Below are 57,671 nucleotides of genomic sequence, written 5' to 3' on the forward strand. Positions count from 1 at the left end.
TACGTCAACGACGCCTACTCCGCGGCCCACCGCGCACACGCCTCCATCGTCGGTTTCCCGCAGGTGATGGACGCCTACGCCGGCCGCGTGATGGTCGACGAGTACGAGTACAACACCAGTATCGAACGCCGCGACTTCGACGGCAAAGTGACGATGGCGCTCGGCGGCACCAAAGCCGAGGACGTCATCGCCGCCATGGACCATCTGGACGAGACGGTCGACCAGTTCCTGCTCGGCGGCGTCGTCGGCGAACTGTTTCTCCGCTCGGCGGGCTATCCGGTCGGCTACGATCTCCCTGACGGGACGGGCCTCTACGACGACAACTACGAGAAAAACGAGGCGATCATAGAGCGCGTGCTCGACGAGTACGGCGACCGTATCGCGCTCCCCGAGGACATGGCGTACGAGGACGAGAGCGGTGACCGCGCCGAACACGACGTCGACGACATCGACGAAAAATCAGTTTCCTACATGGATGTCGGCCACGGCACCGTCGAGACGTACGCTCCCCACATCGAGGAGTCCGAGGCCGTCCTCGTGAAGGGCGCGCTCGGCGTCTTCGAGGACGAGCGGTTCAGTTACGGGACCGTCGAAGTGCTCCGCGCAGTCGCCGACTCCGACTGCTTCTCGGTCGTCGGCGGCGGCGACACCTCCCGAACCGTCACGATGTATGACTTGGGCGAGGAGAACTTCGACCACCTCTCGATCGCTGGCGGCGCGTATCTCCGCGCACTCACCGGGGAACCGCTCGCGGCCGTCGAGGCACTGCGTCAGGAGTGAGCGCGCCGATCGAGCGGATCCCAGCCGCTGGGAGTTCGATCACCCACGGGTACCCTCCGCGGAACCGAATGGATTCAGGCGAGGCTCTCTTCCGGTCACCCGATCTTATCCGTCGTGTTGACCGTGATATCCGGTATTTCGACGTGGTCCGGACGGGAGACAGCGAACGTTATCGCCTCCGCCACGTCGGACGGGTTCAGCGCCCGGCCGTCCCACTCCTCCCAGTCGTTCATCTCGCTGGCGACCGGTCCCGGCATGACGATCGTCACCCGGACATCCTCCTCGGACATCTCCTTCCGGAGGGACCGGCAGAACCCGTTGACGCCGAACTTCGACGCAGTGTAGGCGCTCCCGCCCTCAGCGGGATAGCGAGCGTTCATCGAAGACACGGCGACGATGTCACCCCCGTCCGACGCGAGCATGGCGGGCAACGCGGCGTGAGTCGTGTTCATCACCCCGAGCAGGTTGACCCGGACCTGCCGCCGAAAGTCAGCCCTGTCAGCGTCCGCGACCGGGTCGGATCGGAGCACGCCGGCGTTGTTGACGAGGATATCGACGCTACCGAACGCGTCCCGCGTCTCCTCGACCATCGCCGTGACCTCGTCCTCGTCGGCGACGTCGGTCGGAACGACGAGCGCTCTCCCGTTTTCGATCTCGTCGGCGATCTCCGCCAGTCGGTCCTCGCGACGGGCCACCAGCGCAACGGCACAGCCCTCGCGTGCAAGCGCCCTTGCCGTCGCCTCGCCGATTCCCGACGACGCCCCGGTCACTATTGCTGTCCTGTCTGCCAAATCCATATCTGCCATGTAGAGTGCCTCCTGATAAACGTCTCCGCTCCACGAACGGAGTCGTTTTATGTGATATAGTAATCCACGTCGACTATGACTGAGACGGGGACGGATATCGACACGGCCGAACTCGAAACGTTCCTTTCGAGCGAATTAGACGTGGGCGGGGTCGAAACCGAGGTAGTTCACGATGGGCTCAATCTGTCCATCGTGATCTCGACACCTGAGGACGAGCAAGCATACGTTCTGCGACGGCCGAACAAGCTGAGACACACGGAGTCGTTTAACGAGTTGCGTCAGGAGTACAATGTGTTGCAACTGCTCGGAGAGACCGCCGTACCCGCTCCGGAACCGGTCCTGATTTGCGAGGACAACCCGGATATCGATGACCCGTTTCTGGTGATGACGTATCTCGACGGAGAGACGATCCCGCTGGGTTCCGCACCGCCCGAACGGTTTCGAAACACGGCAGCGCGCGACCGGATCGCCACCGTCCTGACCGATACGCTCGCCGAGATCCACACGGTAGATGCGGAGCAGTTCGCGGACGTGTGTGAACGGCAGACGACGAAGGCACAGGTCGAACGCGTCATCGACCAACTCGGCAATGCGACCCGGGTGACCGGACACGATCCCTCCGCACTCTGGGATGTCGCGGACTGGCTTCGGGACAACGTCCCGTCGGACACCGAGACGGCCCTCGTTCACGGGGATTACCGGCCGAGCAACGTTCTCTTCGGGGGGACGGACAGGCCCGAGATCACCGGTGTTCTCGACTGGGAAACGGCGTTTCTCGGCGACCCGCTGACCGAACTCGGATACCTTCTGCTCCGGTGGCGAGACGACGGCGACCCGACGCCGTCACTTGCCGGAATTCGGGACCGATGTTCGAACGAGGACGTGATACAGGACCTGAACGAAACCAACGACCGTGGGCTCGCTCCGTTCACCAACGAACCGGGCAGTCCCAGCCGACGGGACCTCGTCGCTCGGTACGAGGACGAGACGGGGATGTCGTTCGAAAACGAGCGGTTCTACCGAGCGTTCGCGGCGTTTACGCTCGCGACTGTTTGGGAGGACCTCCACCGCAACCAGATAGAAGCCGGGGCGGAGTCCGACTGGGAGCCGTACGTCGATTACATGGCGCTGATAGCTGATAGTATCGCCAGCGGGGAGTTCCGGCTTTAGGCGAGTTCGGTATCAGTGGCTCTCTCCGTCTCACGGGCGAGTTCACGTCGAACTCTACCACTTTCTACGCCGCCACCGCTCGCAGTTAGCGACCGCACACGCTTTTCCCGGCCGTCGCCGTACCGGCGCACATGCGAATCGGCATCGTCTCCGACACGCACGACAACGTCGACGTGGTCGAGCGGGCGGTCGAACACTTCGAGCGCGAGGACGTCGACGCCGTCGTCCACTGCGGCGATTTCGTTGCGCCGTTCTCCGCGACGCCGTTCGAGCGCGAGGCGTGGGAGTTCCACGCCGTCCGGGGGAACAACGACGGCGAGTGGAACCTGCAGGCGGCGGTCGAGGCGTTCGGCACGTACCACGGCGAGATGGCCGAACTGACGCTCGACGGCACCGACTTCGCGGTGTATCACGGCACCAGCATGCCCATCGTGCGGGCGCTGGTCGAGCGCGGCGAGTACGACTACGTCCTCCACGGGCACACCCACCAGTGCGCTCACGAGGAGGGCGGAACCGTCCGGATCAATCCGGGTGGCATCTCGATCCCGCCCGCGCCCGAACCGCTCCACGCCGCCGTCCTCGATACGGACGCCGGCGAGGTCGCGTTCGAGCGGATAGAAGACAAGGACTAACCTCCCGCCCCGCGCACGTCTCCCCATGAGCGACCTCCGGAACTCCGCCAAGACGGCGGTCGAACAGTGTCTGAACCTCGGGACCGAGGAGTCCTGCGCCGTCGTCACCGATGACAAGCGCGAGGCGATCGGCGAGGCGCTGTACGAGGTGGCGAGCGAGATCACCGACGACGCGACGCTCCTGCGGTACCCGCCGGGCGACCAGCACGGCGAGGAACCGCCGGCCCCCGTCGCGGCGGCGATGCGGGAGGCCGACGTGTTTCTCGCACCGACGACGAAGAGCCTGAGCCACACCCGCGCACGCGGCGAGGCCTGCGAGGCGGGCGCTCGCGGCGCGACCCTACCCGGCATCACTGAAGAGGTGTTCACCACGGGACTGGACGCCGATTACGAGTCCATCGCCGCCGAGTGCGAGGCGATGCTGGAACGGGTGGGCGACGCGGAGGAGGTCCGCGTGACGACGGAGCGCGGCACCGACATCACGTTCTATCCGGGCGACCGCGAGTGGCTCTCGGACACCGGCATGGTCCGCGACCCGGGCGACTTCTCTAACCTGCCCGCGGGCGAGGTGTTCGTCAGCCCCGAGAGCGCCGACGGGACGTACGTCGTCGACGGGACGATGATGCCCCACGGCCTGCTCGACGACGGCGAGACCCTGGAGTTCGAAGTCGAAGACGGCTACGTCACCTCGATCAGCGACGACGACATCCGCGGACAGGTCGAGGCGGCAGCCGACGAGGTGGGCGACGCCGCCGAGGGGACCTCGGCGAGCTCCGACGCGCCGCGTCGGAACGCGGCGTACAACCTCGCCGAACTCGGCATCGGGACGAACGTCGCCGTCACGGAACTCGTCGGGTCTGTTCTGTTAGACGAGAAAGCCGGCGGCACTGTCCACATCGCCCTCGGCGACGACGCGGGCATCGGCGGCGACACGGACGCCCCTATCCACCTCGACGGGATCATCCGCGACCCGACGGTGTACGCGGACGGCGAAGCCGTCGAACTACCGGAGGGGGTCTGAGACGCGGCCTCGGCGGTCGTTCCACGCCGTCCTTTTGGCAGTGCCCTGCGTACACGTCCGTATGATACTCCGACGCACGGCCGCCTGGTTCGTCGCGGTGACGGGCGCGCTGGTCGCGGTCAGCGGACGAGCGCGAGCGCACGTCAGGTACGTCACTGAGGGGTCAGGGGATCCCGTCGACGCGATTCGGTTTGTCGTCGACGTGTTGGGCGATCCGGTGAACGCTGCGTTGTTCGCGGGCGGTGGCCTCGCTCTCGCCGCGACGGTCGCCGGATACCTTCGATTCCGACCGGCCGCGTACGATCTGGCCGTGTTGCGGACCACGCTCCAGGAGTATGTCGACCTCGTCCCGTGGATGCTCCGCCTGAGCGTCGGGCTCCCCCTCGTCGGCGCGGGCTTCGCGGGCTACTTCTTCAGCCCTGCCGTCCCTGCGGTGACGCGGCTGTTTCAGGTCGGCATCGGCTTCTTCCTGCTTTTCGGGTTCGCAACGCGGTTCGTCGCCGCCATCGGCCTGATCGGCTACCTCGTGCGCCTCCCGTTCGATCCCCTGCTCCTCCTCGCGAGCGAGTACGTCGGTGCCTTGCTAGCTATCGTCCTCGTCGGAAGCGGCCGGCCCAGTGCCGACCAGATGTTCAAGGAACTCGCGGACAACGACCGGACGATGTACTCCGAGATCGATCCCGTCCGGGGCGTCTCCCGTCGGTTCGACGCTCTCGTCTCCCCCTACGAGGACTACGCGGCGACGGCCGTCAGGATCGCTCTTGGCGTCAATTTCATCATCCTCGGGTTCGTCGAGAAGCTACTGAACCCAGGCCGCGCGCTTCAGGTCGTCGAGAAGTACGATCTGACTGCGGTCGTCCCGGTCGAACCCGGTATGTGGGTCGTCGGTGCCGGTCTGACGGAGATGGCGCTGGGATTCATACTGATACTGGGACTGTTCACTCGCGCCAGTGCCGCCGTCGCGTTCGTCCTCTTCACCACCACGCTGTTCGGCCTGCCCGACGACCCCGTCATCGCGCACATCTCGCTGTTCGGCCTCGCGTCGTTGCTGTTCATCACGGGTAGCGGCCCCCTCGCGCTCGACAACTGGCTTCACGGTCGAACGGCGACGGTCGACACGTCGACGACCGGAACCGAGGAAGCGACGGATGTCGAGGAAGCGCCAGCCGGAGATGTCGGAGCCGGCGGCCCATCCGAGTCCGAGTAACGGTTCCGCGAGTGACGGCTGTGGGCCGGAACCGCCCGCTTGCTACGACTCCGCCCCGAGATCGTAGCCGTCGCTCTGTAATCGAGTGAGTTCGCTGTCCCCGACGGATACATCGCTTCTACCGATACGTACGACGCCCGGACGACCGCTAACGTGAGACTCCGATCCCTTTTACGCTCACGGCCAGTACAACCGGGTATGACTGAGGTTTCCGAGCGGGTCGGGGTCACGTGCCCGTCCTGTTCACCGGACGTCGAAACTGTCCACGAGGTGCTCAAGCCCGGTGGACAGGCAACGGTCCGCTGTACGGAGTGTAGCCACGTTCACAAGACGAGTATCGAGACTGACGAGGACGTCACGCGGGACGTCGTCGTTTCGCAGGAAGGTGAGTCGTTCACCGCGACCGTCGAGGCTCCGCCCGAGGAGAGCGTCGCCGTCGGCGAGGAGTTCGTTCTCGAAACCGAAGAGGCGATCATGACCGTTCGCATCACCGGTCTGGAAGTCGGCGAACAGCGACGGGTGGAGAAAGCGAGCGTCGAAGACGTCGAAACGTTCTGGACCCGTGCAGTCGGCAACGTCAGCGTCAACACGACGATCCACCCGAAAGAAGGGACAGGCGGTCGCGAGGATACTCGAAGCATCGACGTCCACGTACCGGGCGACTACCAGTTCGAAGTCGGTGAAACCGAATCGTTCGGCGACGAGGAGTTCACCGTCGAAGGGATCGCGATCCGCGACGACGCCGAGGGGTACCGGTTCGACAAACTCGACTACGAGGGCGACAGCGCGATGGCGAAAGACATCAACCGCCTGTACGCACGCGACGAGACGACGTCCGCCTGGTCCGCCTGGTAAGCCATGTTCGGGGGTGGGAACAACTACGTGGACCGACGGGACAAACTCGTCGACCGACTCGCGAAGCGGGTCGACGACGAGGCGACGCTGGAGGCGATGCGTGCGGTCCCGCGTCACGAGTTCGTCCCCGAACCCCGGCGCAACAGGGCCTACGAGGACCACCCGTTGCCGATCGGCGACGACCAGACTATCAGCGCGCCGCACATGGTCGCCATCATGACGGACGTGCTCGATCTCTCGCCCGGCGAGACGGTGCTGGAAATCGGCACTGGGTGCGGGTACCACGCCGCTGTCACCGCCGAAGTCGTCGGGGCTGAGAGCGTCTATAGCGTCGAATACAGCGCCGCTCTCGCCGAACGGGCGCACGAAACGCTCGCGGGTCTCGGCTACGGCGAGATATCGATCCGTCAGGGAGACGGCCACGAGGGGTGGCCCGAACACGCCCCCTACGACGCCGCGTATCTCACCTGCGCGACTGCATCAGTGCCGGACGCCGTCCTCGAACAGGTTCGGACCGGCGGTCGGGTCCTCGCTCCCGTCGGGAACCGCCGTCAGCGGCTCGAACTGCTCCGCAAGACCGAGGTCGGCCTCGAACGCAAGGACCACGGTGGCGTCCGGTTCGTGGAGATGCGCGGGAAGTAACGCCACGACGTCACAACGCGTCCGAGAGCCGCGATTGTTTCTCCGCGTTGATAGGACAGGGACAGACAGTCCCGGACCCAAGCGCGCGATTCTTAACCGTCGAGGTCGGTAGATCGAGTATGGAACCCGCCGTACTGCGCGACGACATGGTCGACAGCCTCGAACACGAGGCCAAGGGGGTCGTCCGGAGCGACCGCCTCAGCGTCGCCATGCGCGCGGTGCCGCGCCACGAGTTCGTCACGGACGAGCGGGCCGCCTACGCCGACACCGCACACGAACGCCTCGGCACGCGTGTCCTCGCGCCCAGCACCGCCGCACGCCTGCTTGAAGCGCTCCGGCCCGAGCCGGACGACTCGGTTCTCGTCGTCGGCGCCGGCGTCGGCTACACCGCGGCCGTCCTCGCCGAGATCGCGGGCGAGGCGAACGTACACGCTATCGACATCACCCGCCGCGTCGTACTCGACGCGCGGGAGAACCTCGCGGACGCCGGCTACGAGGGCGTTCTGGTCGACTGCCGCGATGGCGCAGATGGTCTTCCCGAGTACGCTCCCTTCGACCGCATCCTGCTGGAGGCCGCCGCCGTTCAGCCGCCGGACGCCCTCCTCGACCAGCTCGCAGACGACGGGCGCCTCGTGATGCCGATGGGCACGAAACAACAAACGCTGACTGCGGTCGAGAACGACGGGTCGACGTCGCTCGGTTCCGTCGCGTTCTCGCCGCTGCTCGTCGAGGGTGAGCAGTCCGGATCCATCGAACGCAACCGGACGGCCCGCGAGGACCGCGAGATCGCCAGACGCGAGGCGCAGTCCCGTCGCGGGTGGGAACAGGACTGGATAAACTGGGACGGCTGACAGTGCGGGACCGCCGGTCGGTGTTTCATCTCTCCGGCTTCGGCTCCGTCTCCCAGCCGACCCGTCCGCGTCTCATACTGTCGGCTGTCACTTCGGAACGGTACTCGGATCCCCGAGGGTTCGATACCATTCAAGGGATGACACCCGACAGTATCAGTCTTGCACCACGAGTATCGCCGTGTTCGCTCTCCGGTCGACGTACTCGTCGCCGCTCGGCGGTTTGATATCCACCTCCAGTTCACCCTCGTCCTGATTCGGCCCGAGTTCCGGCGAGACGGCGATAGTCGCCGTCCCGTCGTCGCCGGTCGTCGCCGTCTTCGTTTCGTCGAGGTCTGCCGAATCGCCGCGCACGACGACCGTCGCGTCGGCCACGGAGTTCCCGTCCTCGTCGACGACCAGCACTTCGAGATCCTGGTTCCCCGGTGTCACTACATCCGGGGACGGCTCCGCGTCGAGTTCGGTCACCGCGAGGCTACCGACGCCGCTCAACATGTTCATCATTACGCCGAGACTGGCGACGCCGACGACGAGTGCGATGACGAGTCGGATCGGTAACCCTTCGATAGCGCGTTCGTCGTCGGGGAATCGGTCGAACGTTCGCATGGCCCGGTGTGGCCCCGGTTTCCTACATAAACCCTCGTCCGGGGGTTGAAATACGATGGTGGGCCCACACCCGCTGTGACTCCGGACGACCGACCTCACGACCCGTCCGCCGACGGTCCTCGGACCGACGTGATCGGCCGCGCGGACGCCGACGGGCCGACGGCTGCCCTCGGCCGTTTCCGCGCTCGCGACGGGAGTTCCGGTGCGCCGTGTCGCCTCGACGTCGACGGTCCCCACGCCGCGCTCGTCGTCGGCAAGCGAGGATACGGCAAGTCCTACACTCTCGGCGTCCTCGCGGAAGAGCTCTCCCGCGCATCGGGCGTCGCTCCCATCGTCGTCGATCCGATGGGCGTGTTCGACGGGTTAGCGGCGGACGGCGGCGACGTGACGGGGTGCGTTCGGTCGTCGCCGTCGGTGACGGCAGACGCCGTCCCGCCGCGAGCGTGGTGCGAGATGCTCGGTCTCGAACCCTCGTCTGGCGCGGGCGCGCTGGTGTGGCAGTCGGCGGCTGCCGCGGGGTCGCTCGCGGAGATGCGAGCGAGAGCAAGCGACGCCGACGCTCCCGCCGAGCAGCGCCGGGCGGCGTCGAACCACCTCGCGCTCGCTGATTCGTGGGGCGTGTTCGCGCCGGACGGCCTGACCGCCGCTGACATCGCGTCCGGGGCGGTGACCGTTCTCGACGTTTCCGGACTCTCCGAAGCCGCGATGAACGCGGTCGTCCGTGCCGTCGCCGCGGGGGTGTACGAGGCGCGGGTCAGTCGGTCGATTGACCGCCTGCCGTGGGTTCTCGTCGACGAGGCGCACGCCTTCTTCGACGGCGTAGCGGGCCCGGCGCTTCGACGGCTCCTGACTCGCGGTAGACATCCCGGCGTCAGCCTCGTCGCGGCGACGCAACGGCCCAGCGCACTCCCCGCGGTCGCCGTCTCGCAGGCCGATCTGGTGCTGGCCCATCGGTTGACATCTCGGGCAGACCGCGAGGCGTTGGAAGCCGCGCGTCCGACGTACATGGGAGCGTCGTTCGCCGAACGGTCGCCGACTAACCCGGGTGAGATCACGCTCGTCGACGACGCCAGCGAGGCGGTTCACGCGGTGCGTGTTCGAGAGCGGGACACGGTTCACGGCGGAGCGAGTCCGCGGGCGAGCGATGAGAATTGAGTCTGCCAGTAGTCGCACCGCTCGGCGATGAAACGTCCCGCTAAGAAGTCGAGTTTCGGAAGAAGCGCCCGAGGCGGGATTTGAACCCGCGTCACGACCGTGACAGGGTCATATGATGGGCCACTACACCACCCGGGCTTTCCTCTGCAATCGTACGTTCTGCCTGCCATTATTAAGGGGTGTCGATTTCGGCCTGGTCCCGTGTGGATAGTCACCGCCCTGCAGTCCGACGTGCGACTCGTTGTGTTCAAATCCCTTTGTCAGTTTCCACACGTTTTCAGCCGCACCGCTCGGCGATGAAACGACCCGCTAAGAAGTCGAGTTTCGGAAGAAGCGCCCGAGGCGGGAGTACGCGATTCCGTCGCGCACGCCGACTGACGAAGTCAGTCGGAATTTGAACCATCTGGACTTCGGTCGCGGCGCTCCCTCGTCCCGTAGTTCAAATCACGGACGCGCCGCTCTTCGATTTTGCAGGTGTTCGCGACACGCAAGGCGGTCGCTCGAAGGGGAGAAATCGAAGAAGCGCCCGAGGCGGGATTTGAACCCGCGTCACGACCGTGACAGGGTCATATGATGGGCCACTACACCACCCGGGCTGAACGCATCCTATCGTATCCGGGTTACACCCTTAAGACTTTCCAAAGATCCCCGCCGTGTGAGTGACCTGCGCACGTCCGCAGTCGGGCAGATCCGTGCCATCTCCCCACAAACGATTTATACTCTTCTCACGTCGTTCCGGATACCTGATCGACAACACAGCTGATCTCGGCCGCCGTCGGATCCGCCCTTTTCTTGCGTAGCCGCGCGTGCCAATAGACTTGGTAAGCCTTAAATCCTCCCCGTGTGTAACTCACTGTAGTATCTCGTGATAGCCGCTTCTTCCCTAGTCAGACACACATGGTAGACGTAAGCCAACACAACCTGGTACCAGAGCACTCCGTCCTCGACGAGGCCGAGGTCGACGAGGTGCTGGCCGAGTACGACATAGACCGGACCGACTTGCCGAAGATCAAACGCGCCGACCCCGCGCTGCCGGACGAGGCCGAGGTGGGCAACGTGATCGAGATCATCCGGGACTCCCGAACAACAGACCAAGCAGTCGTGTACCGACTGGTCGTAGAATAATATGGAACAAGAAGACAGACGTTCGATCTCGAAGGAGTATTTCGGAAAAGAACGGCTCGCTGAACACCACTACCGCTCGTTTAACGCCTTCCTTAACCGTGGAATGCAGGAGGTCGTCAACGAAAAAGAGACTATCGACACAGACATCGGCGACAAGGAGGGCGAGGAACCGGTTCACGTCGAACTCGGCGACGTCCGCATCGTGACGCCGCGCGTTCGCGAGGCCGACGGTAGCGAAGAACTGCTGTATCCGCAGGAAGCCCGTCTCCGGAACATCACCTACGCCGCGCCCGTGTTCATGGAGATGGAGATCGTCAAGGGCGACCCCGAGGAGGGCGAAGACCGAGTCGTCGACAGCACCGAGACGAAGGTCGGTCGCATGCCGATCATGGTCGGCTCGGACAAGTGTAACATCGCAGGATTCTCCGACGAGGAGCTAATCGAGATCGGCGAAGACCCCGCCGACCCCGGCGGCTACTTCATCGTCAACGGCTCCGAACGTGTGCTGATGACGAGCGAGGACCTCGCGCCGAACAAGATCCTCGCCGAGTACGACACGAAGTACGGCGACGAGATCCAGGTCGCGAAGACGTTCTCACAGCGCCGGGGGTACCGCGCGCTGGTTCTCGTCGAGCGAACCCGTGACGGCCTGCTCGAAGTGTCGTTCCCGTCGGTTTCGGGGAGCATCAACTTCGTCACGCTCGTCCGGGCGCTCGGCCTGGAATCCGACGAGGAGATCGTTCACCGCGTCTCCGACGACCCGGAGATAGTGAAGTTCATGCTGGAGAACCTGGAGGCGGCCGACGTCCAGACTGAGGAAGGTGCCATCGAGGAACTCGGCGAACGCGTCGCCAGCGGCCAGGGCAAGAACTACCAGCTAAAGCGTGCGAACTACGTCATCGACCGCTATCTCCTCCCGCACCTCCACGAGGAAGGCGTCGACGAGGAAGACGTCCGAATCAACAAGGCGTACTACCTCTGCCGGATGGCCGAGGCCTGCTTCGAACTCGCGCTCGGCCGCCGCGAGTCCGACGACAAGGACCACTACGCGAACAAGCGGCTGAAGGTCAGCGGCGACCTGATGCGGGACCTTTTCCGGACGGCGCTGAACAAGCTCGCCCGGGACGTGAAGTACCAGCTCGAACGCGCGAACATGCGCAACCGTCAGCTGTCGGTCAACACCGTTGTCCGCTCGGACGTACTGACCGAACGGCTGGAACACCCCATCGCGACCGGGAACTGGGTGGGCGGCCGCTCCGGCGTCTCCCAGCTCGTCGACCGGACGAACTTCATGGGCGTCCTGTCGCACCTGCGACGGCTGCGCTCGCCGCTTAGCCGTTCGCAGCCTCACTTCGAGGCGCGTGACCTGCACGCGACTCAGTGGGGACGCATCGGCCCGTCGGAGACGCCCGAGGGACCGAACTGTGGCCTGGTGAAGAACTTCGCGCAGGCGATGGAGCTCTCACAGAACGTCGAGGACGAACAGGGACTGAAACGAGAACTGGCGTCGATGGGTGTCGAGGGCATTCCCGGCATCGAAGGCGTCGACCGACGCGCGGAGGGGGACTAACACATGAGTCAGCAACAAGAACGCGAGGCGAAAGTCTACGTCAACGGGAGCCTGGTCGGGACCCACCCGGACCCGAACCAGCTCGCGGAACAGATCCGAGAAGCACGGCGACGCGGTGACGTCAGCGAGATGGTGAACGTCTCGGTGAAAGACCGCACTCGCGAAGTTATCGTCAACGCGGACGCGGGACGCGCCCGCCGCCCGCTGCTCGTCGTCGAAGAGGGCGAGACGCTCGTCTCCGACGACGAGATCGCAGCCGTCAAAGACGGGTCGCTCGACTTCGACGACCTTGTCGATAGCGGCTACATCGAATTCATCGACGCCGAGGAGGAAGAAGACATCTACGTCGCCGTCGACAACGACGACGTCTCCGTCGACCACACGCACATGGAGATCGACCCGCAGCTGATATTCAGTATCGGGTCAGGCATGATCCCGTACCCGGAACACAACGCCTCGCCGCGCATTACGATGGGCGCGGGGATGGTCAAGCAGTCGCTCGGCCTGCCGGCGGCGAACTACCGCATCCGCCCGGACACGCGCCAGCATCTCCTGCATTACCCGCAGCTCTCGATGGTCAAGACCCAGACTACCGAGCAGATCGGCTACGACGACCGCCCCGCGGCGCAGAACTTCGTCGTCGCGGTCATGTCCTACGAGGGGTTCAACATCGAGGACGCGCTCGTGCTCAACGGCGGGTCGGTCGACCGCGCGCTCGCCCGTTCGCACTTCCTGCGCACCTACGAGGGCGAGGAACGGCGCTACCCCGGCGGACAGGAGGACCGCTTCGAGATCCCGAGCCAGGACGTCCGCGGCGCTCGCGGCGAGGACGCCTACACGCATCTGGACGAGGACGGCCTCGTGAACCCGGAGACGCAGGTCGACGAGAACAGCGTCCTGCTCGGCAAGACGAGCCCGCCCCGGTTCCTCGAAGAACCGGACGACATGGGCGGTCTGTCGCCCCAGAAACGCCGCGAGACGAGCGTCACCATGCGCTCGGGTGAGAGCGGCGTGGTCGACACGGTGACGCTGATGGAGGGCGAGGACGGCTCCAAGCTCTCGAAAGTGTCCGTCCGCGACGAGCGTATCCCCGAACTCGGGGACAAGTTCGCGTCGCGACACGGCCAGAAGGGTGTCGTCGGTCACATCGCTCCCCAGGAGGACATGCCGTTCACGCAGGAGGGGGTCGTGCCGGACCTCATCCTGAACCCGCACGCGCTACCGTCGCGGATGACAGTCGGCCACGTGCTGGAGATGATCGGCGGTAAGGTCGGGTCGCTCGAAGGCCGCCGCGTCGACGGGACCGCCTTCACCGGCGAGGACGAGGACGAACTCCGCGGGTCGCTGGAGGAGAAAGGCTTCGACTCCAGCGGGAAGGAGATCATGTACTCCGGCGTCACCGGCGAGAAGATCGAGGCGGAGATCTTCGTCGGGACCATTTTCTACCAGAAGCTCTACCACATGGTCTCGAACAAGCTGCACGCTCGCTCGCGCGGGCCGGTGCAGGTGTTGACCCGCCAGCCGACCGAGGGCCGCGCCCGCGAGGGTGGCCTACGCGTCGGGGAGATGGAACGCGACGTTCTCATCGGCCACGGCGCGGCGATGGCACTCAAGGAACGACTCCTCGACGAGTCCGACCGAGAGTTCATCCACGTCTGTGGCAACTGCGGAATGAGTGCCGTCGAGAACGTCGAGCAACAGCGCGTCTACTGTCCGAACTGCGACGAGGAGACGGACGTCCACGAGATCGAGATGAGCTACGCGTTCAAGCTCCTGCTAGACGAGATGAAGGCGCTCGGTATCGCGCCGCGACTGGAACTGGAGGACGCAGTCTAACATGCCCACGAACCAGACACCCAAAGAGATCGGCGAAATCAGCTTCGGGCTGATGGACCCCGAGGAGTATCGGGACATGAGCGCCACGAAGATCATCACGGCCGACACCTACGACGACGACGGGTTCCCCATCGACATGGGGTTGATGGACCCGCGTCTGGGCGTCATCGACCCCGGACTGGAGTGCAAGACCTGCGGACAGCACTCCGGTTCCTGTAACGGGCACTTCGGCCACATCGAACTCGCAGCCCCGGTCATCCACGTCGGCTTCACGAAGCTCATTCGTCGTCTGCTTCGAGGGACCTGCCGCGAGTGCTCGCGGCTCACGCTGACGGAGGACGAAAAACAGGAGTTCCTCGACCAGCTCCAGACGACGAAAGACCTCGATAACGACGTCAACGACGTGACGAAGGCCGCCATCCGGCAGGCCCGCAAGGCGGACCGTTGTCCGCACTGCGGCGAGGTCCAGTTCGACATCAACCACGAGAAACCGACGACGTACTACGAGGTTCAGCAGGTCCTCTCCAGCGAGTACCCGGAACAGATCGCCGCCGCGATGCAGGGCGACGACGAGGAGGACGAGGAGCCGACCAGCCCCAACGAACTCGCCGAGAAGACGGATATCGTCCTCTCGCGCGTCAACGAGATCCTCTCGGGCGAGTTCCGACCGCGCAAGGAGGACCGCAAGGCGATAGAGAAGGCCCTCGGGATCGACCTCACCGAGGAGGACATGAACAAGCTGATGCCGAGTGACATCCGGGACTGGTTCGAGGACATCCCGGACGAGGACATCGAGGTACTCGGCATCAACCCCGAGCGGTCCCGACCCGAGTGGATGATCCTGACGGTGCTACCGGTGCCGCCGGTGACGGCCCGTCCCTCCATCACGCTCGACAACGGCCAGCGGAGCGAGGACGACCTCACGCACAAGCTGGTCGACATCATCCGCATCAACCAGCGGTTCATGGAGAACCGCGAGGCCGGTGCGCCCCAACTGATCATCGAGGACCTCTGGGAACTGCTGCAGTACCACGTCACGACGTTCATGGACAACGAGATCAGCGGGACGCCGCCGGCGCGTCACCGCTCCGGCCGCCCGCTGAAAACGCTCAGTCAGCGCCTCAAGGGCAAGGAAGGCCGCTTCCGCGGCTCCCTGTCCGGGAAGCGCGTTAACTTCTCCGCCCGTACCGTCATCTCCCCGGACCCGACGCTCAGCCTGAACGAGGTCGGCGTCCCCGACCGCGTCGCCAAGGAGATGACCCAGACGATGAACGTCAACGACCGGAACCTCCGGGACGCTCGTCGCTACGTCTCCAACGGTCCCGAGGGTCACCCCGGCGCGAACTACGTCCGACGACCGGACGGTCGCCGGCTGAAGGTGACCGAGAAGAACTGCGAGGAGCTCGCGGAGAAGGTCGAACCGGGCTGGGAGGTGAACCGTCACCTCATCGACGGCGACATCGTCGTCTTCAACCGCCAGCCGTCGCTTCACCGGATGTCTATCATGGCGCACGAAGTCGTCGTGATGCCGTACAAGACGTTCCGGCTGAACACCGTCGTCTGCCCGCCGTACAACGCGGACTTCGACGGCGACGAGATGAACATGCACGCCCTGCAAAACGAGGAGGCCCGCGCGGAGGCGCGCGTCCTCATGCGCGTGCAGGAACAGATCCTCAGCCCGCGCTTCGGGGAGAACATCATCGGGGCCATCCAGGACCACATCAGCGGGACGTACCTGCTGACACACACGAACCCCGAGTTCAACGAGACGCAGGCACTGGACCTGCTGCGCGCTACGCGCATCGACGAACTGCCCGAACCGAGCGGGAAGTACGAGGACGGCGAACCGTACTGGACCGGACGGGACGCCTTCTCGGAGCTCCTGCCCGACGACCTCAATCTGGAGTTCACGAGCGAGGCCGGCGACACGGTCGTCGTCGAGGACGGCCAGCTCGTCGAGGGCACCATCGACGAGGGCGGCGTCGGCGCGTTCGGCGGCGAAGTCGTCGACACCATCGCCAAGGTGTACGGCAAGACGCGAGCCCGACAGTTCATCAACGAGGTCGCCTCGCTGGCGATGCGCTCTATCATGCACTTCGGGTTCTCCATCGGCATCGACGACGAGACGGTGCCGCAGGTCGCCGAGGAGCGCATCAACGAGACGATCACCGACGCGAACGACCGCGTCGAGGAGCTGATCGAGTCGTACGAGAACGGCGACCTCGAGTCGCTCCCGGGCCGCACCGTCGACGAGACGCTGGAGATGAAGATCATGCAGACGCTCGGCCGCGCGCGTGACAACGCGGGCGACATCGCGGAGGAGCACTTCGACGACGATAACCCGGCAGTCGTGATGGCCGAGTCCGGGGCGCGTGGGTCACTGCTCAACCTGACTCAGATGGCCGGCTGTGTCGGCCAGCAGGCGGTCCGCGGCGAGCGGATCAACCGCGGCTACGAGGACCGCACCCTGAGTCACTACAAGCCCGACGACCTATCGGCCGACGCCCACGGCTTCGTACAGAACTCATACACGAACGGCCTGACCCCGCGGGAGTTCTTCTTCCACGCGATGGGTGGCCGAGAGGGCCTGGTCGACACGGCAGTCCGGACGTCGAAGTCCGGATACCTGCAGCGCCGTCTCATCAACGCCCTGTCCGAACTGGAGACGCAGTACGACGGTACCGTCCGCGACACCGGCGACACCATCGTTCAGTTCGAGTTCGGAGAGGACAGCACCAGTCCCGTGAAGGTGTCCTCCGGCGAGGAGAACGACATCGACGTCGACAGGATCGCCGACCGGGTTCTGGAAGCCGAGTTCGACGGCGACGAACTCCAGGAGTTCCTCGGCGAGAAGCAACCGGCAACCAATCTCTCGGAACACGCCGAATCCCGGCGGATGGACGCCGCCGGTGACCGCGGCGCAACGAGCGTCGCTTCCGAAGCCCCCCAGGTGAACGATGACTGAGATCACCGACGACATCGAGGCCGTCGTGGAGGACACGAACCTCCCGAAGCGGCTGAAAGACCAGGTGTACAGCACGGTCGACGAGCGAGACGGCGTCACGGTCGAACAGGCCGACCAGATCGCAAAGGCGGTCGAGAACCGCTATCTCGACACGCGGGTCGACCCGCTCGACCCGGTCGGCACCGTCTCCGCCCAGTCGATCGGCGAACCTGGCACCCAGATGACGATGAACACGTTCCACTACGCGGGCGTCGCGGAGATCGACGTCACGCAGGGGCTGCCGCGGCTCATCGAACTCGTCGACGCTCGGAAAACTCCCGACACGCCGATGATGACGGTGTTTCTGGAGGACGAGTACGCCGACGACCGCGAGCGCGCCCACGAGGTCGTCTGGGGGATCGAGGCGACGAAGATCCTCGCGCTCGGTGACATCTCCACGAACGTCGCCGACATGCGCGTCCAGATCAGCCTGAACGAGGACACGCTGCAGGAACGCTGGCCGCGCGTCGACAGCACGGACGAGATCGCCGGCGAGATCGCCGGGATCATCGAGGACTCGCTGGGCGTCACGACGGTCCAAGACGGGACCAGCGTCGAGTTCGGCCCCGAGGAGCCCAGTTACCGCGACCTCCTGCAACTCGTCGAGGAACTGCGCGACATCACCTTCAAGGGCATCGAGGAGGTCAGTCGCGTCGTCATCCGCAAGGAGGAGTTAGACTCCGGCGAGGAGTTCGTCCTCTACACCGAGGGGTCCGCATTCGGCGACGTGCTCTCTATCGAGGGCGTCGACGCCTCCCGAACGACCTGCAACAACATCCACGAGATCTACCGCAATCTCGGCGTCGAGGCCGCCCGCGAGGCGATCATCAACGAGACGATGGACACGCTCGAAGAGCAGGGGCTTGACGACGTGAACGTCCGGCACCTGATGCTGGTCTCGGACATCATGACCAACGAGGGGACGATCGAGTCTATCGGCCGGCACGGGATCTCCGGGTCGAAAGACTCCGTACTGGCCCGCGCCGCGTTCGAGGTGACCGTCAATCACCTGCTCGACGCCGCCATCCACGGCGAGGTCGACGACCTGAACGGCGTCACCGAGAACGTCATCGTCGGCAAGCCGATCAAGCTGGGTACCGGCGACGTCGACCTCAAGATGGGGTCGTTCAGCCGGCAGTCCGGACAGGCTGACTGATGCCGACACGCACCCTCACCGACGCTGCACGGCAGTTCATCGCCGCCTTCGAGCAGGCGACCGACGCAACGGCGCGGGACTGCGTCGTCTTCGAGGGTGAGTCCGACGACGCGGCGGACTCGGCCGACGACGGACCGGGCGACGACCGCGTAGTCATCCTCGTGACCGCGGGCGAGATGGCGGAGGCCATCGGTCCCGGCGGTCAGCACGTCCGCCGCGTCGAGGACCGTATCGGCAGGGACGTCAAACTCGTCGAGGACGCCGACACAGCCGAGGCGTTCGTCGCCAACGCCCTGTCGCCCGCAGCGGTGTACAACGTGACGATAAGCGAGGACGACGAAACGATCGCCTACGCCGAGGTCGCGGAGGAAGACACCGGCGCGGCTATCGGTAAAGGCGGCGAAAACATCGACACTGCGCGGACGCTGGCGAAGCGCCACTACGACATCGACGACGTACAGTTGACGTAGCGGTCGGGTCTCCCCGTCTCCTCTCAGCCGTTCTCCTGACCGGATTCGGCTCGTGCGTCGCGCAGAACTAGTCCACCGAAACGCGTTCAGATACCGTTATCACCCCCTGTCGAGGCTCCTGCTTCCGTAACTCCCCGTCGCAAAAGGGGATGCTTAAGTGCCTCCGTTAGCTACTGGGTTGTACTATGGCAAACGGCAAGTACGCCGCGCGCAAACTCAAGCAGGACCGCCAGAAGCGACGGTGGTCCGACTCCGAGTACGCCCGCAGAGAGCGGGGTCTCGGGGAGAAGTCCGACCCGCTTGAGGGTGCGCCCCAGGGTCGCGGTATCGTCCTCGAAAAGGTGGGCATCGAAGCGAAACAGCCCAACTCGGCCATCCGGAAATGCGTCCGAGTTCAGCTGATCAAAAACGGGAAGCAGGTCACCGCCTTCTGTCCCGGCGACGGAGCTATCTCCTTCATCGACGAACACGACGAGGTCACTATCGCCGGCATCGGCGGTGCGAAGGGACGAGCGATGGGCGACCTCTCCGGCGTCAACTACAAAGTCGAGAAGGTAAACGGCGTGAGCCTGATCGAACTCGTCCGCGGGAACGCGGAGAAACCGGTGCGATAACCATGGCGGCAGAGGACCAGCCCGAACCGGACGAACCGGTGGGCACGGACGACGACGCCGTCGGTGCGAAGCTGTTCGACCGGTGGGAGGTCACGGGCATCGAGTACGGCGACCCCTCCACCGAGCGGTACATCACCGTCACTCCCATCGCACACACGATGGGTCGTCACGCTTCCAAGCAGTTCCAGAAGTCCGAGATCAGCATCGTCGAGCGGCTCATCAACCGTCTGATGCAGACCGAGGAGAACACGGGGAAGAAACAGCAGTCGCTGAACATCGTTCGCGACGCGTTCGATATCATCCACAACCGCACGGAGGAAAACCCCGTGCAGGTGCTCGTCACGGCCGTCGAGAACGCCGCGCCGCGCGAGGAGACCGTCCGCCTGAAGTACGGTGGCATCTCCGTCCCGAAAGCCGTCGACGTCGCCCCGCAGCGCCGCGTCGACCAGTCGCTGAAGTTCATCGCCGAGGGCGTGTACAACGCCTCGTTCAAGAGCACGACCGACGTCGAGGAGGCGCTCGCCGACCAGTTGCTCGGTGCCGCTAACTACGACGTCCAGACGTACTCGATCAATCAGAAAGAAGAGAAAGAGCGCGTCGCCGCCGCCGCACGGTAATCTTTTCTCTCTCTCGTTTCTCACTCATCGTCCAGTGCCGACAGCGTTCGCCGCCGGTCAGTTCGTCCCCGGCGTTCGGTCAGGCCCGTCCGAGGATAGCCATCACGGCGTCGCGGTCGGGTCCGCCGGCGAACGTCACCCGCTCGCCGTCGCGGGTCCGCTCCGACGCGACGGTAACGAAGTCGCCGTCCAGTAGCCAGCCGCCGTCTCGGGCCTCGCCGCGGTCGTCGTATGCCTCGGCGACCGCGTCCGCCACCGTGCGCGCATCGGTCTCCCACGCCGTTCGCCAGCGGTAGCCGACGCGGCCGTCCCCGTCGCTGTACGCGGCCAGGGAGTCACCGTGCCACTTCCGGAGCAGATCGGAGCGATAGGCTCGCGGCAGGTCGACCGTTTCGGCGGCCTCGCCCTCGACCGCGGCGTCGGGGTCGTCGAGCGACGCGATGTCGAGGGCGATGAACTTGCTGAACAGCGCGTTGACGCCCATTCGAGTCGATTGGACGCGGTTCCACTCCTCGCTCGCCTCGTTCGGGACGTCGACCGACCGGTACGTGATGCCAGTTTCGAAGTACTCCTTCGGAAACATGATGGCGGCCGCCGTCTCGGGCGGCGAACCGTGTTTCTCCCACAACTGGTCGTAGCCGCCGCGTTCGACGGCCTCGTAGGCGAACAGCGCCCCATTGACGTACGGGATCCGCCGCGGCAGCATCCAGAGGGGAACGTCGACGGCGCGGCGAAACGAGTCGAGCAGGATGCAGGGGTCGTACTCGCCGTCGATGCAGTTCGCGCGATAGCGCCCCTCGACGTAGGTCGCCGTCCCTTCTCTGACGCCGGTGACGGCGTTCTGGCCGTCGTTTGTCGGATCCGATCCATCGGAAACGTCAGTGACGTCGTACTGGATGGCGTGTGTCAGTTCGTGAGCGATATGCGGTTCGTTCGGGTAGTTCTCCAGGCTGATATCCGGGACGGCCTCCTGTTCGGTTATCGAATCGACGTCTATCTGCTCCGTGTCGGTGAGTGTGATCACCCGGTTCGACATGTTGTATCGGCCGAGCGATCCCGGGGCCCGGTCAGGGCGAGTTGCGGAGCGGAGATGCGTGGCCTTCCCGGTCGCGACCGCGAACGCCTCTCTCGGGCCGGTACGGGACACGATATTCGGGTCTCTCAACTCGATCCTGACCGGGGCATCGAGGTGTTCGCCCGTGATATCGACCGTTCGGTCCAGTGCGCGTTCGCACCGCTCGCGTATCTCGTCGCCGACCCGGTCGCCGAATCGGAGCATCTCCTCGGCCGGTTCGGTCGTCCTCGACGTGTTCGCAGTCGTCGCGGTAGTTGAATCGCGGGGGTTAGTCGTGTCGGACTCCTCGTTCGACGAGGTACATCCGGCGGCGCCGACGGCAACGCTCGTCGCGATCGATGTCAGGAGGGCTCTACGTCGCATGTATTTCTCCGTCCGAAAGGGTGAGTAATTAAACTTCCCGTCCCCGGCCCGGTCGGTTACGGCCACTCGTCGACTGCATCGATCGCCGTGCCGAGCGTTCCCCGGATATCAGCGAACGACGTGGGTGTTGTGCCGCGTCTGTTGAACAGGACGGCGACGTCGACTCCGTCCCTGCGCTGTTCGAGCATGGTGAACGTTCCGGGGAGTGAGCCGAAGTACACGTACGGACCGTCGCCCTCGACTCTCGGTTCGCCGGTGACCCGGTAGTCGTCGGCGAACGAGAGCAAGGTGCGAGTCGTCCCGACGAGTTCGCCGGCCGCGCCGATCCCCTCTAGATGGTAGCCGCCGTCGGGGCAGGGAACGCGGTCGGTCCGATCGAGCGCCATCACGTTCGGACACTCGTTCGGACTGTGATAGTCGACTTCGTCGTCCGGCCGGTCCTCCGGAAGCGACGCGCCCTCGTACAGGCGGTCCGAACTCGCTCCGTCGAGCACTGAGTCCCGTACGTACTCGGGATACTCGTCCCCGGTCACCGTCTCGACCAGTAGCCCCAGTAGCGCGTAGCCGAAGTTGGAGTACGCCTCGCTCTCGCCGGGGGAGAACTGGAGGGGTTGCCCGAGCATGAAACGAGCGGTCTGTCGCGTGGTGGGCGGGTTCGAGAGGTCCATTCGGGAGGCGATGGCGAAATCGTGGAACACCGGGTCGAAGGTCCGTCTCGGATCCCACCCGCCGGCGTGGTCGAGCAGGTGCTGGACGGTTATCTCGTCGAGGCGCTCGTCCGGGTCGTCTCCGGGAAGCGGATCGAGGTCGAGCGTCCGGAAGACGCGGGTGTCCGGGTCGAGCGTCCCATCGTCGAACAGCGTGCGGACCGCCGCGTTCGTCATCGCCTTTGTGACGCTCGCGAACCGAAAGCGCGTGTCCGGCCGCGTCGCTTCGGTGCGGTCGGCATCCCGCCAGCCGTACCCGCGCTCGTGGACGACGGTGCCGTTTCTGGCCACGGCCATCGCGGCGGCGGGCACGTCTCGGTCGGACATGAACCCGAGAACCGCCTCGTCCAGCGGTTCGAGTTCGGGGACCGCGTCGCCGGTGACCGGGCGGTCGTTTCGGTCGTCAGTGGTAGTTTCGCCGGTCGTACTCGTCGGTGTCGAGGTTTCGGACGGCTCGGTCGTCGTGTCGGTGCCGTCGGTCGCGGACTCGGAACAGCCGGCAAGACCGAGGCCGACCGCAACTGCAGTCGACCGGAGGAACCGCCGGCGGGACCTGTCGGAGATCACACGAGCAGTTTATTTTCTCCGTATATAATGTCGATGAAACGGTCGCTCCGGGAAGTTACTCAAATTCGTTTCAGCGAGCAGTTAACTACCGCCCGGTTCTGTGGCGGATCATGGTCACGGACCGCTCGCTGGTTTTCCGCTATTACGCCTTCCGGGCGGCGTCCTCGGTGGGGTTCATCACCCCGGTGTTTACGCTGTTCATGCTCTCTCGTGGGTTGTCTTTCAGCGAGATAGCGACGCTTTCGGCTATCGTCGCGGTCGTCGTCACCGCGGGCGAGATACCGACGGGGTACGTCGGCGACCGCGTCGGCCGCCGGAACAGTCTCGTCGTGAGCACTGCGCTACTCGTCGCCTCGCTCGTCGGGTTCGTCTGGGCGAACACGTACCCGGCGTTCGTCGTCCTGTACGTCCTCTGGGCGCTGGGGCTGACGTTCGCCTCGGGCAGCGACAGCGCGTGGCTGTACGACGCGCTTCGGGCGCGCGGCGCGGAGGACCGGTTCACTCGGATCCGCGGTCGCGGCGAGTCCGTGCGCCGAGCGGCGAGCGTGGTCACGATGATCGCCGGCGGCCTGCTGTACGTCGTCTCTCCGGCGGTCCCCTTTATCGCCGCCGCGGCGCTGAACGTCGTCGGGATCCCGGTCTTGCTGTCGCTGCCGAAAAACGAGGGGTACGCCGACGGAACGGCGGACCGACTCTCCGTGCGGGAGGCCGCTTCCGTCGTCCGCACGGCGCTCACTCGCCCCGAACTCCGTTCGTTCGTTCTCTACGTCGGGATCTTTTTCGGTGCGGTGTCGGCGTCGAACACGTACGTTCAGCCGATCACCGTCGACGTGTTAGAGGCGAACGTCGCGGCGCTCGGCGTGCCCGAAGAGGCGACGATCGGCGTTCTCTACGCCGCCTTTACCGGTGTCTCCGGGGTCGCGAGCTACCACGCTGCGACCGTCGAGTCGCGTCTGGGGCTTCGGACCGCGGTCGTCGGCGTCACCGTCGGCGTCGCCGTGTTACTCGCTGTCCCGCTCGCGGTACCGTTGCTCGCCGTCCCGACGTTTCTCGCGATGCGGGCGGGCGACGCGATGCTCCGTCCGGTGGCGAACCGCTATCTCAACGACCGGATCGAGGGCGCGGGCAGGGCGACCGTGCTCTCGGCCGCGTCGATGGCGTACGCCCTCATCCGGGTGCCACTGATCCTCGCGGGCGGCGTCGTCGCGGACGCCGCCGGACCGCTCGTCGCCGTCGCCGGATTCGGCGGCACGTTCCTCGTCGGTGCCGCGACGATGTCGTTCGTCGTCGCGAGCGTGTTCGGCGATACTCACGGCACGGGTGACGTAGACCGCTCCTGACCACCTCTACGGCCGCCGTGCGGGCCGGCAGGCGAGAGAGAAAGTATTTGCCGGACCGATAATTACGGAGGTGTATGGCAGAACGATTGTCTCGCCGCCGCCTCCTCGCGGTCGCGGGAGCGACAGCCATCGCCGGCTGTAGCTCGTCCGACACGCCCTCCGACGAAACGACGACCGAAGAGCCCCAGTCGCCGGAGTACGACGTCACCGTGGACCACGATGTCGAGTCGTGGGACGGCTACGACCCGGAGTGGGAGTCGCCGACGACCTCGCCCGTCGAGACGGAAGTCAGCGCGGAGATTCTCGTCGAGAACCTCGAGATCCCCTGGGACCTGTCGTTCGCGCCGAACGGCGAACTGTTCATCACCGAACGCGTCGGGCGTATCAAGACGTTCGCGGACGGCGAGGTTCAGGAGGTTGCTGAACCCGCCGACGCCATCGACGGGGGGTCCGTCGAACCCGGTGCCGAAGAAGGTAGCTGGTGGGTCGAGGGCGGCGAGGGCGGCACGCTCGGCGTCGCGGCTCACCCCTCGTACCCGGACCCGCCGCTGGTGTACGCCTACTACACCTACGAGGAGGGCGACGAGCGCTACAACAAGGTCGCGTACTTCGACGTGAGCGCCGACGACCCGAGTCGCCACGCCGAGACTATCATCGACGGTATCCCGGCCGACAGTTATCACAACGGCGGCCGGATCACCTTCGGCCCCGAGAACTACCTCTGGGTCACCTGCGGCGACGCCGGCGAAAAACCGCTGGCGCAGGACCGTGACAGTCTTGCGGGGAAGGTCCTCCGTCTGAAACCCGACGGCGACGCCGCACCGGATAACCCGAACGACGGCGATCCGCGGGTGTTCTCTTACGGACACCGGAACCCGCAGGGCATCACGTTCCTCCCCGACGCGACCCCGGTCGCCGACGAGCACGGGGAGAACGCCCACGACGAGGTGAACGTGTTGACGCCCGGCGGAAACTACGGTTGGCCGGACATCCGCGAGGAAGGGGAGGAGTACCTCGACCCCGACGTTCACCCGCCGGTCGTAAACACCGGCAACGAGACGTGGGCACCGACCGGGTCGGTGTTTTACACGGGGGACGGCGTTTCCGCGTGGCAGAACCGCCTCGTTCTCGGCACGCTCGCCGGCCAGCACGTCAACGTGGTCACGCTCTCGCAACCGGACCGCGACCTGCCGCCCGCCGAAAACGGCCGGCGCTTCGACGACGACTTTTACGACGATAGCTACACCGCAACGTCTCACAAGACGTTCGAGGACGAACTCGGCCGCGTCCGCCACGTCGAACAGGGGCCGGACGGCGCGCTGTACGGCGTCACGTGTAACCGCGACGGTCGCGCGGACGGCGATTTCCCGACAGAGCGCGACGACGTGCTGGTGCGGTTCACGCCCGAAGAGGAGTAACGTACCGGCATCCGGTGGCGACGGTACCGCTGACCAGCGTTCTGTTCGACCTGTCGTTCGCGGTCGTCTTCACTTCGTGTACGGGACGCTACTGGGGACAGTTTACGCCGCACTTCGGGAACGTCCCCGGTAGAACTTCCGTGCATCAGCGTCTTCCGCGTATCAGTTCCTTCCGTGCACCAGCGGATTCCAGGTATTAGCGCCCGTGAGACGCCCGACTCACTGCTGGAGGACGTACCGAGCGATCTCGGTCGTCCCGCAGACGGGACACGACTCATCGTCGGCATCGACCGCGACGCCGCAGTGACGGCACTCGTGGAGGATCCTGGTCCCGTCTTCGACGGGATCGTCGGCGTCCGTCAGCAGTTCCTGTAGCCAGTCGCGTACTGTCATAGTGTGGAATTCATTCGTTGCCGCTGCCGCCGCCGCGGAACGTCCCTAGCGTGATGTCCCGCGACTCCGTCGGTCGCTTCGAGTTTCGAGATGCGGTTTCGCACTGTCGCGGCGGAGACGTTGACTGTTTCGGCGCTCGTCGGCGCGGAGACTCCCCTCTCGTCCGCCTTCAAGGCGTGGACGTTCCGACTGTCTATCTCGTCGAGTCGGTGGTCCCTGTCGTTCGCTGGGTCGTCCCGCTCCATTCGCTGTAGTGATCTACGGCGGGGACTCGTCAAATAAGTGTTTTGTTGATCGGTACGATAATATTGGGTGGGGGTCGGTACTGATACGAAAATATACGACCGGACAGACCCGACTATAAATAATTTCCATCTATCTATAGAGGGATTAAAGCGCCGAATATCGGGCTGTTGGCGGGGGTGCGGCCCGGGATCACGAGCGCCGGTCCGGGTCCGGAACTGAATTTGCGTTTACAGCGGCGGCGTCCCGAGTCGACGCGCCGGGTGCTCGTTAGCGGCCCCACTCGTAGAACCACCACGCGACACCGAACAGCAGTAGTCCCGCGCCGAGCGTCGACGACGCCGGTTCGGGGACAACGAACAGCACGAACCCGACGAGGATCAGGGCGGACGGTTCTATCTCGTTCCACGCGTCAGGCCAAAACGGAAGCGCCATGCCCGGCGTACGCCCTCGACGACCAAATAGTCCACCTGTCAGTCTGCCGCCTGGTTGTCCTGTACCGCGTACTCGCGGGTCACGTCGACCAGCGCTTTCCGGTACTCGCTCTCGTCTGGGTCCTCGGAGAGCGAGCGGAAGTGTCGACGGAACGTGTCGAGGCTGATGCCCGGTGCGTCCTTCGCCGCGGCGTCGGCGAGGTCGTAGAGGCGGTGGTCGGCGTCGACCAGGTCGTGGCGCTCGACCATGGCCAACGCGAACGCGGCGTTGACGGCCGTGATCTCCGGATCAGCCGCGGGATTAGTGAGCCTGGAGACGGCACGGGGTGCCCGCCCCGGAGCGTCGGCGATAGCGCCTGCCAGACTCGACTCCAGGAAGGCGACGAGTTTGTCGGGCGGGCCGACCTGAAGGGTGATGTCGTCGGCGTAGATGTCTTTCATGTGGTTGGCGATCTGGTAACAGTGCGTGAGTCGGCGGCGTTCGACGGACTTGCCGGCGAGCGCGAGATACAGCGCCTCTTCCGTCGACTGCGTGTGTGACGGGTGGCCCCCCTCGTGACGGCGCATGTGCGCGTACTCGTGGAGTGCGAGTTCGCGCGCCATCGCGCTTGTCGCCGCCTGACGGGAGATGTTGAGAACGTGATGGTCCGCGTCGTGGCCGGTCCACGTACGCTCGTCCGGGTCCTCCCGGATCCGCACGTGAACCGGGCGGTCGACGTCGTACTCCGTCTCGAAGATGTCCTGTGCGCTGAGAAACGGCGCGGCCGGCCCAGGTCCCTGCACGCGAACGTCCATGCGTACACCTACCAGGGGACGGAACGATATGACTCTTGTCCCGGTGTTGCGAAGCGCTGCGCGCTTCGACCAGGGACGAGCGGGCCACCCCGCTCACCGGGCTACGTCCGCGGTCGGTACCTGCTCGGCGTCGGTGATCGTCCGGGTGACGCCCTCCACGTCGAGGACGAAGTCCGTGCCGAACGCTGAGGCCGGCGTCTGGAACCCGTCCGAGACCTCGCCCGCGAGCATTCGCTTCGCGGCCTCGACCGCAGTCGCCGTCGCGAGGTCGTAGGTGTCCGGCGTCTCTAACACTGCCGTCACGTGGCTTCCCTCGTCGTCGACGACCTGTCCCCAGACGCGGGTCGTGCTTTGCGCGCGTTCGCGCGCGGTCGGCCCGGACAGCGCGGCGTCCGCAAACACTTCGAGCGCCCGACGAACCGGCGTCAGCCCGAGTACCGGGACGAGGGGCCGGATTCGGCGCATGACCGAGACGGCGTACTCCGGCACCGTCGCGTACACTTCGATGTTCTCGATCCCGGTCGAGTAGTACGCCGTCGAGACGTCTCCCCACGGTACGGTGACGCCGGTTTTCGCCGTCCCGTCACCGAAGTCGAACTCGCGGCGTTTCCACGCCGCTGGCACGTACCGTATCGCTCCGTTCTTCCGCACTGCGCCGGCCTGTGGCAGTTCCTCGAGTATCGATTTCACGGTCCCCGGGGAGAACGTTCCTAACCCGTCGAGCGCCAGCGTCAGTTCCGTCGCGGAGCGCAACTGCGACTCCAGAAACCCGGACAGACAGTCCGTCGCGACCACGTCGAACCCGACGCCGGGGACGAGCGACACGCCGTCTTTCTCGGCGTCGCGGTCCCGCTCCGCGACCCCTTCCAGTACGTCTATCTCGCCGGCCAAGTCGAGGTAGTCAGTCCCGGTTTCCATGCACGCCGTCGTCAGGCGCTCGGTCGTCCGGGAGAACGGCCCCGCGCAGTTCAGCACCGCGTCGGCCGCTGCGACGCGGTCCTCGACGACTGTCCCGTGTTCGAGACTGAATACCTCGTGGTCGAGCCCGAGGTCGGTGGCCTGTCGCTCGACTTGTTCCGCGTCACGCCCGGCGACGGTCGGGTCGAGACCGCGGTCGACCGCCCGCTGAGTGATCAGGCTTCCGGCGTAGCCGTACGATCCGTATATCAGGAGATCCCCTCCCATACCGGATAGTACGACCCACACCACCAAAACGATGGGTCGGTAAGCGATCGGAGATCCGTCGGCTCAAAAACGGTGGGGCCTCCCGCGGCGACGAACCACCTCGACTCGTTTCACTCGTCGCGAGCTTTCCCTTTGTCTCTCCCGTCGGCGAAGACGAAACGCCGTCTCGTCACTCTGTTCGTGTCGAGCTACGTCGGTTCCTCCGTCGCCGACGAAACACTACCCTTTTCACTCCGCTGGCGATATGAGTGGGTAATGGGTAGACGCAAGAAGATCGTCGAACAGTGCGAGCGACTGATGGACGAACCGGAGAACATCCGGAACATCGCCATCGCCGCACACGTCGACCACGGCAAGACGACACTGACGGACAACCTGCTCGCCGGCGCGGGCATGATCTCCGACGACACCGCGGGGGAACAACTCGCCATGGACACGGAGGAGGACGAACAGGAACGCGGCATCACGATCGACGCCGCTAACGTCTCCATGACCCACGAGTACGAGGACACCGACCACCTCATCAACCTCATCGACACGCCGGGCCACGTCGACTTCGGCGGTGACGTTACCCGCGCGATGCGTGCCGTCGACGGTGCGCTCGTCGTCGTCGACGCTGTCGAGGGCGCGATGCCGCAGACGGAAACGGTGCTTCGTCAGGCGCTACGGGAGGGCGTGAAGCCGACCCTGTTCATCAACAAGGTCGACCGCCTCATCTCCGAACTGCAGGAGGGTCCCGAGGAGATGCAGAACCGCCTCCTCTCGGTGATCCGCGAGGTGAACGACCTCATCCGCGGCATGACCGAGGAGATGGACGACATCGACGACGACTGGACGGTGTCCGTCGAGGGCGGAACCGTCGGCTTCGGGTCGGCGCTGTACAAGTGGGGCGTCTCGTTCCCGTCGATGCAGCGAACCGGCATGGACTTCGCCGACATCATGGACCTGGAGCGCAACGACAAGCGCCAGGAGCTCCACGAGCGAACGCCGCTGTCGGACGTCGTGCTCGACATGGTCTGCGAGCACTTCCCGAACCCCGTCGACGCGCAGCCCCGTCGTATCCCGCGCATCTGGCGCGGCGACGCGGACTCCGAACTCGCCGACACGATGCGTCTGGTCGACGAAGAGGGCGAAGTCGTTCTGATGGTCACTGACATCGGCGTCGACCCCCACGCAGGGGAGATCGCCGCCGGCCGCGTCTTCTCCGGGACCCTAGAGAAGGGCCAGGAACTGTACGTCTCCGGGACTGCCGGGAAGAACCGGATCCAGAGCGTCGGCATCTACATGGGTGGCGAGCGCGAGGAGGTCGAACGCGTTCCCGCAGGGAACATCGCCGCCGTCACGGGCCTCAAGGACGCCATCGCCGGCTCTACCGTCTCCTCCGTGGAGATGACGCCGTTCGAGTCCATCGAGCACATCTCGGAGCCGGTCATCACCAAGTCCGTCGAGGCGAAGAACATGGACGACCTGCCGAAGCTCATCGAGACGCTGCGGCAAGTGTCCAAGGAGGACCCGACGATCCAGATCGAGATCAACGAGGAGACGGGCGAACACCTGATCTCCGGACAGGGCGAACTCCACCTGGAAGTCCAGACCCAGCGCATCGAGCGCAACCAGGGGATCCCGGTCAACACCGGTGAGCCCATCGTCGTCTTCCGCGAGGCTCCCCAGGAGCCGACCCAGGAAGTCGAGGGGATCTCGCCGAACCGTCACAACCGCTTCTACATCTCGCTACAGCCGCTGACGGACGACATCGTCGACGCGATCCAGCTCGGCGATGTCTCCATGGACGTGCCCGAGCAGGAGCGCCGCGAGGCGCTGCAGGAAGCGGGGATGGAGAAAGACGCGTCCCAGAACGTCGAACACATCCACGGGACGAACATCCTCATCGACGACACGAAGGGTATCCAGCACCTGAACGAGACGATGGAACTCGTCATCGAGGGCCTCGAAGAGGCGCTCGACGACGGTCCGCTCGCGGCCGAGCCCGTACAGGGGTCGCTCATCCGCCTGCACGACGCTCGACTCCACGAGGACACCATCCACCGGGGTCCCGCACAGGTCATCCCGGCGGTCCGCGAGGCTGTCCACCGCGCGCTCATCCGCGGTGAGGTTCGACTCCTCGAACCGATTCAGGACGTCCGCATCGACGTTCCGAACGAGTACATGGGCTCGGCTTCCGGCGAGATTCAGGGTCGCCGTGGCCGCGTCGACGACATGTACCAGGAAGGCGACCTGATGGTCGTCGAGGGCGTCGCACCCGTCGAGGAGATGATCGGCTTCTCCAGCGACATCCGCTCGGCCACGGAAGGCCGCGCCTCCTGGAACACCGAAAACGCTGGCTTCCAGGTCATGGCCGACAACCTTCAGCGCGACCAGATCATGGAGATCCGGGAGCGTAAGGGGATGAAGCTGGAGCTACCGGAGTCCATCGACTACTTCTAACGACGCCTCGCCTTCCCGCGTTTTTTCGACGCTTACCCGTATTCGGACGCGGTTTCGAGACGCTTACCTCCGCAAGTAGTTGTCTCTCAGAGCGCACTCGCGTCAATCACGTCTCCGCGGCGCTCCCCAGCGCACGGTCCGTTTGTCTCCCCGACAACGACGGCTTAACCCCCGTTTCGTACCGGGTAGGTCGAAACTGTCGTTGGGGTTTATTCTCGCCAGGGTCGTGGCCTCGGCTGTCGCTGTGACCGCTCGGTGCGGACACAGAGGTGATATTCATGAGAGACCGCGATACGCCAGACCGTCGACCGACAGGCGAACGGAACCAGTCCCAGGGCCGACAGGGTCCTGACCGACGAGAACAACGAGGCGGGCAACAGCCGCCGAGACAGGGCCAGCAGGGCGGCGCTCCGCAGGGAACGCCGGGCACCGGACAACCGCCACAGCGAGGCGGACAGCGGGGACAACAGGGCGGCGGGTACACTCCGCCGGGTCAGCAGTCCCACCACACCCCGCATAGCGGGACTGGCCAGCAGGGGTCCCGGCTCTCCGGCGGCCAGCAGGGAGGAGGCGAACAGCCCCAGTCTCGGCCGACGGCCCAGCAACAGCACCAGCCCCACCACGGCAGTACGCATCAGGCCGGACAGACCGGGCAGCAGTCAGCTTTCGGACAGCCCGGACAGCAATCCGGTTTCGGACAGGGGGGACAGCAGAGCCAGCAAGGCCGACAGGCCCCGCCGGGACAGCACGGAGTCCAGCCGGGACGAACCGGCCAACAGTCCGGCGGCCAACAAGCCGGACAGGGGATGGCACGGACACAGACCGGCCAGCAGTTCGGCGGGGTACAACAGCAGCACTCGCCCGCACGGAACATTCCGATCGAACCCGTCGGCGTCGAACGCATCGCCCGGGAAGAGGTCGTCACCGCGGACCGGGACACGCCCATCGCCACGGTCGTCGCGATGATGGAAGAGCAGGACGTGGGGACCGTCGTGATCACGGAGGACGACCGGCCGGCGGGTATCATCACCGACCGGAAGATAGCGCTCGCGCTGGAGGAGACGCCCGATCTCACCCAGCGGTCCGTCGAGGATCTGATGAGCGAGGACCCGGTGACCGTCACTCAGGACGAGGAACTGTTCGACGCGGTCCGGACGCTGAGCGAGAACGACATCCGACGGGTACCGGTCGTCGACGACGAGGGGACGCTGTCGGGGATCCTCTCGCTCGACGACGTGCTGGTCGTGCTCTCCGGGGAACTCAGTTCGGCGACTGACGTCATCCGAGAACAATCGCCGCGGTTCTGATACTGTCGGCTGTCACTTCGGAACGGCACTCGGACCCCGGGGTCCGATATCCTGCAAAGGAGTACAGCCAACAGTATGTGGCCCACATCACGCGTTGATCCGGTTCTCGGCCGGGCACGGTGCCGGGAGACCTGCCGGAGAGTTCGTCTATCTTTCGCCGTCCCGTTGCCGTCTGGCACGAGCCCGACTCGACGGCGACGAAATCGATGATACACTGGCGGCGTACAGTCGGGCGTCGAGGAACGCGATACGGACACCGCCTCGATCCGTCGGAGACATTTGCAAATGAGTGAACTCTTTACCGCACGGGCGAGAGAGGTGGGATATGAACTTCGTAGCGCGAGGTGATCCGTGTGGGAGATGAACGTGCCACCAGCCAGGAAGACGATTCCGATTCCGGCGCAGAGGACGAAGGCGACGCTAGCGCGGACGACGGTTTTAGTGAGGAACGCACCGACGGGGGCGTACAGTCGTACACTGTCCGCCTCGAACTGGTCGACGAACCGGGCGAACTGCTCCGAACTCTCGAACCGATCGCCGAAAACGGAGGAAACCTCCTCTCTATTTTCCACGAACGCGGCAATCTAACACCTCGGGGACACGTCCCGGTCGAGGTCGACATCGAGTGTCCGCCGGACCGGTTCGAAGACATCGTCGACGCTCTGCGAGACGCCGGCGTCAATGTAATTCAGGCCGGGGCCGAGCGCTACAGCGAGGAGGTGTCCGTCCTCCTGGCCGGACACATCATCGACACTGACCTCTCAGACTCGCTGAACCGTATCGAGAAGTGTTCCGGGGCGTCCGTCGTCGACTTCTCACTGACATCGCCGGAGGGGACCGACGACGTCACCTCGGCTCGTCTCCGACTCGCGGTCGAATCCGGCCGCACCGACGACGCGCTGTCGACCGTCCGAAGCATCGCGGGCGAGAAGGACCTGAGCGTGGTCGAACCGCTCACCGAGGGGGGTCCGGCATGAACCTCGCAGTGCTCGGGGCGGGGTCCGTCGGCCGTTCCGTCGTCGAACTCGCCGGTGAGTACGGTCACACGGTGACTGCCATCGCCGACTCCGGGGGCGCGACGGTCGCTCCCGACGGCGTCGACGCCGAGAGGATACTCGACCGAAAGGACGAGACGGGAACTGTCGGCGACGGCGACCCCGACGAGGTCCTGGCCGCGGAGTACGACGTTCTCGTCGAGGCGACGCCGACGACGCTCGGCGACGCCGAACCCGGCTTCAGTCACGTTCGGGCCGCGCTCGAACGCGACCGCGACGTGGTACTCGCGAACAAAGGGCCGGTCGCTGAGCGATACGGCGACCTGCGCGGGCTCGAACGGAAGAGCGCGGGCGACGTACTGTTCGAGGCGACCGTCGGCGGCGCTATTCCCGTCCTCTCGACTATCTCCGACTTCGGCCCGTCGCAGGTGACCGCGGCGCGCGGCGTGCTCAACGGCACCGCGAACTTCATCCTCACGCGGATGGCCACCGAGGGCCTGGACTACGAACACGTTCTCGCGGAGGCCCAGGACCTTGGCGTCGCGGAGGCGGACCCCACCTTCGACGTCGACGGGACGGACGCGGCGCTGAAATGCGTCATCCTCGCGAACGTCCTCTCCGACGACGCCACGGAGTACTCGCTCGACGACGCCGACGTCGAGGGTATCCAGAGCGTGCCCGGGAGCGCGCTCGAACTGGCCGCCGAGGACGGGCGAACCGTCCGTCTCATCGGCGAGGCGACCGCCGCCGGCGTCCGCGTCGCCCCTCGTCTCGTTCCCGAGAACGGTACCCTCGCGGTCACGGGTACGCGCAACATCGTCCAGTTAGAGACGCGCCACGCGGGTCGACTGAACGTCAGCGGGCGCGGTGCGGGTGGTCCCGAGACGGCGACTGCCGTCCTCGCCGATGTCGGTCGTCTCGAACGGTGACCCTGTCGCCTGTTTCGGCCTGACCGAACTCGCTAGGTTGTCCGGCGGATCCGCTCACCGACTGTCAGCCGACGGCGTACGCCCGCACTACCGCGACTATGCCCGTGTGACGAGTCACCAAACCGCCGGACGGAAACGGGATGGGGGGCGTACCGTATCGAAATGGTTTTAACTGCTTCCGCCGAAAGACTCCGATATAGCGCCTCTGCGCGTGAGATACCAATGAGCGAAGACAAACCCCACCAGAACCTAGCCATCATCGGTCACGTTGACCACGGCAAGAGCACGCTTGTGGGCCGACTCCTGTACGAGACAGGATCGGTACCGGAGCACGTAATCGAACAGCACAAAGAAGAAGCGGAGCAGAAGGGCAAGGGCGGCTTCGAGTTCGCCTACGTCATGGACAACCTCGCCGAGGAGCGCGAGCGTGGTGTCACCATCGACATCGCCCACCAGGAGTTCGACACCGACGATTACTACTTCACCATCGTCGACTGTCCGGGCCACCGCGACTTCGTCAAGAACATGATCACGGGCGCGTCCCAGGCTGACAACGCTGTCCTCGTCGTCGCAGCTGACGACGGTGTCGCGCCCCAGACCCAGGAGCACGTGTTCCTGGCCCGCACGCTCGGCATCAACGAACTGATCGTCGGCGTCAACAAGATGGACCTCGTCGACTACAACGAGTCCGACTACAACCAGGTCGTCTCCGAGGTCGAAGACCTGTTCCAGCAGGTCCAGTTCAACACCGAGGACGCCAGCTTCATCCCGATCTCCGCCTTCGAGGGCGACAACATCGCCGAAGAGAGCGAGAACACGGACTGGTACGACGGCGAGATCCTCCTCGATGCCCTGAACAGCCTCGAAGAGCCGGAGCCGCCGACGGACGCGCCGCTCCGCCTCCCGATCCAGGACGTCTACACCATCGACGGCATCGGTACGGTCCCGGTCGGCCGCGTCGAGACGGGTATGCTCAACGTGGGCAACAACGTCTCCTTCCAGCCCAGCGACGAGGGCGGCGAGGTCAAGACCATCGAGATGCACCACGAAGAGGTGCCCGAAGCCGGTCCCGGTGACAACGTCGGATTCAACGTCCGCGGCATCGGCAAGGACGACATCCGCCGCGGTGACGTCTGCGGCCCCGCCGACGACCCGCCGTCGGTCGCCGAGACGTTCCAGGCCCAGGTCATCGTCATGCAGCACCCGAGCGTCATCACGGCCGGTTACACCCCGGTCTTCCACGCTCACACCGCACAGGTCGCCTGTACCATCGAATCCATCGACAAGAAGATGGACCCGTCCAGCGGTGAGGTCGCCGAGGAGAACCCGGACTTCATCCAGAGCGGCGACGCAGCTATCGTCACGGTTCGCCCGCAAAAGCCGCTCAGCATCGAGTCTTCCCAGGAGATTCCGGAGCTCGGCAGCTTCGCCATCCGCGACATGGGTCAGACCATCGCGGCCGGCAAGGTCCTGAGCGTCAACGAGAGCTAAGATGCAACAGGCACGCGTCCGCCTCGCGGGCACCAGCCCCGAGGACCTGGACGACATCACCGACGACGTTCGGGAGATCGCGAACAAGACCGGTGTTTCGATGTCCGGTCCGATCCCGCTCCCGACGAAGACGCTGGAGATTCCCACCCGGAAGTCCCCCGACGGTGAAGGGACGGCGACGTGGGAGCACTGGGAGATGCGCGTCCACAAGCGTCTGATCGACCTCGACGCGGACGAGCGCGCGCTCCGCCAGCTCATGCGCATTCAGGTGCCGAACGACGTCAGTATCGAGATCGTTCTCGAAGACTAACGGCACCGCTTTTGCGGCGGACCCGCCGTCGACGCGGTCACGACGGGTACCTCTCGTCACTCTCGCGCGCAGGCCGGGCCAGTTGCGTCGCTCACAATTTTATATCGCCGGGTAGTCAGGCAACAGTATGCGGACTCCACTGGCGGACAGTCCAACCGTGGACACGTTACTCATCTTCGCCGCAGTGTTTCTGGCACAACAGTTAATGGGCCTCCTGATTCCGTACGCAGTCGGCCTGTTCGCGCTCGCGCCCCCGCTTTCCGTCCGGCCCTGGACCATCGTCACCAGCGTGTACGCCCACAGCGACGTCTCTCATCTGCTCGCCAACAGCATCACCCTGCTGTTCGTCGGCATCCCCGTCGAACGCTCGACCACGCCGTTCCGGTTTCACGTGTTTTTCATCGCCACAGGAGCGACCGCCGGCATCGTCCAGGTCCTGCTCAAGAGCCTGATCGCGGAACCGATCCCGGTACTCGGCGCTAGCGGTGCCGTGTTCGCGCTCCTTGGCTACGTTCTCACCGGGAACCGCCTTGCCAGCGGTTTCTTCTCCCGCTTCGACCTGAGCCCCCCCGTCCAACTACTCGGCTTTGCCGTCCTCGCGGCCGTCGTCACCGTCGCTACGGGCGCGCCGGACGTCGCGCTCATCGCGCATTTCACTGGCTTCCTGCTCGGTCTCGTCGCCGGACGGATAGGCGTTCTCGACGCCAGCCCGCGAGCCAGCGTCCGTCCCGAAAACACAACCTACAAATAACCGCACCGGGTTACGTTCTGGTAGCGGGCTCGTAGATCAGTGGTAGATCGACACCTTCGCAAGGTGTAGGCCCCGGGTTCAAATCCCGGCGAGTCCATCGCAGTTTCGGACTCTCGTGAAGGTCCCGTTTTCATCAGGTTCACACCCACCAGATACCACTTTCACACAGAGGCGTCTGAAAACTATGGGTCGCTCTGAGCTAATTATTTTCGCCGCGGGATTCGCCCCGCCGCAGTCACCGACTTCTGCGAAGGAAAACGGGGGTGTAGCGCGTGAGCCTACGCAGCCAGTGGCAACCTAGCGACGACCTCCCCCAGTAGATCGGCGGCCCGCCGACGCTGTCGATGCCCGACGACTGGACGCTCTCGACGGCGTGGCAGCGCGCATAGACCGAGAGCGACCGAGGCGGGGCCGTCAACGACGCCGAGCGAGTGGTCTACCTCTCCGACGCCGACGAGATGCACCGCTGTCTGTGGGCGTTACAGGGCCGTACGATGGTCGCTGACAGTGAGTGTCAGGGCCACAAGTACAACGACGGTTGGTGTGTACACCTCGCTTCCCTGTGGTGGCAGTGGGTCCGGGGCGGTATCGTCGTGTCTCATCTCGACACCGGCCGCCAGTACCCAGCGCCACCAGCATGGCTGCAGCTCGACGACGACCCGACCCGCTACGACCAACTCACTCCTGCCGAACTCGATGCCTACCTGACCTGCGAACTCGGGAGCGTCGGCGTTCGGGAGTCTGCGAGACTGTTCGGCCGGTCGCCCGGTACTATCGGGAACCTGCTGGCCGACGCCCGAACAAAGACGGAGGGCCGCCCATGACGCACACGCACGCCCCCGCCCTAGCGCGAGACCTTCTGGCGACCCCCAGGGGAGCTGTCCTACACGTACCAACAGCGTCGGCTACCGGGGCGCCGTATGGGGGTTCGGCCCCGTCTTACTCGGAGGTGGCTAGTCAGACATGACTGGTGGCAGCCAACTCCACGAGGAAGGCGGCAACGACAAGATCACCTTCCGACTCCCCACCCATTTGAAGGAGCAGGTCGATAACATGAGTGCCGATCTGGAGCAGTACGTTCGTCAGAAGGTCGACACCCCGACCGAGGACGGCGGGGTAGAGCACTACGCCGACCCCGACGACCGCGAGCTGGCCGTTGCCTATCGGACGCTGTGCAAGAAGCGCACCGAGAGCGGTATTGTGCGTGGCGAGACGGCGAAGCGGGCACTGGCTCAAGCCGTCGATAATGTTGACCAGAAGGACGCACAGCGGCTTCTCCACCGGCTCGCGAATATTGAAGATATTTGGTTTCTAAATCATAGTAGATTTTATCATCTTTGACTAATCCGTCGAGTTGTTGAGAAGACTTGAGTTGTATATAACATCCGTTCGGAGTCAGAGCATTCGTATCCTTTTCTGTAAATCGAACTTGGCAGTCTATCGCATAGTCTTCTTCATCTTCTGAGTTCACCACGTGCTGAGAGAGCAGATCCTCCAACCCTGTGCTGCCTTCTGAATCAACAATGTGATCACCGCTTTTTTCTATGGTCACTGTAGCAGGATATAATATGCTGATATATAAAATGGCTTTTTGTTTTTTGATAAGCAACATAAATCTAGTATCTTTGGGGAAAATAATTCACGCTGTCCTCTACAAAGGATATAAACGGACTCACAGATGGTTTGGTTGTTTAATATTAAGCCACACAACTGGCGGAAATGTGCTGATGGGCCCCCGGACAAATCTGTTCACGGTAGTCATACCGGGAACCCTTGGCACGGACTCAGCTCTCATACCTCTTGGGCGGCAAAACAGATGCAGGGGGGAGAGACGGCGATCGTCCGGCAGAGCAAACATGGTGTCATGGGTGTCTGGAAAATTGTTGATACGAATCCTGTCAATTCTCAGGAGGACCACAATTGGCCAGAAGAGTATGATCAATTCGTCTACTGTAATGCTTTACACAAGGAGCTCAGTCCGCCAGTAGACGATACGGAATTTTTTGATGGAGAAGACTTTGTTCGCTTCAACACGGGAGCAAACAAACTATCAGATGATGATACTGAGCGATTCTTGACTCATATATTAGATCGTTCCGACCTCTCAGATGCAGCTCGAGAACGCGTGAGAAGCGAACTCAGTCAGATTGGCTCCGAGAGAATCGCTTGGGAGACGGGTAACCAGGGGTGGCAGACAGAACCCGGGTCAGGTGGTCCGCAAGGCCCCAGTGTTGACCACGAAGAACAGTCTGCAGATATCCAGCCTCCGGAGCATACAGAAACCACAGTTAGCCGTGTTGTTCGGAATACACAGATTGCGAAAGACTTGAAAAAACAGTATGACTATCGGTGCCAGGTTTGCGGAGAACAGCGCCAGCGTGACTCTGGAAATCCATATGCTGAAGCGCATCATATCCATCCTCTCGGTGATACCCCTTCAGGAATCGACCACCGGAGTAATATTCTCGTGCTCTGTCCGAACCATCACTCCGACTTCGACTATGGGTCGATAAAAGTAGATCCAGAGACACTCGAAATCACTCATGCCTATGAGCGCAAGTTCAACCGTCAAACTCTATTTCTCGATGAGGATCACTCAATCGATACAGAGCATCTTCGCTATCATAATGACGAAATTTCTACTGTCTGATTATTAGTTGGCTAATTATTAAACTATCAACGGGTTTTATACTATAATTGTTCGTTTGTTCGGACAGAGGCATATTCCTTCGTGACTGAACCTACTTGATCCGCTGAGGGGTGCGAATACAACGAGAACGGCGAAAAGACGGCCGAGAGCGTCCGGCGTCACATCAACGCGAAGACAGACGACGCACATCGGGATCTGGAAGCGCTTCGAGCCGCCCTTAACTAGCCTGAGGGCACTGCTGAGGAGGGCGGAGAGGATGCTCCTGAAAGCACCGAGGGCGACGAGCAGAGCGAAGCAGTGGAAGAGCAGGGCGAGAGTACCGAAAACAGCGAAACAGAGCACCAAGAAATGGTTTCTCCAGAGGAATACGAACAGCAGCAAAGCGGCGAATCGGGTGACAGTAACGGGACGGAAGCCGGTGCAGCCGGTGATTCAGGGGGCCGATTCCGGTGGTGAAAGCGGTGATCCCCAGGATGCAGACGACTTTCTGCCCGGATTCGGCCTTACGACGTACGTTCTGATCGCTTCTGCCCTGCTCGCGGCGTTCGTTATCTGTCGAGTGTCCCGCTCTCGCAGCGACGACGTCGTTGACGTCGAGTCGGTCGACGAGCAGGACGACGAAACCAGCGACGCTGTCGAGCAGGGACTGAGCGAGAAGGTCCACGCTCCCGAGCTGCCGGACGGTGCCGAGAGTCGGGATGTGCACCTAGACCCCGAACGGGCAGAGGCGGCGTTAGAGTACTACGGCAGGCACCGGTACGCGAGTCGAGACCATGCCTTGCTGACGCTCATCTGGCGAACCGGGATGCGGCGCGGTGCAGTGCAGTCTCTCGACCGTGGTGATCTCGAACCGGACGCCCACGCGGTGCGTTTGGAGCACCGGATCGACGAGGGAACGAAGCTCAAGAACGGCGAAGCAGGCGAGCGGTGGGTCTACCTCGGCCCGAAGTGGTTCCAGATTCTCGATGACTATCTGGACAACCCCGACCGAGTCCAGGGGACCGACGAGTACGGTCGGAAGCCGCTATTCACGACGCAGGATGGCGGCCGTCCCTCGCCGCAGACCATCTACAAGTGGCTCATACGGGCACTGCACCCGTGCAGCTACGCGAGTTTCCCACACGACCGGACACCCGAGACGTGCGACGCTCGCGGCCGGTCGGCCAATGTTGCCGACTGCCCGTCATCACGGTCGCCTCACGCCGTTCGTCGAGGCGCTATCACTCACCACCTGACCGAGGACACACCCCCGGAGACGGTGAGCGAGCGGATGGACGTCTCGCTCGATGTCCTGTACCAGCACTACGACGCGCGAACCGAGCGCGAAAAGATGGACGTGCGAACTGACCACCTGCCAGAGTAACCGATGTTCAAAAATTCACCAAACCGCATGGCTGCACCGCATAAAACCTGCCCGGCGAGTCCATCACGAATCTCTGTCATGTCGAGTTCTCCACTGAGCGACCGCTCTGGGTTATTAATGCGGACGATCTCGCTACCAACAAAACTGAGCTAATACTCCTCTCAGGGAGAGCGATAGAGAAGATACGTGAAGCACCACTGTGCGATTTGAGGAATCGGATGACTGCAGCTTACTGATCACTCAACTGTGTCACAACGGGGCACTCGGCATTCAACAAGATCTGTTGAGTAGTGTTTCCAAACACCGCCTTTCCGGTCGGCGACCGCCGTCGCCCGCTGATAACGAGAAACCGCGGTTCAAGCGAGGCCGTTTCGGCCAATATCTTATCAGTAACATTACCGACGCGCCCTCGCGCTTCGAACCGCTCCACATCGACAGTATCGGCAGTTTCCTCGACGAATTCTCTGACAAATCGTTCCGCACTGTCCTCTTCTTGCGTGATCGAGTAGTCCTGGAACTCTGGAATACTTTGTATGGATCTGCGGTGCTCATCGAAATCTTCCTGCGGGACGACGTGCAAAGCGACGAGGGTATCATCGTACGTCGCTGCGAGATCGGATGCGACTTTGGCGACAATTCTGGACCGCTCGTTCTCATCGATCGCAGCAAGTATTGTCATACATTCTCAATCAAGCTGAAACTACAAGTAGATTTGTTCATATATAATATATGTTATATTTATCTGACGGCCTTATTCCGGTTTGTTGGCCACCCGATCTATTCGGAAGATACAGTCAACGTGCGTATCGTCGTCGACAACCTCACCAGCGGCAAAAACCCAGGTTCGAAGGGCTACTTGGTCAAGTGCTTCCACCGCGGCCATCGCAGTGAACTCCGTGACACTGATCTCGTCAGTCTCGAACTGACCCGACTCGATAGTTCCATCGTACTCGCGTTGCCCAAAGGCACGGCGGCGATCTTCGCGACGTTCGTCATTCGTGAACTGAATCCCCCGGATCGAAATCATCGCCCGAGCGAGCGAGCACGAGAATGGGTCGAAGCTGTCTCGCGCCGGCGCTGACTACGTCTGTCGCTCGCGGCAGTCAGCGGACGAATGCTCGCGTCGGTCGTTCGCGACGAGGAGATCCTCTCCCCGGGACGCAACTGAAACTCGTCCGGACGACGGTTCCGGGTGCCGTTGGCGAGTCGCTCGCCGAGGCGGACATCCGTAACAGGACTAGATGTACCGTAGTCGCCGCCGAACGCAACGGTAGCGTTGTCACCAATCCTGGAGCGTCGTTCGTGATCGAATCTGGGGACGAACTCGTGGTGGCCGGGACCGACGAAAACATCAGTCGGTTCCATAGGCGGTTCGCGTCGTGACCCGCCACGAGGCGCTCGATCGGCTCCACCTGTCGAACGCGGCGACCCATTGGTCGTCGGTTTCGGGTCCGCCCTTCGTCTCAGGAATGTTTCCTCGCCTCGGTAGCAAGGGTCCGTCTTCCACCGTCGCCACCCGTGTGGCGGACGACCACTGCCGATATGTGTGAGCGGATGCAAGGTGCCCTATGGCGCCATCGCACGTCCTCGTCCCGCTTGACGGGTCGCCGCTGGCGGACGAGGCATTCGGGCAGGCGCTCGAACTCTTCGATTGTCAGGTGACTGTCCTGAACGTGGTGACACCGATCGACGCGGCGATGAGTGAGGGAGGGATTCTCGCACCCGGCGAGGATCGTCGCGAGAACGCACGTGACCGGGCCGACCGCGTCATCGAACGGGCGAGAGCACAGGCTACCGAGGCCGACCGAACGATCGAGACAGCGGTGGTCACTGGTGATCCGGCCGAGGCGATCCTGGGATACGTCGCCGCCAACGACGTTGACCACGTCGTGATGGGAGGGCATGGCGGGGAGCGGAGCGATATCTCTCGTCGGTTGCTCGGAACCGTGGCGACGAGCGTCGTCGGCGAGGCTCCCGTGTCCGTGACTGTCGTCCGCTGACCCGGTTCTCCTCACCCGCCGAGCACCGCGGCGAAGACCCTGTATAGCACGAACCCGACCACAGTAGAGACGGCGAGCGTAATGAGCCAAAACGCGAGGGTCACGCCGATTTTCCGGCGGGAGACGCCTGCCGAACCGCCGGCGAGCCCGCCGCCGATAACGCCGGAGATGATGATGTTGTTGAACGAGATAGGGATCCCCAGCGCGATGGCAAGTTGTGCGATGATGAACCCGGGAACCAGCGCGGCGATGGAGCGCCTGACCCCCAACTGCGCGTACTCGCGGGAGGTCGCTTGAAGCAACTTGGGCGCGCCCATCCACGCGCCCCCGAGGATACCGGTTGCGCCGAGCGCCAGTAGGACGATGCCGGGCAGCCCGAGCTCGGCCCCATACAGGTTCTCGAGCGGGCCGGTCGCCAACCCGACCTGACTGCCGCCACTGGAGAAGGCGACGACGCTCCCGAGGGCGATGAGGAACGTCCGGATGCCGTCCTCAACCGACGCCTGGGTCCGTCGGCGGATGAACCGGAACCCCGCCGCGGCGACCGCAAGCGTCACGAGCACCGCCAGGGGGTCGACCCCAGCGACCGTCGGTGTATCGACCTGTCGCGCGATGAACCCCGCGACGGAACTCTGAGTTGCGTCGGCCGGCGAGGGGATGACCCCCAGTTGGACGTTGGCGACGATGCCGCCGACGACCGCCGCGAGCACCGGCACGCCGACGGTCTCCGGGATGTCGTCGCGTCGGAGGAGAGTGGCGGTGAGATAGGCGAGCCCGCCCGAAACGGGAGGGACGAGCGTCCAGAAGAGTGCGATGCGGCGGTAGGTGTCGATAGCAGGGTCGCCACCGAGCGACACCCCGACGCCGACCATCGCTCCGGTAGTCGCGAACGCCGCCGGGACCGGATAGCCGGTGTAGATGCCGAAGGCCATGAACCCGGTCGCAGTCAGCAGCCCCGCCGTCGCCGCCAGCGACGTGATCTGGACGCCGTTGATGAGCCCTGCTCCGACCGTCTCGGAGATCGCCCCGCCCTGGGTGAGTGCGCCGAGCGCGGCGAGGATACCGATGAGAAAGGCCGCCTGCATCGTCGAGATAGCGTTGGCACCGATCGCCGGGGCGAACGGCGGCGAGTTGCTGTTAGCACCGAGCGCCCACGCCGTGGCGAGGCTAGTGAGTGTGGCCAGCACGACGAGCGCCCAGAAGACGGCTCCCGCCATGCTCAGAGCCCTCCATGGTCGGGAGGACGATCCATGTCTGTCATTTCGGGAAAGTCGGGGATAAACGTTCGTCCGATGGGTCCAACAGTAGAGACGCACCGTTTCCCGGAACGCTTTCACGGACTCCGGGTCCCACTCTTTCGAAGTGGATCTCGGTACGTGGAGATACGGTTACAGGAGGAGAGCGAAGAGAAGATACGATCCCACGACCGAAAGCGTCGGCGTGAGGATCCAGAGGATGACGATTCGACTTGTCGCTGCCGGGTCGAACAGACTCTCGGCGGTCAGTTCCTCAATGTCCTCCTCGCCGATCGGTGGGACAGACGGGGCGTCGTCGCGCTGATCCGCCGGGTCCGGGGCCTCTCCGGACGCGAGTTCGCCCACAGTCGGCCCTCCTGGTTTGTCATCCTCGGCCGAGGAGGTAGCGAGGGCGCTAGTAGTGAGATTCGGCCCTGGTTCGGTCTTGGACGGCGGCGCGGCCAGTTCCGTGAGTGTGACGGCGCGACTCGCCCGTCCCCAGCCGAGACCGATGATACAGCAGGTCGTGCTCACCGCGAGGCTCGCCGGAATGCCGTAGTACGAGAGGATGGTGATGATCGTCGCACCCACGGTTGAGACGATGAGCGCCGCCAGAATGGGGAGGTCCGTGATGTCGTCACCGACCGTCGCGAGGGTGCGCCTGGCGATAGTGAATCCGCCGAGGCTGATGGCGGCGACGGCGAGTAGCACACCTTGGTCGACAGTCACTGATCCGTTGCCGACGAGCGGGGCGACCGCGTTCGCAGCGTTCGAGGCCCCCGCGCTGAAGCCCATGTAACAGGCGATGCCGAGCACCAGCGCCGATCCGACGAGGTCACGCGGAGACGCGTTCCTGTTGATCCGGATGCGGGGGAACCGTCCAGAGCGGTCGACCTGGATCAACTGCCGTTCGAGGCGCGTAAACGACAGTCGAGCTTCGAGTTGTGGATAGACGTACCGTCCGATGATTGCACCGATAGTGAGTCCAATGAGCGGGGCGATGATCCACGCGGAGACGATCGTGAACATCAACGCCTCGTCGAGCGAGTCCGTTGCGAGCCCGAGCCCCACGATCGCCCCCACAGCCGTCATCGAGGTCGAGGCGGGGACGCCGTAGAGGTTCGAGACCAGCAGCGAGAGGCCGGTGAAAAACAGGACCCTGACGCCGGCCACTGGGGTGAACTGTGCGGCCGGCACGATTCCCTCGCTCATCGTCACGATGACGTTGCGGCCGACGGTCCACGCCCCCAGAAACGCGAACACGCTGAAGAGTGCTGCCGCGGTCACCTTTCTGACTAGCTTGCTCCCGACGGCCGGTCCGAAAGCGACGCCGGTCGACGACCCGCCGATGTTGAACCCGACGAACGCGGCGACGAGGAGACCGACGATGACCAGCAGAGAGACCATGAAGTCAGCCACACTGTTTCGGTTCCAGACACAATGGCCTATTCATTCGTATTCGGTGCTGTGGAGTGTTACTCTGCCCGTCCAACTCCGAACTAGCTTTCAAAGCGATCGCGATACGACTTGAATCGAGACGTATCCCCGTGATTTAGCCGTAGTGTCATTTCCCCGGTGAGTCCATTCCTTCTCCCCCTATCGGTTCAACAGCCGGCGGACCGTATTTAACCGACAGTTGTGAGACGCGAGAGTTCGTCATGGTTCGTGACGGAGTCCGCCGCTGACCTGCGCTTCGCGGGGTTCGAATTACGGGGATAGGTGGATCACTCGGCGTGTCGCTCGCGGCCGGACTCCATGCCGGACCGCATGAACGCTGCGAGGATCCGTCCGATGCTGGAGTCGCCGGTCCACATCGCTTCCTCACCGACCGGTTCGTCTTCCGTTTCGGCGGCGAGTAACACGGTGCGGTCGTCGATCATCAGCGCACGTCCGGCGAAGTCGGCGGGGTTGTCCTCGGACATAACGAAGACGTTCACGGGGCCGGACGCGAACCGACCGTCAAGTGAGTGGTCTGCGGTGACGACGGTGACGTCGACGTCGTCGCCGGCGGCCTCACGAAGCGCATCCGTGATGTCCGGCGTCATCGACTCGGCCGTCGGCGAGACGAAGACGACGGTGTGGTCGGCAGACCGAACCAGCGCGGCGATGCGGTCGTCGATCGGTTGCCGACCGCGGAGCACCGAGACGTCCCGTCCCTCGCCGTGGTCGGCCTCTGTTGCACGGAGTGATTCGAGGCGGTCGAACGCCCGCGCTGTCTCTCGTTCGAGGCGTTCGGTGAGGAGTTCGCGCGCCGTCGAGAGTGCAACCGGCCGGTACGCTTTCGGCGACGCTTCGACGACTTCGACGAGTCCCTGTTCGGCGAGGCTGTCGGCCGCTCCGTACACCTGCGACCGCGGGACCTCTGATAGCTGACTCACTTCCTGTGCGGTGCCACTCCCCAGTTTCTGGAGAGCGACGAACACCTGCGCCTCGTAGTTAGACAGCCCTAGCGTCCGCAACGCGTCGGTCGCCTCGCGCTCACTCATTAGTGTTCCTCAGGGGACGTTTGCCTCGATTTCCGTTGAGTCCTGCGATGCCGGTCGAACCCGCCCGACCCGTTGTCGATAAATATTGTAGAAATCTACAAACACTTAATAATGATGCGGAGAGATACACACGACTAACTAGTGATCACAGGTGAGCGAAAACGACTCTCAAACGCGGCGGACGTTCGGGCGACCACCGTGGCGTAGAACAGTGGTCTGAGTATGGCGGGGGATCTCTCGCAGTGGTACGCGGACACGATAACGACGTACAGCAAGTCCGTCATCATCGGCGTGTTGGTGGTGACGGGTGTGGTTGCGGCGGGGGCGGCGTTCGGCGGCGCGGGCGAGGAGGATATCGGCGGGTTCGACGTCGACGCGGAGGAGACGGACGCTCAGGAGTACGTCCGGAGCAACTACGGGGGCGACGACGGCGTCGCCGCGCAACTGGTCGTCCGAAACGAGAGCGGCGACGTACTCACTCGCGACTCGTTGCTGGCGGGATTGCGACTCCAGCAGGACATCAGGGCGAACGGGACACTTAACGAGACGCTATCCGAGCGGGGGTTCATCGGCATCGAAAACGTCGTCGCGACGGCGGCCGTCTACGAGGACCGCGGCGGTAGTGACAGTCAGTCGTCGAACACCGGCGGGAACGGATCGGCGACGAGCGGGAACGGCACCAGGACAGCAACGGCGGCCGGCGGCCAGCCGCCGACTGCCGCGCCGTCGCTGGCGACACAGATAGACGCGCTCGAATCCCGGGACGAGACAGAAGTCGAGCAGTTGCTGGCGGAGGTCCTTGACCCGGAGAGTGACGCGTTCGGAGAACAGGACCCCTACGAATTCCTGCCTCGGAGCTACGAGCCGGGAGAGACGGACGCCGAGGCACGGCTCACGCTCATCGCACAGACAGACGACACCGGAGAGAATGAAGACCCCCAGGCGGCCTACGATGCGCAGGTGGTCATCGACAGCATGGTTCAGGACCGGTTCGACGACGCGTTCGTGTTCGGCCAGGGCGTCCGCGACGACGCTTCCTCACGAGCGACGGGCGACAGCTTCGCGATCATCACGCCGTTCGCGCTCGTCCTCATCGTGCTGGTCCTCGCGATCACCTACCGTGACCTGCTGGATATCCTGCTGGCGTTTGCGGGCATCGGTGTCGTGCTGGTGTGGCTTCAGGGGATCATGGGCTGGCTCGCTATCCCGATGAACGTCATTCTCATCGCGGTCCCGTTCCTGCTCATCGGGCTGAGCATCGACTACGCGCTGCACGTCGTCATGCGCTACCGCGAGGCTCGGGAGGGCGAACTCGGTGTCGATGAAGAAGCCGACGACGGGGCTCGGAGCCGGGGCATCCGTGCTGCGATGGCGACCGGGTTCGGGAGCGTCGTGCTGGCACTCGCCGCGGCAACCGTCTCGACGGCCGTCGGGTTCGCCTCGAACGTTGTCAGTCCGTTGCCGGCCATCCGTGATTTCGCGGTCCTCAGCGCGGGTGGGATCTTCGCAACGTTCGTCGCCTTCGGCGTGTTCCTGCCGGCGCTGAAGATCGAAGTCGACGGGTTCATCGAAAACCGGGTCGGCTGGAATCGGCGAAAGAGCGCCTTCGGGGTCGAGAGCGGACGAGCGAACGCCGTTCTCGACCGACTTGCTGCCCTCTCCTTGCGGGCGCCGATCGCTATCGTTGTCGTCGCGGTCTTGCTGGCGTCGACGGGCGCGTACGGTGCGACGACCATCGACACGGAGTTCAACCAGGCCGACTTCCTCCCGCAGGACGCGCCCGAGTGGGCGCAGTACCTCCCGGGACCGCTGGCACCCGACAGCTACACTATCGCCGATGACTTCGAATATCTCAGCAACAACTTCCAGCTACGGGGTGACGACGGGCAGTCACAGGTACTGATACGCGGCAATGTAACCGACCCCGCCGTGCTGACGGCACTCGACAACGCGAGCGAGGGCGTCGCGGACGGGAGTTCGATTCAGGTCAGGCCCGACGGGAGGACGGCCGTCGAGGGCCCCCATACGGCGATCCGGGATGTCGCGGCAGACAACGAGACGGTCGCGGCGATAGTCGACGAGAACGACAGGGACGGCGACGGACTGCCCGATGATAACGTCTCGGCGGTGTACGCGGCGATGTTCGACGCCGACCGGGAGACGGCCCAGCAGGTCCTCAGCCGCGACGACAGCGGGACCGTCACCTCGGCACGGCTGCTGGTGTCTGTACGGGGTGACGAATCGGCACAGACCATCGCGGCGGACACTCGAACGTACGCCGACCGGATCGAAGCCGATGCGTCCGGTATCACCGCGGTGGCTACGGGCGGGACGGTCACGACGGCCGTGATCCAGGACGCTCTGCTGGAGACGCTCGTCGAGGCGTTCGCGGTGACGCTGGTCGTGATTCTGGTGTTCCTGACCGCCCTGTTCTGGGCGCGCTACCGGTCGCTATCGCTCGGTGCGCTGGTACTCGTGCCGGTCGTCGTCTCGCTGGCGTGGTTACTCGGCGCGATGTCGGTACTCGGCATCGCGTTCAACAGTGAGACGGCGGTGATCACGAGTCTCGCGATCGGACTCGGTGTCGACTACAGCATCCACGCCGGCGAACGGTTCGTCGACGAGCGGGAGAAACACGATACGCTTGATGCGGCCGTCCGGAGTACGCTCACCGGTACCGGCGGGACGCTGCTGGCGAGCGCTGCGACGACGGCGGCCGCGTTCGGCGTCCTCGCCTTCGCGCTCTCGCCGCCGCTGCAGCGGTTCGGTCTCGTGACCGGGCTGGCCATCCTTTTTGCCTTCGCTGCCGTCGTCACTATGCTCCCCAGCCTGCTGGTCCTCCGAGAGCGGGCCCGCTCGCGCTGGCGGTCCCGGCAGTGATAGCACTGGACGGACGCCACTCACACTGAGACACGACGCTTGGGCGTCGGTCCTTCGGTCGGTGACTCTACTCCTCGGCGAGTTCGACGTCCGCGATCTCGAACCTCGCCCCGCCTTCGTCGCTTTCGGTCACGCTGCTCACCCAGCCGTGGGCCTTGGCGATCTCTCCGACGATGGAGAGGCCGAACCCGATGCCTTCGTCCGATGTCGAGTACCCGCTCTCGAACACCTTCTCGCGTTCGTCCTCGGGGATCCCGGGGCCGTCGTCTGCGACGTAGAAGCCGGTGTCGCCGTCGAGATCGCCGATCGTAACGACCACGCTCTCGCCGCCGTGGTCGACGGCGTCGTCGGCCGCTGGCCGACTGCTGGCTGAACTGTGTTCAACGGCGTTTCGCACGAGGTTCTCCAGGAGTTGCTGGAGTCGGCTACGGTCGGCCCGGATCGTCCGGTCGGTGTCGGTGACGAGCGTCGCCCCGGGCGTTTCGACGTTCCGCCAGCAGGTTTCGCTGAGCGCCGCGAGATCGACCGCTTCCGTCTCACTTACCCGCTCGCCTTCCCGTGCGAGCGCCAGGATGTCGTCGACCAGCGCGCTCATCCGGTCTAGCGCCTGCGCCAGGTCGTCCAGATGTTCGCTTTCGCACTCCGTCCGAGCCAACTCGAGTCGTCCCTCGGCCACGTTCAACGGGTTCCGGAGGTCGTGGCTGACGATGCTTGCGAATCTCTCCAGCCGTTCGTTCTGCTGTTTGAGCCGATCCTGCGTCTTCTGGCGAGTGAGTTCGTAACTCACCCACTGGTTTATCAGGTCGACGACTGTGATTTCCCATTCGGAGAACTCGTCGGCTGGTCTCTCGTCGGCGAAACACAGCGTCCCGTACACGTCCCCTGCGGCGGTCACCGGCGTCCCGATGTAACAGGCGGCCTCCAGGAACTCGGCCCGCTCGCTCGACTCCGAGCTCTCTCGTTCGAGGTCCTCGATGACGACCGCCTCCTCGTTCCGCACCGTCCGTTCGCAAACCGTTTCGGAAAGCGACATCGAATGGCCGGGGTCCGGCGCTCCGGGGGGTCCTCGAATCGCCTCGATAACGTAGTTGTCGCCGTCGATGCGCGAGAAGGTCCCGTACGCCATACCGAGCGCGTCGCGACCGATCGAGAGCAGCTCGTCGACCTGTTCGGTAAACGACCGGTCCGCGTCAGCGGTTACCTCCTGTATCTCCTTGAGGACGTGCTCGCGTTCTCTCTGCTCGGTAATATCGCGGCCGGTCGCGACGATCGCCGTGACGCGACCGTCGGTATCGGTCACCGGATACACCATCCCGTCCATCACGACTCTTTCGCCGTCCGGTCCGTAGTGGTCGGCGTCGAATCGGATGACCTCGCCGTCGGCGGCGCGGTCGATCCGCTCCTGGATATCGGTCTGTAGCTCCGTCGAGTGATCCCACCACGATGTCTCCCAGAACGGCTCTCCGACGATCTCGTCGACCGGAACGTCGATGAAGTCTCGTGCCGGTTCGTTGGCCCGCCTGACCCGGCCGTCGGGATCTAGGATCCCAACGAACGAGACCGGGTTGTTGAAGACGGCCTCGAACTGCCGTTTCTGGCGTTTCAGATCGCGTTCGCGTTCCCGGCGCGCAGAGTCGCGTTCCCGGCGCGCGGAGATATCACGCCCGGGACCCGCGAGGCCGATGCGATCCCCGGCGGAATCAGTCGGGCGTGCGCCGGCGGATCTGTACGGGTCGCGGTCGCCGTCCGCGGAGAGTGATTCTGCTTCGCCGGTCGTCTCATCCGTCGTCAACGTCCGCTTCGAGTGATACGCCTCGACGGCGTTCGAGATCTGATTGCCGAGTAGTTCGTACTGTTGCGTGCCGGACTGCTTCTGGAGATAGTCGGTAACGCCCGCCGAGATCGCATCGCTGGCAACTTCCTCGTTGCCTTTGCCCGTGAACAGAATGAACGGCAGATCCGGGTACTCGTCGCGGACGGCTTCGAGAAACTCGATACCGTTCGTCACCGGCATCTCGTAGTCGCTAACGATGCAATCGATTTCCTCGGTGAGTCGGTCCAGTCCGTCGGTCGCGCTCGTCGCCGTTTCGACGGTAAACCGGTCGTCCTCGCGTTCGAGAAAGGTCGCTGTTAGGTCTGCAAACTTCGGATCGTCGTCAACGTGGAGGATCCGAATTGAGCCACTCATCACACTAGTGTTCAAGCGCGATCACAAAACCATTGTGACAGCTCGAACTGCCGGCGTTGCGTCTACGAGCAACGACCTCCGGCTTTTTCGTCTCTCACCGTTCTTCAGAATTCCTTTCAGAGGAGTCAACTGTTGCCGACAGAAGACAATCGTCACCGACTGTTCTCGCCCGCGCCGAGAACTGCGGCCCCGCCCGCCAGCAACAGCACGCTGGCAAGCACCCAATGCGGGTCCCAGTGTGCCGTCCCGTGGACGACGTGGTGCAGTTCGAGCACGTAGTGGTCAACGGTGCCGTCGAAGAGGTTGAACAGCCCTGCGCCGACAAGTGCGCTTCCGACGAGTCGTCGCGGCGACAGCGGCTCGTCGGAACGGTTGGCCGTCCCCCACGCGACGGCCGAACCGGCCACCGTGACGGCGAGCATCGCCAGCGCGAACGCGCCATCCCAGAACACGTTCCACTGAAGTCCGGACAGCGTCCCCGGGTCGCGGTAGTTCGACAGCAGGTGGTGGGTCCCCAGGAGATGATGGAAGACGAGAACGTCGAGGACCCCACCGAGGCCGAATCCGGCGACGGCCCCGCCGAACACGAGTCTGCCTCGCTCGCCCATCAGTCCAGTCCCATGCGCTCGTACTGGCTGTCGGGCGCATCGTAGTCGTCTAGCGCGTCGACGAGGAGGCCGCGCATCCGCTCCGTCTGGTCGCTCGCTCCATCGTCGCCGCTCGTCTCGTCCGTGCCCGGATCGGCCCCCGCGGCGAGGTTCTCTGTCTGTTCGGGGTCGGCCTCCGTGTCGAACAGCAGGGGAGCCTCGTTCTGCTGGGTCGACGGCGCGTCGTACCGCCACACCGGCGAGTCGGTGTACGGCAGGAACGGACCGGCCTCGGCGTCCGTTTTCGGCTGTCGCGGCACGGCGAACTGCCGCGCGTTCATCATCTCGGTGGAGAAGCAGTCCGTCGGCTCGTCGGGGTCACAGGGGTGCATGTAGGTGTAGCGCCCGTCAGTGACGTTGACCGAGGTTCCCCAGTAGCCGTACAGCGCGTAGTCGCGGTGGTCCTCGGCGTCGCCGCGGATCAGCGGCGCGAGGCTTCGACTGTGGGTTCCGTCGGGCACTGTCGCGTCCATCGCCTCCAGAACCGTGGCGTAGAGGTCGACGGCGGACGTGAGCGCGTCGACGCGTTCGCCGGTCCGGGGGCTGTCCGGATGCCAGACGAAAAGCGGCGTGTTGGCGAGGACGTCGTAACACGGCGGTTCGTTCTTCCCGACCCAGCCGTGGTCGCCGAGGAAAAAGCCGTGGTCGCTGGTGACGATCACCGCCGTGTCGTCCCAGCGGTCGCCCTCGTCCAGGGCGTCCATGACGCGGCCGAACCAGCGGTCGACCATCGTCACCTTCCCGGCGAACTGCGCGCGGACGAAGTCGAGTTCCTGTTCGGACAGTTCACTCTGTCCCTCGTCGACCGGGCCGTAGTAGGGCCAGAACGGCAGGTCCGGGTCAGCCGGGTCCTCGTCGGTGTACATCGAGGCGTACGGCTCCGGACAGTGGAACGGTTCGTGTACGTCGAAGCTGTCGACGTAGCAGAACCACTGGTCCCAGTCGTCGTGGTCGCCGACCCACTCTGCCGTCCGCGAAAGCACGCGCGGGCCGAAGAAGTTCTCCTCGTCGGCGTCCGGGTCGCCGAGACCCAGCGCCTCGGCGTTGCGGGCGTAGTTCGTCCGGTTCACGTAGCCGACGCCGTGGGGCGGGTCCGTCTCGGGATCCGCGGACTGGCGATACAGGCGCTCGTCCGGGTCTCGCGGTGCAGTGCGCCAGGCGTCGTACTCGTGCCCGCGGAGGAAATCGAAGCCGTTGAAGTCCTCGTAGTAGCCGTGGCTGCCGTGCTGGAAGTAGTGGAAGTGGTCCGTGATCAGGTGCGTCAGCGCTCCTGCCTCTCGGGTCAGTTCCGCCAGCGAGTCGTCGTAGGCCTCCATCGGCCCCCACGGACGCCAGAGGAACTCCTGAACGCCGGCCAGCCACTCCCGGCGGGCGGGCATGCACGGGAGACTCCCCGCGTAGTGGTTGTCGAAGGTGATCGCCTTCTCGGCGAAGCGGTCCAGATTGTCCGTCTCCACGCCGTAGTCGAGACAGCGCGGCGTGTCGCGATACGCCGTGAGAAAGTCCCGGCGGAGGCTATCGATAGAGAGCAACAGGACGTTCATCGCTGGTCGAGTATCGCCTCGTGGTCCGACCCCGTTTCCACCGTTCCGTCGACGACGAGAAACGAGTCCCGATAACACCGGCCGCAGTGGTCGAGACAGGACGCCTCCCGCGTATCGTCTCTGTCAGTAAGCAGGCGTCTCGTCCGCTCGTCGACGTTGTTCAGGCAGTACTCGATCACAGTGACGACGGTTCACGCCCGGAAGTAAAACGGTACTTACCAACTCGCTACGGGCGGCCGGGTTTCCGGCCCGAACGTCACTGCAGGTAGCCGAGTTGCTCTAACTGGGCCTTGCGGTCGCCCTCGATAGCGACGTCGGCGTCGGTGTCGGCCGACTCGAACGAGCGGAGCCAGTCGTCGAGAACCGTTTCCATCGAGTCGGCTCGCTCCGGGCGCTGTCGGACGAGGTCGTTCGTCTCCCCCGGGTCGTCGACGACGTCGTACAGCTGGCGCGACCCGTCTGACCCGCGGACGAACTTGAACTCCGACGAGCGGACGGCCCGGAGCGAGCGGTCGTACTCGTACACGTGCGCCGGCAGGTCGTCGACGTGTTCCTCCAGCGCCTCCATCGACGGTTGCGGTTGGACGTACTCCGCGAACACGTACTCGTGGCGTTCGGCGTCGGCGTCCGGATGAAACGACTGCCCCTGGAACTCCCGGCGCGCCGTCGTCGCCGGGACGTCGGCGGCGTCCAGCAGCGTCGGCGCGACATCGGCGAGGCTGACCAGACGGTCGTCCTCTCCCCGGCCGTCGAACGCGCCCCCGCTGGCGACGAGTGGGACGTGCAACAGCGTGTCGTAGAGGCAGTACTGGTGGTCCATCAGACCGTGTTCGCCGAGGTTCTCCCCGTGATCGCCGACGAGAACGAAGACTGTGTCGTCCCACTCTCCCGCGGCTTTCAGGGCGTCCCGAACCCTGCCGACGTGTTCGTCGAGGTACGCTATCTCCGCCCGGTAGAGCGCCCGCAGGACCGTCAGGTCACGGTCGCTCAGTTCGAGAGTTCCGGCGAGATACTCCCAGGGCTCTTGGGGCACGTCCATCGCCTCCGCGTAGGAGACGCCGTCAGGCAGGAACCGCTCGGCCAGTCGCTTCGGCGGGCGATACTCCAGATGCGGTTCGAGGTAGTTGGCGAACAGGAAAAACGGGTCGTCGCCGTCCCGCTCACCGACCCAGTTCTCGATCCAGTCGGTCGCGCGTTCGGCCCCTTCGTCGCCGCGCTCTCGGACGAGCGTCCGGTAGACGGCGTTGGCGGCGTTCGTCAGCGGGTTGCCGTCGAACAGCTTCCGCCCGACGGCCCGGACTCGGCTCTCCTCGGTGACCTCGACCAGTTCGCCCATCGCCGTCTCCGACTGCACGAACTGCCAAGTCTGGTGGAACTCGTCGAACCCGCGGGCGAACCCGCCTTCCTGGCTGACCCAGGTGTTCCCCGACACTCCGGCGGTATCGTAGCCGGCAGACCGGAACAGTTCCGGCAGCGTCGGGTACCGGTCTTCCAGCCGTTCGTGTCCAGCGTGCGCGCCGTGTTTCGACGGGTACGTTCCAGTGAACAGCGACCCATGCGAGGGGAGCGTCCACGGTGCAGGCGAGATGGCCTGCGTGAACGTCGTCCCCTTACTCCCAAGTTCGGTGATGTTCGGTGCCACTTCCGCAGTCAGTGCATCGTCGTATCTCGTCGTGTCCGCGACGACGAGCACTACGTTTGTCCCCCCACCCATTTCGTTATCAGATATGAGAATCACACGGTTAATATTTTTGCCACGTGCCAGATATCGGGTACGACGCCTGTGATTATCAGTTAATAATATATCTGATATGGGTGCCGGGGGGTGATTTCGCGTCGCTCTGTCCGTCGTCGGCGCGTCTGAGAACATATCGGCGCGGAGAGGGACCCGGGAAATCGGCGATTAATCGGCGTCTCAGGCCGCGACAGCTACGATCCGTTCTGTCAGCCGTACTGCAGTCATGCGTCAGATATTCGACCCGTCTGCCCGGTCTCGCTACCCCGTGTCCCCAGCCGACGGCGTTCGCGGTCGGCACTACTCCTCGGCAGGAGGCCGGAAAATCCGAACTCGTCGGGTTTGACCGATCCCAGCGACGTCGTGTCCGCTCGCCAGCGTTCGGTCGACTCTGCTTGGCCCCGGTTGCTACCGACGAGTGCCGGTCCGCTACCGGCCAGAGCTACTCCTACGGACAAAAGCTGGTCCGCTACCGTCCCGGCGTCAGGCCGCCTCGTCGTCCTCGACTACTTCGATCCCGCGACTGTTGACGGCGTCCGGGTCGAGACCGACTTCCTGGAGGAAGTCCTTGTACTCACGCTCGCAGGACTCCGCCTCTTTCTGGCGGTCGGACGCCCGGTCGCAGAGCGCGATGAGGTCCTCGGGCACGTCGTTCGTGTAGACGATCCAGTGGTTGATGAGGTCGGACAACCGCCGGATCGGGCTGGTGAAGTGGCCGTATATCTCGAAGTTCAGCGCGTGGTGTCCGCCGAACGGGTCGTTCATGTACTTCGCGCGCGGCATCACCTTCATCACGGCCCACTGGATCTTGTCCAGTTGCCGGGCGGGTGCCTCCTCCAGCGTCGCGTTGACGGCTATCCGCGGGTCTTCCCAGGCTTCGCCCGGGATAGAAACGCCGTTCAGGTCCTGGATCTCCCGGAGCGCCTCGTCCCACTCGTCGGGGCTTGGCTGGGGGTGGACGCGGTACATCGCCTCGACGCCGCGGTCCCACATGAGTTCGTGCGTGACCGCCTTGTTCGCCTTCAGCATGCACTCCTCGATGATGGTATGAGCGCGGTCCCGCCGCGGGTTGAGGACGAGACTCCCTTCCTCCTTGCGCTGTTCGTGCATCCGGTCGGCCAGGTCGAACACGTCCGATATCTTCCCGTGGAGCGGCGAACCCGGGTCGTCAAGCCGGTTCTCCGCCTCGGTGTAGGTGAGTCGCTCGTCGCTCTCGATGACGGACTTGTAGATGTCGATGGTCTCGTAGGAGAGCGTCTCCTTGTCGAGGTGCATCTCGACGGTGTGAGCGAGGCGGTCCTCGTTCGGGACGAGCGAACAGACCGTCTCGGCCAGTACCGGCGGGAGCATGTGGACCGTGTAGCCCGGCAGGTAGACGGTGTTGCCCCGCTCGACGGCCTCGTCCCACATCGCGGTGTCCGGGTTGACGTAGTGGGTCACGTCCGCGATGTGGACCCACAGCACGTACTCGTCCTCGCGCGTCTCGATGCTGATCGCGTCGTCGAAGTCCTGCGCGTCTATCGGGTCGATGGTCCAGGTCGGCATCTCCCGCAGGTCCTCGCGCTCGTCCACCTCGTCGGCGATCTCCTGCTGGATCCCTTCGGTGCGTTCCTCGGCTTCCTCAAGCACTTCCGACGGGAACGCGTCGCGGATCTCGAACTTCTCGAAGAGTTCCTCCCGCTTGTTCTCCAGATGGCGGGCCATCTCCTCGTCGATCTCCACAGGTCCCTGCGCCTCGGCGGTGCCCGCCTCGGCTTGTGTATCGCTCATGCCCGGGGCTACGGGGGTCGCACAGTTAACCTATCGGGTAGCTATCGACGGCCACTATCGGCGGCCCACACACTCCAACGATACCGAGTACGTCGTCTGCGCGAAGCATGATCGGTCTCGACGAACCGATGGACGCCCTCGCCGTGTACTACGTCAGCGACGGCGTTATCGAACGCCACTGGATCGGTGAGGCCCGAAAAAGCCCGTCGTGAACGCGTCGAGCCCTCTACTGTTCTTCTTCGAGTGTGCCGTAGCGGTCCTCGACGGTCGCGCTGTACCACTCAAGAAACCGCTCTCTGGGGTGCTCGCCG

At 64.3% G+C, this 57,671-nt stretch carries 53 protein-coding genes and 3 tRNA genes (2 of these 56 only partly in view); 34 read left to right on the plus strand and 22 right to left on the minus strand.

From position 1 onward, the window contains the following. Positions 1-780, plus strand: partial view of a phosphoglycerate kinase gene (gene pgk / locus SM753_RS10430; protein WP_323191555.1) — the 3' portion only. It extends 432 nt beyond the left edge of the window; only the last 780 of its 1,212 coding nucleotides appear in the window; its start codon lies off the left edge, out of view; it ends in the stop codon at positions 778-780. A gap of 95 nt (positions 781-875) precedes the next feature. Here the strand turns inward: pgk and SM753_RS10435 are convergent, their stop codons facing one another. Then, positions 876-1,577, minus strand: a complete 702-nt coding sequence (locus SM753_RS10435; protein ID WP_323191556.1) for an SDR family oxidoreductase — start codon at positions 1,575-1,577, stop codon at positions 876-878. Between the two features lie 84 nt (positions 1,578-1,661). Here SM753_RS10435 and SM753_RS10440 point away from each other — a divergent pair, with 84 nt between their 5' ends. The 7 genes from SM753_RS10440 (at position 1,662) to SM753_RS10470 (ending at position 7,964) form a co-directional block, all read left to right on the plus strand. After that, complete coding sequence (locus tag SM753_RS10440; protein ID WP_323191557.1) at positions 1,662-2,756, plus strand: phosphotransferase family protein; 1,095 nt, start codon at positions 1,662-1,664, stop codon at positions 2,754-2,756. A 131-nt stretch (positions 2,757-2,887) separates the two neighbouring features. After that, positions 2,888-3,388, plus strand: a complete 501-nt coding sequence (locus SM753_RS10445) for a metallophosphoesterase (RefSeq protein ID WP_323191558.1) — start codon at positions 2,888-2,890, stop codon at positions 3,386-3,388. A gap of 25 nt (positions 3,389-3,413) precedes the next feature. After that, entirely contained in the window at positions 3,414-4,409 is a 996-nt protein-coding gene (locus SM753_RS10450) for an aminopeptidase (RefSeq protein WP_323191559.1), read from the plus strand. A gap of 61 nt (positions 4,410-4,470) precedes the next feature. After that, a complete protein-coding gene (locus tag SM753_RS10455; RefSeq protein WP_323191560.1) occupies positions 4,471-5,616 on the plus strand; it encodes a DoxX family protein in 1,146 nt (381 codons plus the stop codon). 198 nt (positions 5,617-5,814) lie between these two features. Continuing rightward, the gene (locus tag SM753_RS10460; RefSeq protein ID WP_323191561.1) at positions 5,815-6,471 is read left to right on the plus strand and encodes an HVO_0476 family zinc finger protein; all 657 of its coding nucleotides are present in this window, start codon (positions 5,815-5,817) and stop codon (positions 6,469-6,471) included. 3 nt (positions 6,472-6,474) lie between these two features. Then, positions 6,475-7,113, plus strand: a complete 639-nt coding sequence (locus SM753_RS10465) for a protein-L-isoaspartate(D-aspartate) O-methyltransferase (RefSeq protein ID WP_323191562.1) — start codon at positions 6,475-6,477, stop codon at positions 7,111-7,113. A 119-nt stretch (positions 7,114-7,232) separates the two neighbouring features. Then, positions 7,233-7,964, plus strand: a complete 732-nt coding sequence (locus SM753_RS10470) for a protein-L-isoaspartate O-methyltransferase (protein WP_323191563.1) — start codon at positions 7,233-7,235, stop codon at positions 7,962-7,964. Positions 7,965-8,117: 153 nt separating this feature from the next. On the opposite strand, the gene SM753_RS10475 is transcribed toward SM753_RS10470, so the two are convergent. Next, positions 8,118-8,567 carry a carboxypeptidase regulatory-like domain-containing protein gene (locus SM753_RS10475; protein ID WP_323191564.1) on the minus strand — a complete coding sequence of 150 codons (450 nt, stop codon included), beginning with the start codon at positions 8,565-8,567 and terminating at the stop codon, positions 8,118-8,120. 75 nt (positions 8,568-8,642) lie between these two features. Between SM753_RS10475 and SM753_RS10480 the strand changes: the two genes are divergently transcribed. Further along, positions 8,643-9,722: a DUF87 domain-containing protein gene (locus tag SM753_RS10480; protein WP_318282339.1), complete on the plus strand. Its 1,080-nt coding sequence runs from the start codon at positions 8,643-8,645 to the stop codon at positions 9,720-9,722. A 65-nt stretch (positions 9,723-9,787) separates the two neighbouring features. On the opposite strand, the gene SM753_RS10485 is transcribed toward SM753_RS10480, so the two are convergent. Beyond that, positions 9,788-9,860 (minus strand) — tRNA-Asp (locus tag SM753_RS10485). 385 nt (positions 9,861-10,245) lie between these two features. Further along, positions 10,246-10,318, minus strand: a tRNA-Asp gene (locus tag SM753_RS10490). 301 nt (positions 10,319-10,619) lie between these two features. Between SM753_RS10490 and SM753_RS10495 the strand changes: the two genes are divergently transcribed. The 8 genes from SM753_RS10495 to SM753_RS10530 all read left to right on the plus strand — a co-directional run bounded on the left by SM753_RS10495 (position 10,620) and on the right by SM753_RS10530 (position 20,114). Beyond that, positions 10,620-10,847: a DNA-directed RNA polymerase subunit H gene (locus tag SM753_RS10495; protein ID WP_135533897.1), complete on the plus strand. Its 228-nt coding sequence runs from the start codon at positions 10,620-10,622 to the stop codon at positions 10,845-10,847. Between the two features lies 1 nt (position 10,848). Then, positions 10,849-12,417: a DNA-directed RNA polymerase subunit B'' gene (locus tag SM753_RS10500; protein WP_135533896.1), complete on the plus strand. Its 1,569-nt coding sequence runs from the start codon at positions 10,849-10,851 to the stop codon at positions 12,415-12,417. Between the two features lie 3 nt (positions 12,418-12,420). Then, on the plus strand, positions 12,421-14,253 hold the full coding sequence (gene rpoB / locus SM753_RS10505) for a DNA-directed RNA polymerase subunit B (RefSeq protein ID WP_135533895.1): 1,833 nt from the start codon (positions 12,421-12,423) through the stop codon (positions 14,251-14,253). Between the two features lies 1 nt (position 14,254). Next, positions 14,255-17,218, plus strand: coding sequence for a DNA-directed RNA polymerase subunit A' (locus tag SM753_RS10510; protein ID WP_323191565.1), 2,964 nt, complete (start codon positions 14,255-14,257; stop codon positions 17,216-17,218). Further along, positions 17,211-18,413: a DNA-directed RNA polymerase subunit A'' gene (gene rpoA2 / locus SM753_RS10515; protein ID WP_135533893.1), complete on the plus strand. Its 1,203-nt coding sequence runs from the start codon at positions 17,211-17,213 to the stop codon at positions 18,411-18,413. Before SM753_RS10510 ends, rpoA2 begins: the two co-directional genes overlap by 8 nt. Beyond that, positions 18,413-18,883, plus strand: coding sequence for a NusA-like transcription termination signal-binding factor (locus SM753_RS10520; RefSeq protein ID WP_323191566.1), 471 nt, complete (start codon positions 18,413-18,415; stop codon positions 18,881-18,883). The genes rpoA2 and SM753_RS10520 overlap by 1 nt, the downstream gene beginning before the upstream one ends. A gap of 185 nt (positions 18,884-19,068) precedes the next feature. Beyond that, positions 19,069-19,497 carry a 30S ribosomal protein S12 gene (locus SM753_RS10525; protein WP_135533891.1) on the plus strand — a complete coding sequence of 143 codons (429 nt, stop codon included), beginning with the start codon at positions 19,069-19,071 and terminating at the stop codon, positions 19,495-19,497. A 2-nt stretch (positions 19,498-19,499) separates the two neighbouring features. Further along, positions 19,500-20,114 (plus strand): 30S ribosomal protein S7, encoded by a 615-nt coding sequence (locus SM753_RS10530; RefSeq protein WP_135533890.1) that lies wholly within the window; start codon positions 19,500-19,502, stop codon positions 20,112-20,114. 79 nt (positions 20,115-20,193) lie between these two features. On the opposite strand, the gene SM753_RS10535 is transcribed toward SM753_RS10530, so the two are convergent. Then, positions 20,194-21,552 (minus strand): hypothetical protein, encoded by a 1,359-nt coding sequence (locus tag SM753_RS10535; protein WP_323191567.1) that lies wholly within the window; start codon positions 21,550-21,552, stop codon positions 20,194-20,196. 56 nt (positions 21,553-21,608) lie between these two features. Continuing rightward, a complete protein-coding gene (locus SM753_RS10540; RefSeq protein WP_323191568.1) occupies positions 21,609-22,826 on the minus strand; it encodes a serine hydrolase domain-containing protein in 1,218 nt (405 codons plus the stop codon). Positions 22,827-22,936: 110 nt separating this feature from the next. Here SM753_RS10540 and SM753_RS10545 point away from each other — a divergent pair, with 110 nt between their 5' ends. Together SM753_RS10545 and SM753_RS10550 are read left to right on the plus strand one after the other, a co-directional pair. After that, a complete protein-coding gene (locus SM753_RS10545) occupies positions 22,937-24,166 on the plus strand; it encodes an MFS transporter (protein WP_323191569.1) in 1,230 nt (409 codons plus the stop codon). Between the two features lie 74 nt (positions 24,167-24,240). Beyond that, positions 24,241-25,584, plus strand: coding sequence for a PQQ-dependent sugar dehydrogenase (locus tag SM753_RS10550; protein WP_323191570.1), 1,344 nt, complete (start codon positions 24,241-24,243; stop codon positions 25,582-25,584). Between the two features lie 219 nt (positions 25,585-25,803). On the opposite strand, the gene SM753_RS10555 is transcribed toward SM753_RS10550, so the two are convergent. The 5 genes from SM753_RS10555 to SM753_RS10575 form a co-directional block, all read right to left on the minus strand. After that, positions 25,804-25,977, minus strand: coding sequence for a hypothetical protein (locus tag SM753_RS10555; protein ID WP_323191571.1), 174 nt, complete (start codon positions 25,975-25,977; stop codon positions 25,804-25,806). Then, positions 25,974-26,222, minus strand: a complete 249-nt coding sequence (locus tag SM753_RS10560; protein ID WP_323191572.1) for a hypothetical protein — start codon at positions 26,220-26,222, stop codon at positions 25,974-25,976. Before SM753_RS10560 ends, SM753_RS10555 begins: the two co-directional genes overlap by 4 nt. Before the next feature lie 268 nt (positions 26,223-26,490). Further along, on the minus strand, positions 26,491-26,655 hold the full coding sequence (locus SM753_RS10565) for a hypothetical protein (protein ID WP_323191573.1): 165 nt from the start codon (positions 26,653-26,655) through the stop codon (positions 26,491-26,493). 38 nt (positions 26,656-26,693) lie between these two features. Continuing rightward, positions 26,694-27,449, minus strand: a complete 756-nt coding sequence (locus SM753_RS10570; RefSeq protein ID WP_323191574.1) for a DUF5781 family protein — start codon at positions 27,447-27,449, stop codon at positions 26,694-26,696. Positions 27,450-27,542: 93 nt separating this feature from the next. Continuing rightward, the gene (locus SM753_RS10575) at positions 27,543-28,634 is read right to left on the minus strand and encodes a saccharopine dehydrogenase NADP-binding domain-containing protein (protein ID WP_323191575.1); all 1,092 of its coding nucleotides are present in this window, start codon (positions 28,632-28,634) and stop codon (positions 27,543-27,545) included. Positions 28,635-28,889: 255 nt separating this feature from the next. On the opposite strand from SM753_RS10575, the gene SM753_RS10580 reads away from it, so the two are divergent. From SM753_RS10580 to SM753_RS10635, 12 genes are all read left to right on the plus strand, one after another. Next, positions 28,890-31,079: an elongation factor EF-2 gene (locus SM753_RS10580; protein ID WP_135533883.1), complete on the plus strand. Its 2,190-nt coding sequence runs from the start codon at positions 28,890-28,892 to the stop codon at positions 31,077-31,079. Between the two features lie 278 nt (positions 31,080-31,357). Beyond that, positions 31,358-32,386 (plus strand): CBS domain-containing protein, encoded by a 1,029-nt coding sequence (locus SM753_RS10585; RefSeq protein ID WP_323191576.1) that lies wholly within the window; start codon positions 31,358-31,360, stop codon positions 32,384-32,386. A gap of 353 nt (positions 32,387-32,739) precedes the next feature. After that, a complete protein-coding gene (locus SM753_RS10590) occupies positions 32,740-33,363 on the plus strand; it encodes an amino acid-binding protein (RefSeq protein ID WP_135533882.1) in 624 nt (207 codons plus the stop codon). Next, positions 33,360-34,310 (plus strand): homoserine dehydrogenase, encoded by a 951-nt coding sequence (locus SM753_RS10595; protein WP_323191577.1) that lies wholly within the window; start codon positions 33,360-33,362, stop codon positions 34,308-34,310. The genes SM753_RS10590 and SM753_RS10595 overlap by 4 nt, the downstream gene beginning before the upstream one ends. A gap of 222 nt (positions 34,311-34,532) precedes the next feature. Beyond that, a complete protein-coding gene (gene tuf, locus SM753_RS10600) occupies positions 34,533-35,801 on the plus strand; it encodes a translation elongation factor EF-1 subunit alpha (protein WP_323191578.1) in 1,269 nt (422 codons plus the stop codon). 1 nt (position 35,802) lies between these two features. Beyond that, positions 35,803-36,111: a 30S ribosomal protein S10 gene (rpsJ, locus tag SM753_RS10605; RefSeq protein ID WP_138796628.1), complete on the plus strand. Its 309-nt coding sequence runs from the start codon at positions 35,803-35,805 to the stop codon at positions 36,109-36,111. 127 nt (positions 36,112-36,238) lie between these two features. Then, a complete protein-coding gene (locus SM753_RS10610) occupies positions 36,239-36,862 on the plus strand; it encodes a rhomboid family intramembrane serine protease (RefSeq protein ID WP_135533878.1) in 624 nt (207 codons plus the stop codon). Between the two features lie 25 nt (positions 36,863-36,887). Further along, a tRNA-Ala gene (locus SM753_RS10615) sits at positions 36,888-36,959 on the plus strand. Between the two features lie 334 nt (positions 36,960-37,293). After that, positions 37,294-37,686: an SWIM zinc finger family protein gene (locus tag SM753_RS10620; protein WP_323191579.1), complete on the plus strand. Its 393-nt coding sequence runs from the start codon at positions 37,294-37,296 to the stop codon at positions 37,684-37,686. 139 nt (positions 37,687-37,825) lie between these two features. Continuing rightward, a complete protein-coding gene (locus tag SM753_RS10625) occupies positions 37,826-38,203 on the plus strand; it encodes a hypothetical protein (protein ID WP_323191580.1) in 378 nt (125 codons plus the stop codon). 475 nt (positions 38,204-38,678) lie between these two features. Further along, positions 38,679-39,512 carry an HNH endonuclease gene (locus SM753_RS10630; RefSeq protein WP_323191581.1) on the plus strand — a complete coding sequence of 278 codons (834 nt, stop codon included), beginning with the start codon at positions 38,679-38,681 and terminating at the stop codon, positions 39,510-39,512. A gap of 418 nt (positions 39,513-39,930) precedes the next feature. Further along, positions 39,931-40,875, plus strand: coding sequence for a site-specific integrase (locus SM753_RS10635; RefSeq protein WP_323191582.1), 945 nt, complete (start codon positions 39,931-39,933; stop codon positions 40,873-40,875). 229 nt (positions 40,876-41,104) lie between these two features. On the opposite strand, the gene SM753_RS21380 is transcribed toward SM753_RS10635, so the two are convergent. Next, positions 41,105-41,554 carry a universal stress protein gene (locus SM753_RS21380; protein WP_369335348.1) on the minus strand — a complete coding sequence of 150 codons (450 nt, stop codon included), beginning with the start codon at positions 41,552-41,554 and terminating at the stop codon, positions 41,105-41,107. A gap of 371 nt (positions 41,555-41,925) precedes the next feature. Between SM753_RS21380 and SM753_RS10645 the strand changes: the two genes are divergently transcribed. Both SM753_RS10645 and SM753_RS10650 read left to right on the plus strand, forming a co-directional pair. Continuing rightward, the gene (locus tag SM753_RS10645; RefSeq protein WP_323191584.1) at positions 41,926-42,258 is read left to right on the plus strand and encodes a TrkA C-terminal domain-containing protein; all 333 of its coding nucleotides are present in this window, start codon (positions 41,926-41,928) and stop codon (positions 42,256-42,258) included. Positions 42,259-42,443: 185 nt separating this feature from the next. Beyond that, positions 42,444-42,875, plus strand: coding sequence for a universal stress protein (locus SM753_RS10650; protein ID WP_323191585.1), 432 nt, complete (start codon positions 42,444-42,446; stop codon positions 42,873-42,875). An 11-nt stretch (positions 42,876-42,886) separates the two neighbouring features. On the opposite strand, the gene SM753_RS10655 is transcribed toward SM753_RS10650, so the two are convergent. The 3 genes from SM753_RS10655 to SM753_RS10665 all read right to left on the minus strand — a co-directional run bounded on the left by SM753_RS10655 (position 42,887) and on the right by SM753_RS10665 (position 46,596). After that, entirely contained in the window at positions 42,887-44,092 is a 1,206-nt protein-coding gene (locus SM753_RS10655) for an inorganic phosphate transporter (protein ID WP_323191586.1), read from the minus strand. A 171-nt stretch (positions 44,093-44,263) separates the two neighbouring features. After that, entirely contained in the window at positions 44,264-45,517 is a 1,254-nt protein-coding gene (locus SM753_RS10660; RefSeq protein WP_323192077.1) for an inorganic phosphate transporter, read from the minus strand. Positions 45,518-45,834: 317 nt separating this feature from the next. Next, complete coding sequence (locus tag SM753_RS10665; protein WP_323191587.1) at positions 45,835-46,596, minus strand: helix-turn-helix domain-containing protein; 762 nt, start codon at positions 46,594-46,596, stop codon at positions 45,835-45,837. A gap of 222 nt (positions 46,597-46,818) precedes the next feature. Between SM753_RS10665 and SM753_RS10670 the strand changes: the two genes are divergently transcribed. Then, on the plus strand, positions 46,819-49,476 hold the full coding sequence (locus SM753_RS10670; protein WP_323191588.1) for an MMPL family transporter: 2,658 nt from the start codon (positions 46,819-46,821) through the stop codon (positions 49,474-49,476). A 67-nt stretch (positions 49,477-49,543) separates the two neighbouring features. On the opposite strand, the gene SM753_RS10675 is transcribed toward SM753_RS10670, so the two are convergent. The 7 genes from SM753_RS10675 to SM753_RS10705 form a co-directional block, all read right to left on the minus strand. Next, positions 49,544-51,664 carry a PAS domain-containing protein gene (locus SM753_RS10675; RefSeq protein WP_323191589.1) on the minus strand — a complete coding sequence of 707 codons (2,121 nt, stop codon included), beginning with the start codon at positions 51,662-51,664 and terminating at the stop codon, positions 49,544-49,546. 152 nt (positions 51,665-51,816) lie between these two features. Next, positions 51,817-52,272, minus strand: a complete 456-nt coding sequence (locus tag SM753_RS10680; RefSeq protein WP_323191590.1) for a DUF2243 domain-containing protein — start codon at positions 52,270-52,272, stop codon at positions 51,817-51,819. Continuing rightward, entirely contained in the window at positions 52,272-53,855 is a 1,584-nt protein-coding gene (locus SM753_RS10685; protein ID WP_323191591.1) for a sulfatase, read from the minus strand. Before SM753_RS10685 ends, SM753_RS10680 begins: the two co-directional genes overlap by 1 nt. After that, the gene (locus SM753_RS10690) at positions 53,852-54,034 is read right to left on the minus strand and encodes a DUF1450 domain-containing protein (protein ID WP_135533868.1); all 183 of its coding nucleotides are present in this window, start codon (positions 54,032-54,034) and stop codon (positions 53,852-53,854) included. The genes SM753_RS10685 and SM753_RS10690 overlap by 4 nt, the downstream gene beginning before the upstream one ends. A gap of 77 nt (positions 54,035-54,111) precedes the next feature. Next, a complete protein-coding gene (locus tag SM753_RS10695; RefSeq protein ID WP_323191592.1) occupies positions 54,112-55,569 on the minus strand; it encodes a sulfatase in 1,458 nt (485 codons plus the stop codon). Between the two features lie 504 nt (positions 55,570-56,073). Beyond that, positions 56,074-57,360, minus strand: a complete 1,287-nt coding sequence (locus SM753_RS10700) for a ribonuclease R family protein (RefSeq protein WP_323191593.1) — start codon at positions 57,358-57,360, stop codon at positions 56,074-56,076. Positions 57,361-57,586: 226 nt separating this feature from the next. Next, positions 57,587-57,671 carry the 3' end of a hypothetical protein gene (locus SM753_RS10705; protein WP_135533865.1) on the minus strand. The gene runs 212 nt beyond the window's last position, so only the last 85 of its 297 coding nucleotides appear in the window; its start codon lies off the right edge, out of view — the gene reads right to left on this strand; the stop codon is at positions 57,587-57,589.

Source organism: Halostella sp. PRR32 (genome assembly GCF_034808085.1).
Classification (GTDB): Archaea; Halobacteriota; Halobacteria; order Halobacteriales; family Natronoarchaeaceae; genus Halostella; species Halostella pelagica.

Excerpts from the sequence above, each read along its gene's own strand:
- SM753_RS10435 (WP_323191556.1), bottom strand. The coding sequence starts at position 1,577 with ATGGATTTGGCAGACAGGACAGCAATAGTGACCGGGGCGTCGTCGGGA.
- SM753_RS10440 (WP_323191557.1), top strand. The coding sequence starts at position 1,662 with ATGACTGAGACGGGGACGGATATCGACACGGCCGAACTCGAAACGTTC.
- SM753_RS10445 (WP_323191558.1), top strand. The coding sequence starts at position 2,888 with ATGCGAATCGGCATCGTCTCCGACACGCACGACAACGTCGACGTGGTC.
- SM753_RS10450 (WP_323191559.1), top strand. The coding sequence starts at position 3,414 with ATGAGCGACCTCCGGAACTCCGCCAAGACGGCGGTCGAACAGTGTCTG.
- SM753_RS10455 (WP_323191560.1), top strand. The coding sequence starts at position 4,471 with ATGATACTCCGACGCACGGCCGCCTGGTTCGTCGCGGTGACGGGCGCG.
- SM753_RS10460 (WP_323191561.1), top strand. The coding sequence starts at position 5,815 with ATGACTGAGGTTTCCGAGCGGGTCGGGGTCACGTGCCCGTCCTGTTCA.
- SM753_RS10465 (WP_323191562.1), top strand. The coding sequence starts at position 6,475 with ATGTTCGGGGGTGGGAACAACTACGTGGACCGACGGGACAAACTCGTC.
- SM753_RS10470 (WP_323191563.1), top strand. The coding sequence starts at position 7,233 with ATGGAACCCGCCGTACTGCGCGACGACATGGTCGACAGCCTCGAACAC.
- SM753_RS10475 (WP_323191564.1), bottom strand. The coding sequence starts at position 8,567 with ATGCGAACGTTCGACCGATTCCCCGACGACGAACGCGCTATCGAAGGG.
- SM753_RS10495 (WP_135533897.1), top strand. The coding sequence starts at position 10,620 with ATGGTAGACGTAAGCCAACACAACCTGGTACCAGAGCACTCCGTCCTC.
- SM753_RS10500 (WP_135533896.1), top strand. The coding sequence starts at position 10,849 with ATGGAACAAGAAGACAGACGTTCGATCTCGAAGGAGTATTTCGGAAAA.
- rpoB (WP_135533895.1), top strand. The coding sequence starts at position 12,421 with ATGAGTCAGCAACAAGAACGCGAGGCGAAAGTCTACGTCAACGGGAGC.
- SM753_RS10510 (WP_323191565.1), top strand. The coding sequence starts at position 14,255 with ATGCCCACGAACCAGACACCCAAAGAGATCGGCGAAATCAGCTTCGGG.
- rpoA2 (WP_135533893.1), top strand. The coding sequence starts at position 17,211 with ATGACTGAGATCACCGACGACATCGAGGCCGTCGTGGAGGACACGAAC.
- SM753_RS10520 (WP_323191566.1), top strand. The coding sequence starts at position 18,413 with ATGCCGACACGCACCCTCACCGACGCTGCACGGCAGTTCATCGCCGCC.
- SM753_RS10525 (WP_135533891.1), top strand. The coding sequence starts at position 19,069 with ATGGCAAACGGCAAGTACGCCGCGCGCAAACTCAAGCAGGACCGCCAG.
- SM753_RS10530 (WP_135533890.1), top strand. The coding sequence starts at position 19,500 with ATGGCGGCAGAGGACCAGCCCGAACCGGACGAACCGGTGGGCACGGAC.
- SM753_RS10535 (WP_323191567.1), bottom strand. The coding sequence starts at position 21,552 with ATGCGACGTAGAGCCCTCCTGACATCGATCGCGACGAGCGTTGCCGTC.
- SM753_RS10545 (WP_323191569.1), top strand. The coding sequence starts at position 22,937 with ATGGTCACGGACCGCTCGCTGGTTTTCCGCTATTACGCCTTCCGGGCG.
- SM753_RS10550 (WP_323191570.1), top strand. The coding sequence starts at position 24,241 with ATGGCAGAACGATTGTCTCGCCGCCGCCTCCTCGCGGTCGCGGGAGCG.
- SM753_RS10555 (WP_323191571.1), bottom strand. The coding sequence starts at position 25,977 with ATGACAGTACGCGACTGGCTACAGGAACTGCTGACGGACGCCGACGAT.
- SM753_RS10560 (WP_323191572.1), bottom strand. The coding sequence starts at position 26,222 with ATGGAGCGGGACGACCCAGCGAACGACAGGGACCACCGACTCGACGAG.
- SM753_RS10565 (WP_323191573.1), bottom strand. The coding sequence starts at position 26,655 with ATGGCGCTTCCGTTTTGGCCTGACGCGTGGAACGAGATAGAACCGTCC.
- SM753_RS10570 (WP_323191574.1), bottom strand. The coding sequence starts at position 27,449 with ATGGACGTTCGCGTGCAGGGACCTGGGCCGGCCGCGCCGTTTCTCAGC.
- SM753_RS10575 (WP_323191575.1), bottom strand. The coding sequence starts at position 28,634 with ATGGGAGGGGATCTCCTGATATACGGATCGTACGGCTACGCCGGAAGC.
- SM753_RS10580 (WP_135533883.1), top strand. The coding sequence starts at position 28,890 with ATGGGTAGACGCAAGAAGATCGTCGAACAGTGCGAGCGACTGATGGAC.
- SM753_RS10585 (WP_323191576.1), top strand. The coding sequence starts at position 31,358 with ATGAGAGACCGCGATACGCCAGACCGTCGACCGACAGGCGAACGGAAC.
- SM753_RS10595 (WP_323191577.1), top strand. The coding sequence starts at position 33,360 with ATGAACCTCGCAGTGCTCGGGGCGGGGTCCGTCGGCCGTTCCGTCGTC.
- tuf (WP_323191578.1), top strand. The coding sequence starts at position 34,533 with ATGAGCGAAGACAAACCCCACCAGAACCTAGCCATCATCGGTCACGTT.
- rpsJ (WP_138796628.1), top strand. The coding sequence starts at position 35,803 with ATGCAACAGGCACGCGTCCGCCTCGCGGGCACCAGCCCCGAGGACCTG.
- SM753_RS10610 (WP_135533878.1), top strand. The coding sequence starts at position 36,239 with ATGCGGACTCCACTGGCGGACAGTCCAACCGTGGACACGTTACTCATC.
- SM753_RS10625 (WP_323191580.1), top strand. The coding sequence starts at position 37,826 with ATGACTGGTGGCAGCCAACTCCACGAGGAAGGCGGCAACGACAAGATC.
- SM753_RS10630 (WP_323191581.1), top strand. The coding sequence starts at position 38,679 with ATGCAGGGGGGAGAGACGGCGATCGTCCGGCAGAGCAAACATGGTGTC.
- SM753_RS21380 (WP_369335348.1), bottom strand. The coding sequence starts at position 41,554 with ATGACAATACTTGCTGCGATCGATGAGAACGAGCGGTCCAGAATTGTC.
- SM753_RS10645 (WP_323191584.1), top strand. The coding sequence starts at position 41,926 with ATGGGTCGAAGCTGTCTCGCGCCGGCGCTGACTACGTCTGTCGCTCGC.
- SM753_RS10650 (WP_323191585.1), top strand. The coding sequence starts at position 42,444 with ATGGCGCCATCGCACGTCCTCGTCCCGCTTGACGGGTCGCCGCTGGCG.
- SM753_RS10655 (WP_323191586.1), bottom strand. The coding sequence starts at position 44,092 with ATGGCGGGAGCCGTCTTCTGGGCGCTCGTCGTGCTGGCCACACTCACT.
- SM753_RS10660 (WP_323192077.1), bottom strand. The coding sequence starts at position 45,517 with ATGGTCTCTCTGCTGGTCATCGTCGGTCTCCTCGTCGCCGCGTTCGTC.
- SM753_RS10665 (WP_323191587.1), bottom strand. The coding sequence starts at position 46,596 with ATGAGTGAGCGCGAGGCGACCGACGCGTTGCGGACGCTAGGGCTGTCT.
- SM753_RS10670 (WP_323191588.1), top strand. The coding sequence starts at position 46,819 with ATGGCGGGGGATCTCTCGCAGTGGTACGCGGACACGATAACGACGTAC.
- SM753_RS10675 (WP_323191589.1), bottom strand. The coding sequence starts at position 51,664 with ATGAGTGGCTCAATTCGGATCCTCCACGTTGACGACGATCCGAAGTTT.
- SM753_RS10680 (WP_323191590.1), bottom strand. The coding sequence starts at position 52,272 with ATGGGCGAGCGAGGCAGACTCGTGTTCGGCGGGGCCGTCGCCGGATTC.
- SM753_RS10685 (WP_323191591.1), bottom strand. The coding sequence starts at position 53,855 with ATGAACGTCCTGTTGCTCTCTATCGATAGCCTCCGCCGGGACTTTCTC.
- SM753_RS10695 (WP_323191592.1), bottom strand. The coding sequence starts at position 55,569 with ATGGGTGGGGGGACAAACGTAGTGCTCGTCGTCGCGGACACGACGAGA.
- SM753_RS10700 (WP_323191593.1), bottom strand. The coding sequence starts at position 57,360 with ATGAGCGATACACAAGCCGAGGCGGGCACCGCCGAGGCGCAGGGACCT.